53 protein-coding genes, 1 tRNA gene and 1 pseudogene (1 of these 55 cut by a window edge) are annotated in these 56,581 nt (G+C 59.9%); 34 read left to right on the top strand and 21 right to left on the bottom strand.

Going from position 1 to position 56,581, the window contains the following annotated elements; translation table 11 throughout:
• Together uvrC and AC1DMK_RS09785 are read right to left on the bottom strand one after the other, a co-directional pair.
• Positions 1-1,566, bottom strand: the 5' portion of a protein-coding gene (gene uvrC / locus AC1DMK_RS09790; protein WP_477858660.1) for an excinuclease ABC subunit UvrC. It extends 474 nt beyond the left edge of the window; only the first 1,566 of its 2,040 coding nucleotides appear in the window; it begins with the start codon at positions 1,564-1,566; the stop codon falls past the left edge of the window.
• A complete protein-coding gene (locus AC1DMK_RS09785) occupies positions 1,563-2,330 on the bottom strand; it encodes an SDR family oxidoreductase (protein ID WP_158447546.1) in 768 nt (255 codons plus the stop codon). The genes uvrC and AC1DMK_RS09785 overlap by 4 nt, the downstream gene beginning before the upstream one ends.
• Positions 2,331-2,692: 362 nt before the next feature.
• Between AC1DMK_RS09785 and AC1DMK_RS09780 the strand changes: the two genes are divergently transcribed.
• Positions 2,693-3,328 (top strand): outer membrane protein, encoded by a 636-nt coding sequence (locus tag AC1DMK_RS09780; protein ID WP_037063776.1) that lies wholly within the window; start codon positions 2,693-2,695, stop codon positions 3,326-3,328.
• 189 nt (positions 3,329-3,517) lie between these two features.
• Here AC1DMK_RS09780 and AC1DMK_RS09775 read toward each other — a convergent pair whose 3' ends face one another.
• Entirely contained in the window at positions 3,518-4,114 is a 597-nt protein-coding gene (locus AC1DMK_RS09775) for a glutathione S-transferase (protein WP_037063775.1), read from the bottom strand.
• Between the two features lie 60 nt (positions 4,115-4,174).
• On the bottom strand, positions 4,175-5,044 hold the full coding sequence (locus tag AC1DMK_RS09770; protein WP_477858656.1) for a 23S rRNA (adenine(2030)-N(6))-methyltransferase RlmJ: 870 nt from the start codon (positions 5,042-5,044) through the stop codon (positions 4,175-4,177).
• Between the two features lie 83 nt (positions 5,045-5,127).
• Here AC1DMK_RS09770 and AC1DMK_RS09765 point away from each other — a divergent pair, with 83 nt between their 5' ends.
• Complete coding sequence (locus AC1DMK_RS09765; protein ID WP_477858654.1) at positions 5,128-7,266, top strand: molybdopterin-containing oxidoreductase family protein; 2,139 nt, start codon at positions 5,128-5,130, stop codon at positions 7,264-7,266.
• Positions 7,263-7,856, top strand: a complete 594-nt coding sequence (locus tag AC1DMK_RS09760; RefSeq protein WP_037063769.1) for an NUDIX domain-containing protein — start codon at positions 7,263-7,265, stop codon at positions 7,854-7,856. Before AC1DMK_RS09765 ends, AC1DMK_RS09760 begins: the two co-directional genes overlap by 4 nt.
• Here AC1DMK_RS09760 and AC1DMK_RS09755 read toward each other — a convergent pair.
• Together AC1DMK_RS09755 and AC1DMK_RS09750 are read right to left on the bottom strand one after the other, a co-directional pair.
• Positions 7,853-8,278, bottom strand: a complete 426-nt coding sequence (locus AC1DMK_RS09755) for a type II toxin-antitoxin system VapC family toxin (protein ID WP_477858652.1) — start codon at positions 8,276-8,278, stop codon at positions 7,853-7,855. The two genes, AC1DMK_RS09760 and AC1DMK_RS09755, sit on opposite strands and share 4 nt — an antisense overlap.
• A complete protein-coding gene (locus tag AC1DMK_RS09750) occupies positions 8,254-8,535 on the bottom strand; it encodes a type II toxin-antitoxin system Phd/YefM family antitoxin (protein ID WP_477858916.1) in 282 nt (93 codons plus the stop codon). Before AC1DMK_RS09750 ends, AC1DMK_RS09755 begins: the two co-directional genes overlap by 25 nt.
• A gap of 95 nt (positions 8,536-8,630) precedes the next feature.
• On the opposite strand from AC1DMK_RS09750, the gene AC1DMK_RS09745 reads away from it, so the two are divergent.
• Entirely contained in the window at positions 8,631-9,794 is a 1,164-nt protein-coding gene (locus AC1DMK_RS09745) for an alpha-D-ribose 1-methylphosphonate 5-triphosphate diphosphatase (RefSeq protein ID WP_477858650.1), read from the top strand.
• A 5-nt stretch (positions 9,795-9,799) separates the two neighbouring features.
• Here AC1DMK_RS09745 and purN read toward each other — a convergent pair whose 3' ends face one another.
• The gene (gene purN / locus AC1DMK_RS09740) at positions 9,800-10,474 is read right to left on the bottom strand and encodes a phosphoribosylglycinamide formyltransferase (protein WP_477858648.1); all 675 of its coding nucleotides are present in this window, start codon (positions 10,472-10,474) and stop codon (positions 9,800-9,802) included.
• Entirely contained in the window at positions 10,471-11,544 is a 1,074-nt protein-coding gene (purM, locus tag AC1DMK_RS09735; RefSeq protein ID WP_037063758.1) for a phosphoribosylformylglycinamidine cyclo-ligase, read from the bottom strand. The genes purN and purM overlap by 4 nt, the downstream gene beginning before the upstream one ends.
• A gap of 247 nt (positions 11,545-11,791) precedes the next feature.
• Between purM and AC1DMK_RS09730 the strand changes: the two genes are divergently transcribed.
• The 4 genes from AC1DMK_RS09730 (at position 11,792) to ppx (ending at position 17,428) form a co-directional block, all read left to right on the top strand.
• Positions 11,792-12,913, top strand: coding sequence for an AI-2E family transporter (locus AC1DMK_RS09730; RefSeq protein WP_037063756.1), 1,122 nt, complete (start codon positions 11,792-11,794; stop codon positions 12,911-12,913).
• Complete coding sequence (gene hdaA / locus AC1DMK_RS09725; protein ID WP_477858646.1) at positions 12,910-13,623, top strand: DnaA regulatory inactivator HdaA; 714 nt, start codon at positions 12,910-12,912, stop codon at positions 13,621-13,623. The genes AC1DMK_RS09730 and hdaA overlap by 4 nt, the downstream gene beginning before the upstream one ends.
• Positions 13,624-13,688: 65 nt before the next feature.
• Entirely contained in the window at positions 13,689-15,893 is a 2,205-nt protein-coding gene (locus AC1DMK_RS09720; protein ID WP_477858914.1) for an RNA degradosome polyphosphate kinase, read from the top strand.
• Between the two features lie 11 nt (positions 15,894-15,904).
• Positions 15,905-17,428, top strand: coding sequence for an exopolyphosphatase (gene ppx, locus AC1DMK_RS09715; protein WP_477858644.1), 1,524 nt, complete (start codon positions 15,905-15,907; stop codon positions 17,426-17,428).
• Positions 17,429-17,519: 91 nt separating this feature from the next.
• On the opposite strand, the gene AC1DMK_RS09710 is transcribed toward ppx, so the two are convergent.
• From AC1DMK_RS09710 to AC1DMK_RS09695, 4 genes are all read right to left on the bottom strand, one after another.
• Complete coding sequence (locus tag AC1DMK_RS09710; protein WP_477858643.1) at positions 17,520-18,878, bottom strand: esterase-like activity of phytase family protein; 1,359 nt, start codon at positions 18,876-18,878, stop codon at positions 17,520-17,522.
• 45 nt (positions 18,879-18,923) lie between these two features.
• The gene (locus tag AC1DMK_RS09705) at positions 18,924-19,994 is read right to left on the bottom strand and encodes an adenylate/guanylate cyclase domain-containing protein (protein ID WP_477858642.1); all 1,071 of its coding nucleotides are present in this window, start codon (positions 19,992-19,994) and stop codon (positions 18,924-18,926) included.
• Positions 19,995-20,071: 77 nt separating this feature from the next.
• The gene (gene rnd, locus AC1DMK_RS09700) at positions 20,072-21,217 is read right to left on the bottom strand and encodes a ribonuclease D (RefSeq protein WP_477858641.1); all 1,146 of its coding nucleotides are present in this window, start codon (positions 21,215-21,217) and stop codon (positions 20,072-20,074) included.
• 83 nt (positions 21,218-21,300) lie between these two features.
• Positions 21,301-22,692, bottom strand: coding sequence for a multicopper oxidase family protein (locus AC1DMK_RS09695; protein WP_477858639.1), 1,392 nt, complete (start codon positions 22,690-22,692; stop codon positions 21,301-21,303).
• 268 nt (positions 22,693-22,960) lie between these two features.
• Between AC1DMK_RS09695 and aspS the strand changes: the two genes are divergently transcribed.
• Positions 22,961-24,751, top strand: a complete 1,791-nt coding sequence (gene aspS, locus AC1DMK_RS09690) for an aspartate--tRNA ligase (RefSeq protein WP_477858637.1) — start codon at positions 22,961-22,963, stop codon at positions 24,749-24,751.
• A 378-nt stretch (positions 24,752-25,129) separates the two neighbouring features.
• Here the strand turns inward: aspS and AC1DMK_RS09685 are convergent, their stop codons facing one another.
• Entirely contained in the window at positions 25,130-26,317 is a 1,188-nt protein-coding gene (locus tag AC1DMK_RS09685) for a hypothetical protein (protein WP_037063740.1), read from the bottom strand.
• A 225-nt stretch (positions 26,318-26,542) separates the two neighbouring features.
• On the opposite strand from AC1DMK_RS09685, the gene parC reads away from it, so the two are divergent.
• Positions 26,543-28,798, top strand: coding sequence for a DNA topoisomerase IV subunit A (parC, locus tag AC1DMK_RS09680; RefSeq protein ID WP_477858635.1), 2,256 nt, complete (start codon positions 26,543-26,545; stop codon positions 28,796-28,798).
• Positions 28,799-28,947: 149 nt separating this feature from the next.
• On the top strand, positions 28,948-29,457 hold the full coding sequence (locus AC1DMK_RS09675) for an SRPBCC family protein (RefSeq protein ID WP_477858913.1): 510 nt from the start codon (positions 28,948-28,950) through the stop codon (positions 29,455-29,457).
• Here AC1DMK_RS09675 and AC1DMK_RS09670 read toward each other — a convergent pair.
• The 4 genes from AC1DMK_RS09670 to hemB form a co-directional block, all read right to left on the bottom strand.
• On the bottom strand, positions 29,396-30,283 hold the full coding sequence (locus AC1DMK_RS09670) for a DMT family transporter (protein WP_477858633.1): 888 nt from the start codon (positions 30,281-30,283) through the stop codon (positions 29,396-29,398). The genes AC1DMK_RS09675 and AC1DMK_RS09670 overlap by 62 nt on opposite strands.
• Positions 30,284-31,060 (bottom strand): arginyltransferase, encoded by a 777-nt coding sequence (locus tag AC1DMK_RS09665; RefSeq protein ID WP_037063734.1) that lies wholly within the window; start codon positions 31,058-31,060, stop codon positions 30,284-30,286. It abuts the gene before it with no gap.
• Between the two features lie 180 nt (positions 31,061-31,240).
• Positions 31,241-31,699, bottom strand: a complete 459-nt coding sequence (locus tag AC1DMK_RS09660) for an RDD family protein (RefSeq protein WP_037063732.1) — start codon at positions 31,697-31,699, stop codon at positions 31,241-31,243.
• A gap of 77 nt (positions 31,700-31,776) precedes the next feature.
• On the bottom strand, positions 31,777-32,790 hold the full coding sequence (gene hemB, locus AC1DMK_RS09655; RefSeq protein ID WP_037063729.1) for a porphobilinogen synthase: 1,014 nt from the start codon (positions 32,788-32,790) through the stop codon (positions 31,777-31,779).
• A gap of 132 nt (positions 32,791-32,922) precedes the next feature.
• On the opposite strand from hemB, the gene AC1DMK_RS09650 reads away from it, so the two are divergent.
• The 7 genes from AC1DMK_RS09650 to AC1DMK_RS09620 all read left to right on the top strand — a co-directional run bounded on the left by AC1DMK_RS09650 (position 32,923) and on the right by AC1DMK_RS09620 (position 39,410).
• Positions 32,923-33,360 carry a DUF6163 family protein gene (locus AC1DMK_RS09650; protein WP_037063727.1) on the top strand — a complete coding sequence of 146 codons (438 nt, stop codon included), beginning with the start codon at positions 32,923-32,925 and terminating at the stop codon, positions 33,358-33,360.
• A 130-nt stretch (positions 33,361-33,490) separates the two neighbouring features.
• Entirely contained in the window at positions 33,491-34,006 is a 516-nt protein-coding gene (ldtR, locus tag AC1DMK_RS09645) for a transcriptional regulator LdtR (RefSeq protein ID WP_037063725.1), read from the top strand.
• 423 nt (positions 34,007-34,429) lie between these two features.
• Positions 34,430-35,734: a L,D-transpeptidase family protein gene (locus tag AC1DMK_RS09640; protein WP_037063974.1), complete on the top strand. Its 1,305-nt coding sequence runs from the start codon at positions 34,430-34,432 to the stop codon at positions 35,732-35,734.
• Positions 35,735-35,892: 158 nt separating this feature from the next.
• Positions 35,893-37,191, top strand: coding sequence for a serine hydroxymethyltransferase (gene glyA, locus AC1DMK_RS09635; RefSeq protein ID WP_477858629.1), 1,299 nt, complete (start codon positions 35,893-35,895; stop codon positions 37,189-37,191).
• A 9-nt stretch (positions 37,192-37,200) separates the two neighbouring features.
• Entirely contained in the window at positions 37,201-37,677 is a 477-nt protein-coding gene (gene nrdR, locus AC1DMK_RS09630; RefSeq protein WP_037063720.1) for a transcriptional regulator NrdR, read from the top strand.
• A 3-nt stretch (positions 37,678-37,680) separates the two neighbouring features.
• Positions 37,681-38,790: a bifunctional diaminohydroxyphosphoribosylaminopyrimidine deaminase/5-amino-6-(5-phosphoribosylamino)uracil reductase RibD gene (gene ribD, locus AC1DMK_RS09625; protein WP_477858627.1), complete on the top strand. Its 1,110-nt coding sequence runs from the start codon at positions 37,681-37,683 to the stop codon at positions 38,788-38,790.
• Positions 38,790-39,410, top strand: a complete 621-nt coding sequence (locus AC1DMK_RS09620) for a riboflavin synthase (protein WP_477858625.1) — start codon at positions 38,790-38,792, stop codon at positions 39,408-39,410. Before ribD ends, AC1DMK_RS09620 begins: the two co-directional genes overlap by 1 nt.
• On the opposite strand, the gene AC1DMK_RS09615 is transcribed toward AC1DMK_RS09620, so the two are convergent.
• Positions 39,373-39,909: a GNAT family N-acetyltransferase gene (locus tag AC1DMK_RS09615; RefSeq protein WP_477858624.1), complete on the bottom strand. Its 537-nt coding sequence runs from the start codon at positions 39,907-39,909 to the stop codon at positions 39,373-39,375. The genes AC1DMK_RS09620 and AC1DMK_RS09615 overlap by 38 nt on opposite strands.
• Positions 39,910-39,930: 21 nt before the next feature.
• Positions 39,931-40,428 carry a cupin domain-containing protein gene (locus tag AC1DMK_RS09610; RefSeq protein WP_477858622.1) on the bottom strand — a complete coding sequence of 166 codons (498 nt, stop codon included), beginning with the start codon at positions 40,426-40,428 and terminating at the stop codon, positions 39,931-39,933.
• A 287-nt stretch (positions 40,429-40,715) separates the two neighbouring features.
• Between AC1DMK_RS09610 and ribH the strand changes: the two genes are divergently transcribed.
• The 3 genes from ribH to AC1DMK_RS09595 all read left to right on the top strand — a co-directional run bounded on the left by ribH (position 40,716) and on the right by AC1DMK_RS09595 (position 44,007).
• Positions 40,716-41,171: a 6,7-dimethyl-8-ribityllumazine synthase gene (gene ribH, locus AC1DMK_RS09605; RefSeq protein ID WP_037063706.1), complete on the top strand. Its 456-nt coding sequence runs from the start codon at positions 40,716-40,718 to the stop codon at positions 41,169-41,171.
• A gap of 3 nt (positions 41,172-41,174) precedes the next feature.
• Positions 41,175-41,657, top strand: coding sequence for a transcription antitermination factor NusB (nusB, locus tag AC1DMK_RS09600; RefSeq protein ID WP_037063704.1), 483 nt, complete (start codon positions 41,175-41,177; stop codon positions 41,655-41,657).
• A 214-nt stretch (positions 41,658-41,871) separates the two neighbouring features.
• Positions 41,872-44,007, top strand: a complete 2,136-nt coding sequence (locus tag AC1DMK_RS09595; protein ID WP_477858620.1) for a sodium-translocating pyrophosphatase — start codon at positions 41,872-41,874, stop codon at positions 44,005-44,007.
• Positions 44,008-44,076: 69 nt separating this feature from the next.
• On the opposite strand, the gene AC1DMK_RS09590 is transcribed toward AC1DMK_RS09595, so the two are convergent.
• The gene (locus AC1DMK_RS09590; RefSeq protein ID WP_037063699.1) at positions 44,077-44,613 is read right to left on the bottom strand and encodes an outer membrane protein assembly factor BamE; all 537 of its coding nucleotides are present in this window, start codon (positions 44,611-44,613) and stop codon (positions 44,077-44,079) included.
• A gap of 186 nt (positions 44,614-44,799) precedes the next feature.
• On the opposite strand from AC1DMK_RS09590, the gene AC1DMK_RS09585 reads away from it, so the two are divergent.
• From AC1DMK_RS09585 to AC1DMK_RS09555, 7 genes are all read left to right on the top strand, one after another.
• Complete coding sequence (locus tag AC1DMK_RS09585) at positions 44,800-45,390, top strand: ubiquinol-cytochrome C chaperone family protein (RefSeq protein ID WP_051974053.1); 591 nt, start codon at positions 44,800-44,802, stop codon at positions 45,388-45,390.
• 10 nt (positions 45,391-45,400) lie between these two features.
• Positions 45,401-45,955: a DUF177 domain-containing protein gene (locus AC1DMK_RS09580; protein ID WP_037063696.1), complete on the top strand. Its 555-nt coding sequence runs from the start codon at positions 45,401-45,403 to the stop codon at positions 45,953-45,955.
• Between the two features lie 103 nt (positions 45,956-46,058).
• Positions 46,059-47,105, top strand: coding sequence for a phosphate acyltransferase PlsX (gene plsX / locus AC1DMK_RS09575; protein WP_037063970.1), 1,047 nt, complete (start codon positions 46,059-46,061; stop codon positions 47,103-47,105).
• 19 nt (positions 47,106-47,124) lie between these two features.
• Positions 47,125-48,096 carry a beta-ketoacyl-ACP synthase III gene (locus AC1DMK_RS09570; RefSeq protein WP_477858617.1) on the top strand — a complete coding sequence of 324 codons (972 nt, stop codon included), beginning with the start codon at positions 47,125-47,127 and terminating at the stop codon, positions 48,094-48,096.
• Positions 48,097-48,203: 107 nt separating this feature from the next.
• Positions 48,204-48,542: an integration host factor subunit alpha gene (locus tag AC1DMK_RS09565; protein WP_037063690.1), complete on the top strand. Its 339-nt coding sequence runs from the start codon at positions 48,204-48,206 to the stop codon at positions 48,540-48,542.
• A 214-nt stretch (positions 48,543-48,756) separates the two neighbouring features.
• A complete protein-coding gene (locus AC1DMK_RS09560) occupies positions 48,757-49,293 on the top strand; it encodes a MerR family transcriptional regulator (RefSeq protein ID WP_037063687.1) in 537 nt (178 codons plus the stop codon).
• 105 nt (positions 49,294-49,398) lie between these two features.
• Entirely contained in the window at positions 49,399-50,064 is a 666-nt protein-coding gene (locus tag AC1DMK_RS09555; protein WP_477858614.1) for an HAD family hydrolase, read from the top strand.
• 3 nt (positions 50,065-50,067) lie between these two features.
• Here the strand turns inward: AC1DMK_RS09555 and AC1DMK_RS09550 are convergent, their stop codons facing one another.
• Complete coding sequence (locus AC1DMK_RS09550) at positions 50,068-50,217, bottom strand: hypothetical protein (RefSeq protein ID WP_196246768.1); 150 nt, start codon at positions 50,215-50,217, stop codon at positions 50,068-50,070.
• Between the two features lie 324 nt (positions 50,218-50,541).
• Here AC1DMK_RS09550 and AC1DMK_RS09545 point away from each other — a divergent pair.
• The 6 genes and pseudogenes from AC1DMK_RS09545 to AC1DMK_RS09520 form a co-directional block, all read left to right on the top strand.
• Positions 50,542-50,615 (top strand) — tRNA-Pro (locus AC1DMK_RS09545).
• 536 nt (positions 50,616-51,151) lie between these two features.
• Entirely contained in the window at positions 51,152-52,225 is a 1,074-nt protein-coding gene (locus AC1DMK_RS09540; RefSeq protein WP_477858612.1) for a LacI family DNA-binding transcriptional regulator, read from the top strand.
• A gap of 148 nt (positions 52,226-52,373) precedes the next feature.
• A complete protein-coding gene (locus AC1DMK_RS09535; protein WP_477858610.1) occupies positions 52,374-53,987 on the top strand; it encodes an acyl CoA:acetate/3-ketoacid CoA transferase in 1,614 nt (537 codons plus the stop codon).
• Complete coding sequence (locus AC1DMK_RS09530; RefSeq protein ID WP_037063678.1) at positions 53,980-54,759, top strand: enoyl-CoA hydratase/isomerase family protein; 780 nt, start codon at positions 53,980-53,982, stop codon at positions 54,757-54,759. Before AC1DMK_RS09535 ends, AC1DMK_RS09530 begins: the two co-directional genes overlap by 8 nt.
• Positions 54,759-56,279 (top strand): aldehyde dehydrogenase family protein, encoded by a 1,521-nt coding sequence (locus tag AC1DMK_RS09525; protein WP_477858607.1) that lies wholly within the window; start codon positions 54,759-54,761, stop codon positions 56,277-56,279. The genes AC1DMK_RS09530 and AC1DMK_RS09525 overlap by 1 nt, the downstream gene beginning before the upstream one ends.
• A gap of 91 nt (positions 56,280-56,370) precedes the next feature.
• Positions 56,371-56,581 (top strand): annotated as a pseudogene (locus tag AC1DMK_RS09520) (sugar ABC transporter substrate-binding protein); the annotation flags it as partial.

Below are 56,581 nucleotides of genomic sequence, written 5' to 3'. Positions count from 1 at the left end.
GTCCGCAGCATCCGCCGCCGATACCGGCTGGCTTCGATCCGGGATGCCGTCCTCCTTGATCAGCCGCGAGAACCGCCGCGTCATCACCTCGCGCATCATCCCGAAGTCGTCGCCGGGTGTGATGTCCGTCGATTTGATGTTGAACTTGCGATACTGATTCTTCACGAAACCCTCGGGCCCCGCGACCACCATGCCGCCGACGGCATTGGTTCCCATGATGTGCGAGTTGTCGTAGATTTCGACGCGCTGCGGCACGTATGCGAGCTTGAAGGTCTCCTTGAAGCCTTCCAGCAGCCGCGACTGCGATGCGGTTTCGGCGAGCTTGCGCCCATGTGCTTCGCGCGCATTGCCGATGACATGCTCAACCAGATCGCGCTTTTCGCCGCGCTGCGGCACCAGGATGGAAATCTTGCGTCCGGCCTTTTCGCCGAGCGCCGCGGCAAGCAGCTCCATCTCGTCCACTGTTTCCGACAGCAGGATCTGCTTCGGCACCGGTTTGTCGTCGTAAAACTGCGCCAGGAAGGCGCTCAGCACCTCGGCGCCGGTAAGCTGGGGATCAGCTTTCGGGAAATAGGCGCGATTGCCCCAGTTCTGTCCGGTGCGGAAGAAGAAGACCTGTATGCAGGAAATGCCGCCCTCGTGATGGATCGCGAAAACGTCCGCCTCATCGACGCCAGCAGGGTTTATACCCTGATGGCTCGACACATGCGACAGCGAGGCGAGGCGGTCGCGATAGACGGCAGCCCGTTCGAAATCGAGGTCCTCGGCTGCTGCGTTCATCGCCTCCGCCATATGCGCCTTCACCTTCTGGCTCTTGCCGGAAAGAAAATCCTTGGCTTCCTGCACGAGTTGGCCATAGCCCGCATCGCTGATCTCGTGCGTGCAGGGCGCCGAACAGCGTTTGATCTGGTAGAGCAGACAGGGACGGGTGCGGGTCTCGAAGACGCTGTCCGTACAAGTGCGGATCAGAAAGGCCCGCTGCAGAGAATTGATCGTGCGGCCAACGGCACCGGCAGATGCGAAGGGGCCGAAATAATCGCCCTTTCTGGCGCGGGCACCGCGATGCTTCAGGATGGCCGGTGCGCGGTGGTCGCCGGTGATGAGGATATAGGGAAACGACTTGTCGTCGCGCAGCAGAACGTTAAAACGCGGCCGCAAGCGCTTGATCAGATTCGCTTCCAGCAACAGCGCTTCGATCTCGGTGCGCGTCGTCACGAATTCCATGTGCGCCGTCTGGCGCACCATCTGGGCAATGCGATTGGAGTGGACGCGGCCCATCGCATAGTTGCCGACTCGCTTCTTCAGGCTACGGGCCTTTCCGACGTAGAGCACGTCGCCGGCTTCGTTGAACATGCGATAGACGCCGGGGCTGTTCGGCAGCCGCTTGACGAATTCGGCAATCAGCTCAGCGCCGATCAGCCCGGTCTCGTTGAGCCCACCCTCGTTCCAGTCGACCACAGCCGAAATCGGCGCAGCGGAGGTATCGCTCTCCACTTCGATATCGTCTTCGTTCTCGTCGGTTTCGTCGTAAAGAACACCGCCGTCCGGCAGCTTCCTTGAAGTCATTCCGTTATCTCCGCCACATCGGGCGTCTGCCAGGCAAGATGCTGGCCGCCGTCGAGGGCAATCATTTGGCCGGTGATCGAGGGCGTATCGTAGAGGAAGCGGATCGTCCGTCCGAACTCGCCGAATCCCGGCCCCGCCTTCATGATAAGCCCGCCGACCTGCGCCTGGAAGTCCTCTTCCGTCTGCCGCGCACTGCGCACCGTCGGGCCGGGACCAAGTGCGTTCACGCGGATCCGCGGCGCAAAGCTCTGGGCCATGGTTTGCGTCGCCGTCCAGAGTGCGGCTTTCGAAAGCGTGTAGGAATAGAAAGTGGGATTGAGCGCCCAGACACGCTGGTCGATCACATTGACGATCAGTCCGGCACTGTCTTCCGGCAATTGTTCGGCGAATGCCGCAGCCAGTATCGAGGGTGCCCGAACATGCAGCGCGAAATGCTCCTCCCACGCAGCAGCATCGAAGCGATTTGCCGAATCATTGTGGAAGGCCGACGCGTTGTTGATGAGCAAATCGATCGGTCCGAGGACTTCCGAGGCCCTCTTTATCAGCCCGCTCGTCGCGGCAATATCCTTCAGGTCGGTCTGCAGCGAAATCGCACTCTGGCCCTTTTGCCGCAATTCTGCCGCGAAATTCTCGGCCGCGTCGATCGAGCGGTTCGCATGGATGGCGACGGAAAAGCCGTTCGCTGCTAGATCTTCGATTATCGCCCGGCCTATTCTTCTGGCCGCGCCGGTCACGAGTGCCGTGCGAAGTCTCTTGTCCCTCAAAATCATGCCTCTTCATCACGCGAGTCTATGCGCTGCATATATAGGCGCGTGCGCAGACCTTATAAATAGGTGGTGCGATCGAGGGGAGGGGAGTGATGTTGTCTGTATTATTTAAGGTAATATTCGCGTAAAATAAGTATTCATGATTTAACCATTCGTTATGGTTAACAAATAGTTTGTTGCGGTAAAGCAACATCGAATTTCAGCCACCCAGACGCCACAATCAAATCACAATTTGGCTCTTTCAAATCCTCATTTGGGCATCAGTTTCCGTCTCGATCCGAAAGGGACGTAAGTAATTGCTCGCGAATGCTTCGCTATAAGACAGTTGACGAAGGGCGCGGGTTTGAAAGGAGACGAGTATGCGTACATTTATTGCTAGCCTGTTGGTTTCGACCGTTGCCCTTGGTGGCGTATCCGCTGCTTACGCAGCAGACGCCGTTGACCAGATTCCCGAAGCCCCAATTGCGCAGAATGAGCCGGTGACGCCGGCCGGCAACTGGCAGGGCTTCTACCTCGGTGGCGCCGGCACTTATAACATGGGCAGCTTCACCGACACGTACAACGCTCGTGCCTTTGGCGGCCAGATCTATAGCGGTTACAACTGGCAGCAGGGTCAGATCGTATACGGCGTTGAAGGCGACATCGGCTATTCAGGCGCTGACGCCCCTGCCAACGGCGGCATCGGCAAGAACGAAGTCAACGGCTCGCTCCGCGGCCGCATCGGCTACGACCTGAACCCATTCCTGCTGTACGGTACGGCTGGTCTGGCTGCGACCAAGAACAAGTTCAGCAACGCTGTCGGCTCTGACACCGATACCGCGCTCGGCTACACGGTTGGCGCTGGTGCAGAAACGTTCATCACGAACAACATCACAGCTCGTGTGGAATATCGCTACACCGACTACCAGCACAATGACTTCAACATCGGCGGCACGAACGTCTCGCGCGGCTACGACGAACACAGCGTCAAGGTCGGTATCGGCATGAAGTTCTAAGCCGAACATCGAATGAGACAAAGCCGGGCGCGTTGCCCGGCTTTGTCGTTCTTGTACAGTTTCGGAGTGCGCCAAGCGTCACCGGGGTGCTGGTGGCTATGCCCGGCGGCGAAATCGCACATCGTGCTGCCAGCTGCCAACGGCGCTGCGCGTCTTCGTCGCTTTTGCCAAAGCCGAGAGGGAAGGGCCTCAGCTCTGAGGCTTCAGCTCGCTGTAGGCTGAAAACTTCTTCTCGAAGTCGCGAAGCCAGCCGATCAGTTCGGAGTGATCTGCCTCCCACTGCCCCTTGAAACGCAGGTCGAGGTAGCCGAGCGTCGCGGCGAGCGCAAAGTGGCCGCCGTGCAGCTTCTTGCCGATCTTCGGCATGTGGACGCTCAGGTGGTTGAGCCCGCTGACGGCTTTCTGCCATTGCCGATCGATCCAGGGCTGGTGCACTTTCTCCTCGTCGCGAAACCGGCGTTCGTAGACGATCGCCAGCAGGCAATCGCAAATGCCGTCGCACAGTGCTTCGAGGATCTCCGCTTCGGTGCGCTTGCCGTTCTTTGTGGGATAGAGCTGTTTGCCTTCCAGCCGGTCGAAATAGTGCATGATCGCGATGCTGTCGAAGATCGAGAGCCCGTCATCCGTCAGCAGAGTCGGAATTTTTCCAAGCGGATTGTTGTCGACGAGGACGGCCGGTCCGGCGTTGGTGTCGACCCGAATTTCGGTGACATCGAGATCAAGATAGCGCGCAGCCATCCGTACCTTGCTCGAGTAAGGCGAGGTCGGTGCGCAAAGAATCTTCATCGTTTCTCTCTCTGAAAGGCTGCCTGGTTACCGGGACTATTTCGCTCCCGCGAGAGTCGGTCAATCGTCTTTCGCAGCTTTGCTTTCCCCGCGCAGCCAGAATGCTCGATGCGAAGCGTAGCGGTCATGGGCCATATGGTCCTTCAGCGCCGGCAGCAGTGCGTGCAACTCGTCCTTTAGCGTATAGGGCGGATTGACGATAATCAGACCGGAGCCCGTGAGACCGGTGATGCCGCGATCGCTGCGTACGCTGAGTTCGGCGCAAAGGGTCTTCGGAATATCGAGTGCCTGCAGCGCCTCGTGGAATTCCTTGATCGGTGCGCCCCGCTTCAGCGGATACCAGAGGCAATAGGTCCCGCCAGGGAAGCGGCGATAAGCCTTCGCCAGCCCATCGACCAGGCGGTCGTACTCGCCTTCCTCTTCAAACGGCGGATCGACCAAGACGATGCCGCGCTTTTCCTTCGGCGGCAGGTGCGCGCCGAGTGACAGCCAGCCATCGAGTTCGGTGATGCGGGCGTGGTGATCGCCTTCGAACAGGCGGTGCAGACGCACATAGTCCTCAGGGTGCAGTTCCATCGCCGAAAGCCTGTCCTGCGGACGAAACAGCATGCGGGAGAGCTTGGGCGAGCCGGGGTAAAAGCGGATGCCGCCATCCGGGTTGAGTTCCCGGACAGCCGTGAGATAGGGCTCCAGCAACTCGGCAACCTGTGGCGCGAGCTCGGCATCCAGGATTTTGCCGATACCATCGCGCCATTCGCCTGTTTTCTGCGCCTCTTCGGAGGAAAGGTCGTAGAGACCGAGGCCGGCATGCGTGTCCAGTACGCGAAAGCCCGCGTCCTTATTCTGCATATAGCGAACGAGGCGAGCCAGGACGGCATGCTTCAGCACATCGGCAAAGTTGCCCGCATGGTAGATGTGGCGATAGTTCATTTTCGCTGATGCCCGTGATGAATTCGCCTGATCGGCGTCATTTGTGGCTTTTGGCCGGTTCCCGGTTGGAATATAGAATTCCCATGAACATTGCGACCCCCATCCAAGCCAAATCCCCGAAGTCGGACACCAAGGTCGGCCATACCGCCTGTCCGCACGACTGTCCCTCGACTTGCGCGTTGGAGGTCGAGCTGACCGAGGACGGTCGCATTGGCCGCGTGCGCGGCGCCAACGACCACTCCTACACGGCTGGAGTGATCTGCGCCAAGGTCGCCCGCTATGCCGAGCGGCTTTACCACCCGGACCGCCTCCTGCGCCCGCTGCGCCGAAAAGGCGCCAAGGGGGCAGGTGAGTGGCAGCAGATCTCCTGGGACGATGCGCTCGACGAGATCGCCGAGGCCTTCGTCAAGGCGGAGGCAAGGGACGGCAATGAGGCGATCTGGCCCTATTACTACGCCGGCACCATGGGTTGGGTGCAGCGCGATTCCATCGATCGCCTGCGCCACGCAAAGCGCTACTCCGGCTTCTTCTCATCGATCTGCACCAATCCCGCCTGGACCGGTTTCACCATGGCGACGGGCACGCTTCGTGGTCCCGATCCGCGTGAGATGGCGCGCACGGATTGCGTCGTCATCTGGGGCACCAACGCGGTCGCGACCCAGGTCAACGTCATGACCCACGCCATCAAGTCCCGCAAGGAGCGCCAGGCCAAGATCGTAGTCATCGACATCTACGACAATCCGACGATGAAGCAGGCCGACATGGCACTGATCGTCAAGCCCGGCACGGATGCGGCGCTCGCCTGCGCCGTCATGCACATCGCCTTCCGCGACGGCTACGCCGATCGCGCCTACATGGCGAAATACGCCGACGACCCGAGTGGCCTGGAGGCGCATCTGCAATCCAGGACACCAGAATGGGCTGCAGCAATCACCGGTCTTTCCGTCGAGGAGATCGAAGCCTTCAGCAAGCTCGTCGGCACGACGAAAAAAACCTATTTCCGTCTCGGTTACGGCTTCACCCGCCAGCGCAACGGCGCAGTCGCGATGCATGCAGCCGCCTCGATCGCAACCGTGCTCGGCTCATGGCAATACGAGGGTGGCGGCGCGTTCCATTCGAACAGCGACATCTTCCGCATGAACAATGCGGAGCTGACCGGCAAGCCGATGAAGGATGCGAACATCCGGATGATCGACCAGTCGCAGATCGGTCGCGCTCTGACCGGCGATGCCGTGGCGCTCCGCAACCGCGGCCCGGTCACGGCCATGCTGATACAGAACACCAATCCGGTGAACATCGCGCCCGAGCAGCGGCTGGTGAAGCGCGGCTTTGCCCGCGACGATCTTTTCGTTGCCGTGCACGAGCAGTTCATGACCGAAACGGCGGAAATGGCCGATATCGTAATCCCGGCCACCATGTTCGTGGAGCATGATGACATCTATCGCGCTGGCGGGCAGAATCACATCTTGCTTGGTCCCAAGCTTGTCGAGCCGCCCTCGACCGTGCGCACCAACCTCTTTGTCATCGAGGAGCTTGCCAAGCGCCTCGGCGTCGCCGATCGTCCGGGTTTCGGCTTTACTGCGCGCGAGATGATCGATCGGGTTCTCGCAGCCAGCGACCTGCCGGACTACGACCATTTCCTCGAACACAAGTGGTTCGACCGCCAGCCGGAATTCGAGGATGCACATTTCCTGAACGGCTTTGCGCACCCTGACGGCAAGTTTCGCTTCCGCCCGGACTGGGCCAACCAGCCCGCGCCGAACCGACCGCCTGACGCTGTGGGGCTGCTTGGCCCGCATGTGGAGCTGCCGGCGTTTCCCGACCAGGTCGATGTCATCGAGGTGGCTGACGCCGAGCATCCTTTCCGCCTGGCGACATCGCCCGCCCGCAACTTCCTGAACTCCAGCTTCTCCGAGACCAAGACCTCGCGCCAGAAGGAGGGGCGGCCCGAGTTGATGATCAATCCACGGGATGCCGAGGCCCAAGGGATATCGCATGGCGATATCGTTCAGGTCGGCAATATCAGGGGCGAGGTGCGCCTCCATGCCCGTATAACCGCCGAGGTAAAGCCGGGCGTGCTAATCGCCGAAGGCCTGTGGCCGAACAAGACGCATGTGGACGGCGAGGGGATCAACGTGCTGACCGGTGCCGATCCTGTCGCTCCTTACGGCGGGGCGGCCGTTCACGACAACAAGGTCTGGCTGCGCAGGGATGCCGCATGACGAAATTCGAGAAGGCAAAGGCCGAAATCGCCAGCGAAGAGACCCTCTCGAAAGGCTGGACGCGGCTCAGCAACTATCTGGTAGACTACACCGATTCAGAAGGTGAAACCCATCGCGTCAGCCGCGAGGTCTACCATCGCACGCCTGCGGCGACGATCCTGCTCTACGATCCCAAACGCGGCACCGTGGTCCTCGTCAAGCAGTTCCGCCTGCCGCTTCAGCTCCACGGCGAACCCGCCTGGATCCTCGAAGCGCCCGCCGGCCTGCTCGACGGCGACGAACCGGAAGCCGCCATCCGTCGCGAAGCGGTGGAGGAGACCGGCTTTCGCGTTCGCGATGTCCGCTTCCTCTTCAGGGCCTACAGCTCACCAGGCTCCAGCATGGAAGTCATTCACTTCTTCGCTGCCGCGATCGATACGACGGATCGTGTCTCGAATGGCGGCGGTCTTGCGGAAGAGCACGAAGATATCGAGGTGCTGGAGGTCCCGCTCGAAAGGGCGATGGCGATGATCGACAGCGGCGAGATCGTCGACCTGAAGACGATCGTCTTGTTGCAATGGGCTGTATTCAACAGAGCGACCCTTGGCTAAGCCCGCGGCTGCAACCTCTCGGCTTTGGCCGCTCGCTTGAGTTTAACGTCGACCGCGGCAAGCGGCACCGACTGTGCCAAGGCAAGCGCAAGGTAGGCGGCATCATAGGCTGAAAGCTGATGTTTGCGCGCAAGCCGGATGACGGTCGGATGATCGTCGTCAAAGATTGTCCGGAGAGGCAGGCTCTCCAGCCGTATCAGGCAGGCTAGGACATCTGCGCCGGCAATGCGATGCCGTCGCTCCGCGGTAATCAGGATGTTGCGCATCTCTTGCCAGAACAGGTCGGGCACGAGGGCATCTTCGCTTTCCAGCAGCGATAGCGCACTTTCCGCGTCCTGATTGTCCTCGTCCGGCAGAAGCCACGCAGCAGCAACCGACGCATCGACGACAAAGGGCATCAGCGCTGCCCCTCTCGCCGCCATTCCTGTATCTCCGCAGCCGTGGCTGTCGTCCGTTCAGCCCGCTCGATGCGCAGCAGTCTTATGGCTTCGGCCCGCTCGCGGCCGTTGTCGATCTTGCTCAGCCGGGCCACAGGAGTGCTGCCACGCGAGATTTCGATATCTTCGCCCTTCTCAACCTTGGCCAGAAGTTCAGATAGATGCGTTTTTGCTTCCGCGACTTTTCCTTCCGACCGGTTCAAGCTAGGCTCTGCAAGATAGTTGGTCAACTGGTTGACCAACTTCATGAATACGTCGATGGTATTCACACTGATGTCATGAATCGGCGCTACGGGCTCCGGCTTGTCATCATTMACCATCCGTTAGGAGAAAGCCGATGTGGCTCAGCAATTTCACGATCGTTCTTCCAGGTGAGGTCGTGAGCAACGGCTCGGTCCGCATCGAGGATGGCGCTATTGCCGAGATCCGTCCGGAAGCCGTCGCGGGTGCCGCCATCGATGGTGGTGGGCGTCTGCTGATGCCTGGCTTCGTCGATCTGCATGGCGATATGATCGAGCGCGAGATCGCGCCGCGTCCGAATGCGATGATGCCGATCAACTTCGGCATCCACGAACTGGACAAGAAGCTTGCCGCTCACGGCGTGACCACAGCCTTCGCAGCCGTCTCCTTTGCCACCGAGAGCGTCTACGGCCATGTTCGCTCGCTAGAGACCACTGCCGCCATCATTGAAGGGATCACCGGCCTCAGGAACGATCTGCTGATCGACCACCGCGTTCATGCGCGCTACGAGATCACCAATCTCGGCGCGGCGCCGGCGCTGGAGAAGCTGCTCGATGCCGGCCACATCGACATGGTGTCGTTGACCGACCACACGCCGGGGCAGGGCCAATACAACAACATCCAGAGCTATATCCTGAGCATTGCCGAGCGCCGTGCCGTCTCCGAGGACATGGCGGCCGAGATGGTTGCGAAGCGTATCGCAATGCGCAACAATGCGGACATCGACATCAAGCTAAAGCAGATCGTCGATCTGTCGCTGCGTCACAAGCTGTCGCTTGCGTCCCACGATGACGACAGCGCGGAGAAGGTCGCCGAGATGCACGATCTCGGTGTCACGATCAGCGAGTTTCCGGTCACGCTTCCGGCGGCCGAGGAAGCGCGACGTCGTGGCCTATGGACGCTGATGGGTGCTCCAAATGCGCTTCGCGGGCAGTCCATGTCGGGCAATCTGAGTGCGCTGGATGCGGCAAGCGCCGGTCTGCTGACCGTTATCGCCGCCGATTATCATCCGGCTGCCTTCGTGCCCGGCATCTTCAAGATAGCCGATCAGACCGATCTGCCGACAGCCGTTGCGATGGCGACCAGGAATGCCGCGCGCTCGGCGGGCCTCCTGGATCGCGGCGAGATCGCCGTCGGCCAGCGCGCCGATCTGGTTGTCGTCGAAGCAGGTGATGTGCACCGCATCCGCGCTACCTTCCGCGGCGGGCGGTTCGTCTATAGCGACGGCACGCTGCACCAGCCACGTGCGCTCGCCGCCTGAGCCAGTCAGGCCCGGTCTCCGATTAAGGAGAGGACTTGGCCGCCTGTCGCCGGCGCTGCTGCGGTGCCGGTGATGACGGCTTTGCCGCCTTCCATCCTCACCTTGCCCTCCGCCAAAAGCCGCAGCGCCTTGGGATAGAGCTGGTGCTCGACTGTAAGTACGCGCGCCGCCAACGTCTCGGCGGTGTCTCCGGACAGGATTGGGACCGCGGCCTGACCGATGACAGGCCCTTCGTCCATGCCCTCGGTTACGAAATGCACGGTGCAGCCGGTGATCCGCATGCCTGCGTCGATCGCGTGTTGATGCGTATGCAGACCGGGAAACATCGGAAGCAGCGAGGGGTGAACATTGATCATTCGTCCCTCGTAGCGCTGAATGAACGTTCCGCTCAGGAGGCGCATGTATCCGGCAAGGCAGAGGATGTCGGGCGACAGTTTATCGAGCGCGGCAAAGATCGCCGCCTCGTGGGCTTCCTTGCTGGCGTAGTCCTTGCGCACGAAGGCGAAGGTCGGAATGCCTTCCGCGGCCGCCTTGGCAAGTCCGCCGGCGTCGGCCCTGTCCGATATTACGCCGACAATCTCTGCCGGAAAATCGACCGCCTTTGCCGCAGCGACGAGCGCCATCATGTTGGAGCCGCCGCCGGAAATGAAGACGACGGCGCGTTTGCGCGGTGGCGTCATATAGCGAGCATACCCTTGTAGAGCGTACCGCCGGCGCCTTCCGCACGTGCGATCATGCGGCCGAGTTGCACGACCTGTTCGCCTTCCGCTTCGAGCGCCGAGATGACGGTTGCGACGTTTTCGGCGGCGACGACGGCGATCATGCCGATGCCGCAGTTGAAAGTGCGCAGCATTTCCGTCGCTTCGACGCCGCCCGTCTTGGAAAGCCAGGAGAAAACAGATGGAACGTCAACCGCAGCCAGATCGATCTCCGCCGCGAGGTGCTTCGGCAGGACACGCGGAATATTCTCCGGGAAGCCGCCACCGGTGATGTGTGCCAGCGCCTTGATAGCATTCGTTTCGCGGATCGCCTTGAGCAGAGGCTTCACGTAGATGCGCGTCGGCGTCAACAGCGCTTCGCCGAGGGTCTTGTCAGCAGCGAACGGAGCCGGTGCATCCCAGGCAAGGCCCGATATGCCGACGATCTTGCGAACAAGCGAGAAGCCGTTGGAATGAACGCCCGAGGAGGCAAGACCGAGGATCACGTCGCCTTCGGCAATGTCACCGGATGGCAGCAGCCGGCCGCGCTCGGCAGCGCCGACGGCAAAGCCGGCGAGGTCATAATCGCCTGACGAGTACATGCCAGGCATTTCCGCCGTCTCACCGCCGATCAGCGCACAGCCGGCCTCGCGGCAGCCCGCGGCGATACCGCCGACGATGGCCGCACCCTGGTCGGGATCAAGCTTGCCGGTGGCGAAGTAGTCTAGGAAGAACAGCGGTTCGGCGCCCTGGACCACCAGATCGTTGACGCACATTGCGACGAGGTCGATGCCGACGGTTTCATGATAATCCGCGTCGATCGCGATCTTCAGCTTGGTGCCCACGCCGTCGTTGGCGGCGACGAGGACCGGATCGGTGAAGCCTGCTGCCTTCAGGTCGAAAAGGCCGCCGAACCCGCCGATTTCGCCGTCCGCCCCCGGGCGGCGCGTCGAGCGCACGGCAGGCTTGATCTTCTCCACCATCAGGTTGCCCGCGTCGATATCGACGCCCGCGTCGCTATAGGTCAGGCCGTTTTTTCCAGACTGGCTCATACTGCTCTCCGATGGCTGTCTTCGGGCGGGTAAAATTTCCCCGCATCACATGCGGGTCGCAATTGCATGACAGGGGCGTTTATGCAAGGGATCGCACGGAGAAAGCCCCATTTTCCCGCTCTTTTGACTGACGTATTCGGGATTTTGAGCCTCGGGGTTGACCATTCTCGCACCTGCATCCTATGTGGCTCAAAGGCTGCATCGGTGTGATGCGGCTTGGAGCGTCGGTCGATCAGCGGGGAATGTGATGCCACAGCAGGTTAGCGGCGCGGGTCTAAAGCGTCAGGTCATCTTCTGGCTGGTCGTGCTCGCGGTCTTCATCGCATTCCTTTTGGTGTTCAGTTCAATCCTGCTGCCGTTTCTGGCAGGCATGGCGCTGGCCTATTTTCTGGATCCCGTTGCCGACAGGCTCGAACGGTTCGGCCTCAGCCGCCTTATGGCTACGATCGTCATTTTGATCTCCTTCGTGATCGTGATCGTCCTGGCCCTGATAATCCTCATTCCAATCCTCGCCAGCCAGTTTGCCGATTTTGCTGGCCGCCTCCCGACCTATATCGATCAGCTGCAGAAATTCATCGCCGAGCAGCAGAACTCGATGCTGCCGGATTGGATCAAAAGCCAGCTCGGAACGATCAAGAGCAACTTTTCCGAAATCCTGTCTCAAGGCTTCGGTTTGCTGACCGGCCTCTTTGGCCAGGTCTGGAACTCGGGCCTAGCCGTCGTCAACGTGATCTCTCTGATGATCGTTACGCCGGTCGTGGCATTCTACATGCTTCTCGATTGGGACCGCATGATCGCCAAGGTCGATCAGTACATCCCGCGCGACTACGTCGCAAACGTTCACCAGATCATGCGCGAGATCGACCAGGCAATCGCTGGATTTATTCGCGGACAGGGTTCCTTGTGCCTCATCCTGGGTATCTGGTACGCCGTCGGCCTGTCGGTCGTCGGCCTTAACTTCGGCCTGCTGATCGGCCTTTTCGCAGGCATGATCAGCTTCATCCCCTATGTCGGTTCCATGGTCGGCCTGATCCTTGCTGTCGGTGTCGCCATCGTCCAGTTCTGGCCGGACTACATCTGGGTCGGCGCTGTTCTTGCCGTCTTCTTCAGCGGACAGTTCATGGAAGGCAATATCCTGCAGCCGAAGCTCGTGGGCCATAGCGTCGGCCTGCACCCGGTATGGCTGATGTTCGCGCTCTTTGCCTTCGGCGCGCTGTTCGGTTTCGTCGGCCTTCTGGTCGCGGTTCCTGCGGCTGCCGCCGTCGGCGTGCTTGTTCGGTTTGCTCTTTCGCGCTACCTTGAAAGCGATCTTTATGCGGGTGGGTCGACGACCGACCGCCCCCGGAAGACAAAAGCTGATCTTAAATGACTGAAGTGAAAAATGCTGATTCAAGGCGCAGGGCCGTCGAGCAGCTACCCTTGGCCTTTTCCCACGATGCCGCAACAGGGCGCGCCGACCTGCTGGTCTCCGAGCGGCTGGCTGTCGCAGTCTCGGCCATCGACGCCTGGCCGCAGTGGCCTTCCCCCGTCGTGATCCTTGCAGGCCCGGTCGGATCGGGGAAATCGCATCTCGCCAAGATTTGGCAGGAGCATAGCGGTGCCGCGGATATCTGGCCGAAGGCAGGCGCCAATGCGAGCCTGGTCGCCGCCGCCGGTCCAGTGCTTTTTGAAGACGTCGATCGCGTCGGTTTCGATGACACCGAGCTCTTCCATGTGATCAACAGCGTGCGCGAAAACGGCAACAGCCTGTTGATGACCAGCCGACTGTGGCCGATGTCGTGGCCAGTTCAACTGGCGGACCTGCGTTCCCGCCTGAAGGCCGCGACCGTCGTCGAAATCGGCGAGCCGGACGAGGAATTGCTGTCTCAGGTGATCGTCAAGTTGTTTGCCGACCGCCAACTTAGTATAGATGACAAACTTGTCCTCTATATCGTCAACCGGATGGAGCGGTCGCTGAATGCGGCCCAGACGATCGTCGAAAGGCTCGACCGGCTCGCCCTTTCGCGGGGCGCCAAGATCACCCGGTCGCTCGCTGCCGAAGTATTGAATGAATTGGGTAATTCGGACCCGGTCGATTGACTGTCACAGTTCCGTCGTGAAACTGATATACTTGGCTCGGCCAAATGAAATGGGGCAATCAGATCATGGACAGCGCCGTCGCGGAACACCACGAACCTACTCCGCAAGCCAAGGAGAATGTTCCGCCGCTTGAAGAGTTGCTTGCCAGCCCGGAGCGGTTCATCAACCGCGAATTCTCGTGGCTGCAGTTCAACCGTCGCGTCCTTGAGGAAACCCTGAACACCGAGCATCCTCTGCTCGAGCGCGTTCGTTTCCTCTCGATCTCGGCTGCCAACCTTGATGAATTCTTCATGGTGCGCGTCGCCGGCCTTGAAGGCCAGGTGCGCCAGAACATCGTTGTCCGCACGCCGGACGGCAAGACGCCGGCAGAGCAGCTTGACGCCATCCTGCAGGAAATCGACAACCTGCAGATGGAGCAGCAGGCATCGCTGGCGGTCCTGCAGCAGTATCTGGCCAGGGAAGACATCCTGATTGTCCGTCCGGGAGCGCTCAGCGAAACCGACCGCAACTGGCTGGCGACCGAATTCGAGCAGGCGATCTTTCCGGTCCTGACGCCGCTGTCGATCGATCCGGCGCATCCCTTCCCCTTCATCCCCAACCTCGGCTTCTCGATCGGCCTGCAGCTGGTCAGCAAGAACGGCCGCGACCCGATGACCGCATTGCTGCGTTTGCCGCCGGCGCTGGACCGTTTTGTGCGGCTGCCTGACGACGGCAATACCATCCGCTACATAACGCTCGAGGATGTCGCAAACATCTTCATCTACCGGCTCTATCCAGGATACGAGGTGCAGGGTTCGGGTACCTTCCGCATTATCCGCGACAGCGATATCGAAGTAGAAGAAGAAGCCGAGGATCTGGTGCGTTTCTTCGAAACAGCGCTCAAGCGACGTCGCCGCGGCTCCGTGATCCGCATCGAGACCGATTCCGAGATGCCCGCATCATTGCGGCAGTTCGTCGTCCAGGCATTGAACGTCCCTGACAACCGCGTCGCGGTCCTGCCGGGCCTGCTCGCCTTGAACACGCTCTCCGAGATTACCAAGGCACCGCGCGACGATCTTCGGTTTCCGCCCTACAATGCGCGATTTCCCGAACGCGTCCGCGAGCACGCCGGCGACTGCTTCGCCGCGATCCGGGAAAAGGACATGGTCGTCCATCATCCCTATGAATCCTTCGACGTGGTGGTCCAGTTCCTTCTCCAGGCTGCGCGCGATCCTGACGTTCTGGCGATAAAGCAGACGCTCTACCGCACATCCAATGACAGTCCGATCGTCCGCGCACTGATCGATGCGGCCGAATCTGGAAAGTCGGTGACTGCACTGGTGGAGCTCAAGGCACGTTTCGACGAGGAGGCCAATATCCGTTGGGCGCGCGACCTTGAGCGTGCCGGCGTCCAGGTCGTCTTCGGCTTTATCGAACTGAAGACGCACTCCAAGATGTCGCTGGTCGTTCGTCGTGAGGAAGGCAAGCTGCGTAGCTACTGCCACCTCGGCACCGGCAACTATCACCCGATTACCGCGAAAATCTACACTGATCTGTCGTTTTTCACCTGCAACCCGGTGATCGCCCACGATATGGCGAACATCTTCAACTTCATCACCGGATATGGCGAACCGGAAGAGAGCATGAAGCTCGCGGTTTCCCCGTATACGCTGCGCTCGCGCATCGTTCGGCACATCGAGGAAGAGATCAAGCACGCCAAGAGCGGCGCGCCGGCAGCGATCTGGATGAAGATGAATTCGTTGGTCGACCCGGAGATCATCGATGCTCTCTACACGGCAAGCCGCGCCGGCGTCGAGATTGATCTGGTCATTCGCGGCATCTGCTGCCTGCGCCCGCAGGTGCCCGGCCTTTCCGAGAATATTCGCGTCAAGTCCATCGTTGGCCGCTTTCTGGAGCACAGCCGCATCTTCTGCTTCGGCAATGGTCAGGGACTGCCCTCCGACAAGGCGCTGGTCTACATTGGCTCCGCAGACATGATGCCTAGAAATCTCGATAGGCGCGTCGAGACGCTGGTTCCGCTGACCAATCCGACCGTTCACGAGCAGGTTTTGTCACAGATCATGCTGGGCAACCTCATTGACAATCAGCAAAGCTACGAGATATTGGCCGACGGAACGTCCCGGCGCATGGAAGTGCGCAAGGGCGAGGAGCCGTTTAACGCGCAACAGTATTTCATGACCAATCCCAGCCTTTCCGGCCGTGGTGAAGCCCTGAAATCCAGTGCGCCAAAGCTTATTGCCGGCCTGCTTTCCGGCCGAACGCAAAGATAAACTGGACCTGCATGGTTGAATCAGAAGCCCAGGGGCGCCTTCCAGGGATTGCTCCGGTCTCCGTCGTCGATATCGGGTCGAACTCGATCCGTGTGGTCATCTATGAAGGCATGTCCCGGTCGCCAACGATCCTTTTCAACGAAAAGGTACTCTGCGGCCTTGGCAAAGGCATCGCGCTGACCGGCAAGATGGACGAGGCGAGCGTCGAGCGCGCCTTGAATGCCCTGCATCGTTTCAAGGCGCTGTCGGAGCAAGCACGCGCGGCGACGATGTATGTGCTGGCCACGGCCGCCGCCCGCGAGGCGTCCAACGGGCCGGACTTCATTCATCGAGCCGAAACCATCCTCCGGCGCAAGATCCGCGTTCTCTCCGGCGAGGAGGAGGCCAAGTTCTCCGCTCTCGGTATCGTCAGCGGCTTCTTTGACCCGGACGGCATCGCCGGCGACCTTGGCGGCGGCTCGCTTGAGCTGATCGACATCAAGGGCAAGGAGATCGGCAAGGGCATTACGCTGCCGCTCGGTGGCCTGCGCCTGTCGGAATACGCCGGCGGTTCGCTCGCCAAAGCACACGCCTTTGCCCGCAAGCATGTAAAGACAAGCGCCAAACTGCTGGCAAAGGGCGAGGGACGAACCTTCTACGCAGTCGGCGGCACATGGCGAAACATCGCCAAGTTGCACATGGAGATGTCCGACTATCCCCTGCACATGATGCAGGGCTACGAAGTCTCGCTCGACGCGATGATGCAGTTCCTCAATCAGGTCGAAACGGCTAGGGATTCCAGGGATCCAGCCTGGATGGCGGTTTCGAAATATCGCCGCGCCCTGCTACCGTTCGGCGCCGTGGCCATGAAGGAAGTCCTGAGCGCGATGAAGCCCTCGGTCATCTCTTTCTCGGGGCAGGGTGTTCGTGAAGGCTACCTCTATTCGCTGCTGTCCGAAGGCGAGCGCCGCGCCGATCCGCTACTGGCGGCTGCCAGCGAGCTTGCAATTTTGCGCGCACGCTCGCCCGAACACGCCCGCGAGCTCGCCGACTGGACGGGCCGGATGATGCCCCTGTTCGGCGTAACAGAGACACAGGAAGAGGCGCGATACCGGCAAGCTGCCTGTCTTCTTGCCGATATCAGCTGGCGTGCCCATCCCGACTATCGCGGCTTGCAGGCGCTGAATATTATCGCGCACTCGTCTTTCGTCGGCATCAGCCATCCCGGACGGGCGTTCATTGCGCTCGCGAACTACTACCGCTTCGAAGGCCTGAATGACAACGGTGCGACCGGCGCGCTGGCGACGATCGCCACGCCGCAATATGTCGAGCGCGCCAAGCTGTTGGGAGGCATTTTACGCGTTGTCTACCTCTTCTCGGCGTCGATGCCGGGGATCGTGCGCAATCTGACGTTCGCAAAGTCGTCGAACCCGGATCTCGATCTTGAATTCGTCGTTCCGGCCGAATATCGCGATTTCGCCGGCGAGCGCCTCGATGGTCGCTTGCAGCAGCTCTCCAAGCTCACCAACAAACGCCTGGCATTCCGCTTCGAATAGTCATCGTCCCATTCCTGGTGCTATCAGCCAATATGCAAACAGCCCCCGTTCCTCATGCGAACGGAGGCTGTTTCAGTTGTTGTCCGACGCCTTACTTCGCGTTCAGCAGCTCGCCGACTTCGAGCAGGTTGAACTCGTTGTCGTCGGCCTTATCGACTGCACGACCAGCGGAGAATGGCAGGTTGTTGTCGTTGCCGACGACGATGTGCGTGGCATCGACGCGATCGACGTTTTCGATGGTCACGAACGGCATGTCGTAAAAGCCCTTGCCGCCGCCCTGCTTCTTCCTGTTGTCGGGGTCTTCGATACGCATCAGATCGATATAGCCGATCTTGCGCACCGCCTTGCCGGCATTGGCGTCGTTGAACTCGATTTTATAGATGCGCTTGAGGTCAGCAGGAGCGTCAAAGCAATCCGGCTTCGGCTGCTTGGGATCGGCGCAAGCCTTGTCCTTCGCGCCGGCTCCGTTGTCGCGCTCGATGACGAGAGCGGTCGCATCGTCCAGCATGTTGAAGTCGCCGATCGATGCAGCCTTATCCTCGAAAGGATAGAGCCAGCTGCGACCGGTCCAGCTCTTCGAGGCAGTGTCGAACTCGATGACGCGGATGGCGGTGTGCCCGTCCACCGTCTCCATCTTGCCGTCGTCCTGATAAAGTGCGCCCTCCAGAAGTCCGTAGAGCTTGCTGCCGTCCTTCGACATGGCGAGACCTTCGAAGCCGCCCGAGCGCTTCAGGTTGAAGGCCGGCATCTTCGCTGCCGGATTGGCCGGAACCGAGACAAGCGGATTGTCGGGCGACAGAACTGGCTTTCCGTCGACGACGGTCGCGACAACGTCGGTCAGACGGCCTTCGGTGTCGAACTTCAGAATGTAGGGGCCGAATTCGTCGCCGATCCAGAAGCCGTCGGCAACCGGCTGCACTGACTCGATGTCGAAATCCGCACCGGTAAGATAGCGCTTCTCAGCGCCCTCGAGCACGATCGGGAAAGGGGCCTTCTTGTCCGGGTCCGAAAGGAACAGGTTCTTCACCACTTCGACCTTGCCCGACTTCCAGTCAAACTTCACCTGATGCAGGAAGAGCATGGCATCGCTGGAATTGGCCTTGGAACCGAAGCCGTTGTCCGACAGCGTCCAGAACGTGCCGTCAGGCATGGTCTTGATACCGGAGAAGCCTTGGATCGGCTGTCCGTCGAAAGGAAGCTTCAGATCGGTGATGCGGGCGCCGTCCTTACCCGGAACGGTGCTAAGGGATTCCGTGCGCTTGCGGTCAGGCGTTGTAAACTTGCCGGAATGCTTGAGGAACTCGGGAGCATCGGCGGGTGCCGGAACGAGTGTGTTGGCTGGCAGAATGGCCTGGCCTGCGAGCTTTGCGGGAAACTGTTGTTGGCCTGCGGCTGCAGAGCCGGCGATCAAAAGAACAAACGAAACGGAAGCAAGAAGAGCATTTTTCATGGAAACCCCCAGGGACTGGAATGCGGGTTCCGATTAGCAGGGCTTTCATGTCGGCGCGTTGACGCCTGCGTGAAGCTTTGGTGACGCCATTCGACTATCGGCTTTTGAGAGCGCAATGACGGCAAGGCTCTGCCCGCGCCCCTTGACCGCGTGATGCCCGAGGTCCTCTGCCGAAACAGCCTCCGGCAGTTTGATCCGCTGGGCGAGATCGGCCGATATGAGGACGGAGCGGTTCAGCGTCTTGCAAAGGGATTCGAGGCGGGCCGTGGTGTTTATCGTGTCGCCGAAATAGGTGATCTTGTGGTGGTCGATCCCAATTTCCGCTGTGATGATGTTGCCGCCATGCAGGGCCGCGCGGAGGCGTGGGACTTGCCCATACTGCTTCAGCCAGCTTTCAGCGTCGGCTTCTATTGTGCCGATGATTTCAAAGATGCAGTTCACGCATCTGGCAAACTTCACTCCGCGCTCAAGCGGCCAAGTTATGATTGCCGCATCGCCGACATAGTCGTCGATCGTGCCCTTGTACTTTCTGACGGGCTCGGCGAATGCGGCAAACAGCGAGCTCAGCATCTGTTGCGCCCGCAAATCGCCGTGTTTCTCGGCAAACGCCGTCGAGTCTACGAGGTCGATGAAAAGGAAAACGCGCTCTTCGCTGATAGGCTTGCGATAGCGGCTGATCAGCATGCTGGTAAAGACATCGCGACCAAGCAGTTCTCGCACGCGAAGGACAAAGATGAGGAGGGTGCAGACGGCAAGCGCATAGAGGAAAACATGGAACGGCAGAATGACCACATCGACCCAGGAAGCCGGCTCGATCAGACCAAGCCCCCAGAGCGACAACCCGGCAGCGGCGAAGCCGACGCTCATCAGGATCTCATAAATGAACAGCTCGGCTAGGATGAAGGTCAGCGTCGGTAGCGATTGAATGCGGCGGTAGAGGCCGCGGAACACGACCTTACGCTCAAACGCGAGGATCGGCATCCCGATGAAGAGCGCAAACGTTGCGCCGATAAACGGGCGGTTGTCGCCGTAGAACAACACGTCGTAGAGGACGCCGCTTGCTGCCATCACGAGCGCGATCAAAAGCCAGTTCTGGACCGGAGATATTTCCCTCATGCCGCCCTTTTTGCTCTGACAGTTCGCCAGATGTCCACTCGGCATATAGGAAATGCAAAGCGTTTAAAAAAGGGCGATCAGAGAGTGACCGTCTCGACTTTCTTGCCGACGAAGCGAAGCGCGACCTGACCCTGGATCAGCTGCAGCGCCGGCTCGCCGAAAAGCTCCCGTCGCCATCCCTGCAAGGCTGCGACCTCGGCCTTCTCGCCTTCGGCTGCAATCTTGTCGAGATCCTCGCTGTTGGCGATCACCTTCGGCGCAACGCCGTGCTTTTCCGAGATCAGCTTCAAAAGAACCTTCAACAGCTCGGCCGCTGCTGCGGCGCCCTCAGGCGGCTGACTCTGCCGTGGAGCGTGGGGCATGTCGGCTTTCGGCAAGGCCAACGCCTCGTTGACCGCCTCGACCACTGCCGCGCCTGCTGCCGAGCGTTCCCAGCCCTTCGGAATCGTCCTCAGCCGGCCGAGCGCTTCGGCGTCCTTCGGCTGCTGCTGGGCGATCTCGTAGATCGCATCGTCCTTCAGGACGCGCGAGCGCGGCACGTTTCGCGAGCGTGCCTCGCGTTCGCGCCAGGCTGCCACATATTTCAGGATCGCAAGCTCCTGTGGCTTGCGCAGACGCATTTTCAGGCGCTGCCAGGCATCGTCCGGATGCATGTCGTAGGTTTCGCGCGCTTCGAGGATGTCCATCTCCTGCGAAAGCCACGAGGAGCGCCCCTCGCGCTCGAGCTCGGCCTTGAGATAGAGATAGACGTCGCGCAGATGCGTCACGTCGGCCAGCGCATAGTCGAGCTGCTTTTCGGAAAGCGGCCGGCGGCTCCAGTCGGTGAAGCGCGACGATTTGTCGATCTGCACGCCCTTGGTGCGGCTGACGAGCTGGTCGTAGGAGACAGAATCGCCAAAGCCGCAAACCATGGCTGCGACTTGCGTATCGAAGATCGGATGCGGAATCAGGCCGCCACGGTTGAAGATGATTTCGATGTCCTGACGCGCTGCGTGAAAGACTTTCAGCACGCCGGCATTGGCCATCAGTTCGAAGAACGGCTTGAGATCGAGGCCCTTTGCCAGCGGATCGACAAGGACTTCCGTCGTCGGGCTGGYCATTTGGATCAAGCAAAGTTCCGGCCAGAACGTCGTTTCCCGAAGAAACTCGGTGTCGATGGTAATGAAATCTGACTTGGCCAGCTCTTTGCAGGCCGCCTCCAATTCGGCGGTTGTTTCGATCATCTCAATTCATTCACAGGACAAAGGTTGATAAATCTTCCTTCTCCTTTCAGCCGGATATGTCAACCGGAACCCGCAATTGTCCGTCAAACAACCCTGATATAACTCGTCATGCCGGTCTTCTGGTGCTCAATGATGTGGCAATGCAACAGCCAGTCTCCCGGATTGTCGGCCACGAAGGCGAGCTGAACCTTCTCGTCCGGCTGGATCAGATAGGTGTCGGAGACGAGCGTCATGGCCTCGCGCGTCGATGATGAGATTGTGGTGAAGCTCATGCCGTGCAGGTGGATCGGGTGGGTGTGGGGCGTCACGTTCTCCAGCTGCATGATGTAGCTCTGCCCCAGCTTGAGCTCCGCAAGCGGGGCGGTCGGATCGGGCGTGTCGCCCGGCCACGGTACCTTGTTGATCGCCCAGAAACTGTAGCCCAACGTACCACAGATGCTGTCTGCGGGTGCGTTTTCGGCCGTTGCGCTGAGGATGAGCGGTATCTTGTGTGCTGACGAAAGGTCAGCCCTGGCGACGGGGTTTTCGCCAAGCGCAGCCAGATCGCCGACATTGCGTTTCAAAGACCGTCCGACCGCCCTGAGCTTGGCGATCGTCTTCGGCGTGGTGCCGCGAATGTCTTCCAGTGTTGCAATCGCGCCTTCGTCGTCGGGCATGCGGACTGCAAGGTCGAGACGCTGGCCGGGCCCGATCAGCAGCAGGTCGAGGGGGAATCGCGTCGGCACCGGGTTCCCGTCGATAGCGATCACGGTTGCCTCGGCACCCTCCATTTTCAGCGAAAAAATGCGGGTGACGTCGGTCACGGCAATGCGGAGACGGATCAAGCCGCCGGCTGGCGCGTCGTACTGTGGCTCCTGGTGCCAGTTGGCAGTCCTGACCGTTCCATAGGTCCCGCTCTTCGCCGCATCGCGCGGCCGGAAGGGAGCGATGAACTGGCCGTCGCTGCCGAGCCGCCAGTCGCGCAGATTGAGCACGACTTCGGAATCGAACGCCGGATCGGCCGCATCCTCGACCACGATCACGCCGGTCATGCCGTGGCCCATCTGCGTCAACGTATTGCAATGCGGGTGATACCAGAAGGTGCCGGCATCAGGTGGCGTAAAGGTGTAATCGAAGCTGTCGCCCGTATAAACGTAGGGCTGCGTCATGAAGGGGACGCCGTCCATCTTGTTGGCGATTCTCAAGCCGTGCCAATGGATCGTTGTAGGCTCGTCGAGCGTGTTGGTCAGCCGCGCGGCGTAGGGTTTCCCCTTGGCCATCCTCAGCACCGGCGGCATCCCGCCGTCGCCCCAGCTCATGATGTCCTTGGTCAGCCCCGTATTCGTCAAAGCCGCCTGCGTCTTCATCGCTTTCAGCAGCTGTGGTTCGGGCGCGGCTTCCGCGAGCCCGACCTTTCCCGCGACCCCGACGCCGATCCCGTAGGCACCCGCCACGGCCGAGGCCTTCAAGATATTGCGGCGGGTGAGGAGAGGCATGGCGAGGCTCCGGAAAAACGATCTCGTTCCTCTTTAAAGTTGACCGCTGTCTTCAGCAATATGCGTTGGGCTGCCAAACTGCCGCACGGCTTCGCGGGGATGGGAGGCTTGCCTGGTTGCGACAAACCCTGGCAAAGCAGATGCCGCTTGCGCCAAGTCTTGACAAATCAGGCAGTCCATGCGCTTTTCCGCCCGATTTTCTTGTCGGCGCGGGAGAGCCATTGGAGCCCCTTGCTGCCGTCTTAAGCCAATACCGGGAATTGAGATTATGCATCGCTACCGCAGCCACACATGTGCCGCCCTCCGCAAGTCGGATGTCGGCTCGACTGTCCGGATTTCCGGCTGGGTCCATCGCGTTCGCGACCACGGCGGCGTCCTCTTCATCGACCTTCGCGATCACTACGGTATCACCCAGGTCGTCGCGGATCCGGATTCGCCTGCCTTCAAGCAGGCCGAATCCGTCCGCGGCGAGTGGGTTATCCGCATCGACGGCCTCGTTAAGGCGCGCACCGATGACACCGTCAACAAGACGATGGCAACTGGCGAGATCGAACTCTACGCGCAGGAGATCGAAGTTCTCTCTGCTGCCAAGGAGCTGCCGCTGCCTGTTTTCGGCGAGCCCGACTATCCCGAAGACGTGCGCCTGAAGTACCGCTTCCTCGACCTTCGCCGCGAGACGCTGCACAAGAACATCGTCAAGCGCACGCAGGTGATTTCTTCCATGCGCCGCGAAATGGGCAATGTCGGCTTCACCGAATACACGACACCGATCCTGACGGCATCCTCGCCTGAGGGCGCGCGCGACTTCCTCGTGCCGAGTCGCATCCATCCCGGCACTTTCTACGCACTGCCGCAGGCACCGCAGCAGTACAAGCAGCTGCTGATGGTCGCGGGCTTCGACCGCTACTTCCAGATCGCCCCGTGCTTCCGCGACGAAGACCCGCGTGCAGACCGTCTGCCGGGCGAATTCTATCAGCTCGATCTCGAAATGAGCTTCGTCGAGCAGGAAGACGTCTGGAACACGATGGGCCCGATGATGACCTCGATCTTCGAGGAATTTGCCGAAGGCAAGCCTGTTACCAAGGAATGGCCGCGTATTCCCTACGACGAAGCGATCCGCAAGTACGGCTCCGACAAGCCTGATCTGCGCAACCCGATCGTCATGGAAGCCGTCACCGATCACTTCGCCGGCTCAGGCTTCAAGGTCTTCGCGGGCATGATCGCCTCGAACCCGAAGGTCGAAATCTGGGCGATCCCGGCAAAGACCGGCGGCTCCAGAGCGTTCTGCGACCGCATGAACGCCTGGGCGCAGAGCCAGGGCCAGCCGGGCCTCGGCTACATCTTCTGGAAGGAAGAAGACGGCAAGATCGCCGGCTCCGGCCCGCTTGCCAAAAATATCGGCGAGGAGCGCACCGACGCGATCCGCATGCAGCTCGGCCTCGAAGCGGGCGACGCTTGCTTCTTCGTCGCCGGCGAGCCGAGCAAGTTCTACAAGTTCGCAGGCGAAGCCCGCAACCGCGCTGCCGACGAGCTTAACCTCATCGAACGTGACCGCTTCGAGCTGTGCTGGATCGTCGACTTCCCGTTTTTCGAATGGAGCGAGGAAGAAAAGAAGATCGATTTCGCCCACAACCCGTTCTCGATGCCGCAGGGTGGCCTCGATGCGCTGTTGAATCAGGATCCGTTGACGATCAAGGCGTACCAGTACGACGCCGTCTGCAACGGCTTCGAAATCGCCTCGGGCTCGATCCGCAACCAGTCGCCGGAAACCATGGTCGCTGCCTTTGAAAAGGTCGGTCTCAGCCAGCAGGACGTCGAGGATCGCTTCGGCGGCCTCTACCGTGCCTTCCAGTACGGCGCGCCTCCGCATGGCGGCGCAGCCTTCGGTATCGATCGTATCGTTATGCTGCTCGTCGGCGCCAAAAACCTGCGCGAAATCTCGCTGTTCCCGATGAACCAGCAGGCGCAGGATCTCCTCATGGGCGCCCCGACCCCGGCAACGCCGGCACAGCTCCGAGAACTGGCTATCCGCCCGATCCCGCCCGTCAAGAAGGACTGAGCGGGTCTGCTTTAAACAAGAAAAGCCGGCGATCGATTTTGCCGGCTTTTGTATGCGGGAGGCCGATCATATTGCGGCCTAGATTGCTTCGCGAAGATCCACTTTGATGCGGCCCCACATCCCTTCCAGTGCGGTATTGGGAAGGGCCACGACAGTACTTCTTCGACGGATCCGCAACMAGCTGTGACCGTAGACGCGGCCCCACTGCGAGCCCCTTGACAAGAGGCGCTGCCAACGGATCGGTCACCACCGCCCAGCCGAAACCCTGCGGTTGCGGACGCTCGGCGCGTTCACGACGCGTATCGAGCGGGGCATCGCGGAGGCCAAAGAACCCGGCGAGCAAGGCGCACCGGGTTCTTCAATTCGAACATCGTCGTCTTAATCGTTCGCCGAAACCTTGACGCCCAGCACCTGCGGTAGCGTATTCGGTGCACCCATGGCGGCTCCCATGATCATCGGCAGCGGCACCGGCTTGGCAGGCGCTGCGCTGACCGTCAGGCTCTTGGGGTCGTCGAGGAAGGTGTTTACCGCAGCCGATACTGCATTCTGCAGCTCAGGGATGTTGAGCTGCGCCAGCATGATCGGCGTCATCGCCTTCAGAGAATCTGCCATCTGCTTGCCGGACATGCCCTGCTGGCTGCCGGCGTAGTCGAGCGCGCGCTTGGTGATCGACGCATCGTCGAAGCGGATCTGGGCGCTTTCGAACGACAGTTGCTGCATCAGGCCAAGCATTGACAGGCCGAATGCCTGCTGTGCCTCTTCCTTGTTCTGATTGGCTTCCGCCTGCTTGGCGGCTTCCTGCAGCGACTTCACGAAGGGCATGGTGTAGCCGGAAATTTTGAACGCAAGGTTCAGTTTGCCGACATTGGTGAAGTCGAACGCGAACTCGGAAACGTCGATCGTGCCCGGCGTCAGCTCCCAGGCGCCCTTCATGGTGATGTCGCCATTGATGTGCTGAAGCGCGAGCTTGTCGATGGCTTCCTTGCTCTGCGGGTCGCTGGCCTTGGTGAGGTCGGCCTTTAGGCTCTTGAACGCGCCGTCGAAATCGAACCCGGATTCGTCTTCGCGCAGCGTCAGGTTGACATCACTGCCGCCGAGCGAGAACACTTCGGCGCCGTCCTTGACGACCTTTACCGGGCCGCTATGCGCGCTCTCATAAAGCAGCATGGAATCCAGGCCCTCGCCCTTCGGATCGGCCGGGATCGAAATGCCGCCGAGGGTCAGCCCTGTTGCCGTGAGCGTCGCGCCGTCGTTTGTTGTGTTGATATCGGGGAAGGCGGCCTCCTCGATATAGTAGCCGCCGTCCTCGTCTTCCTCGACGCCGGTCAGCGTGATTTCGCCGATCGGCAGGGCTGCGCCGCTGTTCGGCTTGAAGCTGGCATTTTTCAGCGTGACGGTAGTGCCGTCGACATCGACGCCGTCGGCTGCGATCGTGCCGCCCTGAAGGGTGTAGGCGGCGTTGATCTTCTTCAGCAGGTCCTGGCCGTCAAGGGCGAAGGCGGAGCCGGCAAGAGAAAGAAAGGCCACGCCCGAGAGCATAAGCCGCGTCGTCCTGTAAAATGTCATTGGTAGTCCTCTGGTGGCGGTGTGAAATTGGCCGTCAATCTACTACGGATCGATGGCGGTTTATATTTCGGGATTTCTAAAATTGTGTTGAAGGGATAAGCAAACAAAGTCCAAATTCAGGCGGATCGGTCCAGCGCGTTGTTTTCTTCCCGTCCGAAGACTTCATCCACAGCCGGAATGCCCGGATTCCTTGCTCGGAACCGGCATCTCGGCTAGTCAAGACAGATGGGACAAGAGATTTTGCCGCCGTCGGGCGGAGACGATCACAGCATTTTGCCGGTAGACCTGAAGGCAGCGCTCGAGGAGCGATATCTTGCCTATGCGCTGTCGACCATCATGCACCGCGCGCTGCCGGATGTTCGCGACGGGCTGAAGCCCGTCCATCGCCGCATCATCCATGCGATGAGCGAGATGGGAATTCGCTCCAATTCGTCCTTCAAGAAGTGCGCCCGCATCGTCGGCGACGTCATCGGTAAGTTCCATCCGCATGGCGACCAATCGGTCTACGACGCGCTCGTCCGCCTGGCGCAGGATTTCTCGCAGCGCTACCCCGTTGTCGACGGGCAGGGCAACTTCGGCAACATCGACGGCGACAGTGCCGCCGCCTATCGATACACCGAAGCGCGCATGACCGAGGTCGCATCGCTGCTGCTCGAAGGCATCGAGCAGGATGCCGTCGATTTCCGGCTAACCTACAACGAGGAAGACGAGGAACCGACGGTCCTTCCGGGCGCGTTCCCGAATCTGTTGGCAAACGGCTCCTCGGGTATCGCCGTGGGCATGGCGACCTCGATCCCGTCGCACAATGCGCACGAACTCTGCGACGCCGCACTGCATCTGATCAAGCATCCTGACGCGACTGTGGAAAAGCTGGTCGAGTTCATTCCAGGGCCCGACTTTCCGACCGGCGGCATCATTATCGACAACCGCGAGAGCATCGTCGAGGCCTACAAGACCGGCCGCGGTGGGTTTCGTGTCCGTGCGAAGTGGCAGATCGAGGATCTCGGTCGTGGTGGCTATCAGATCATCGTMACCGAGATTCCGTTCCAGGTTCAGAAGTCACGGCTGATCGAAAAGATCGCCGAGCTCTTGATCGCMCGCAAGCTGCCGCTGCTGGAAGATATCCGCGATGAGTCGGCGGAAGACGTCCGCGTTGTGCTGGTTCCCAAAAACCGCACGGTCGATCCGACGATCCTGATGGAATCGATGTTCAAGTTGACGGAGCTGGAAAGTCGCTTCCCGCTGAACATGAACGTACTTTCCATGGGCCGCATTCCGCGCGTGATGGCGCTGAACGAAGTCCTCAAGGAGTGGCTGGATCACCGCCGCGAAGTTCTCCAGCGCCGCTCGCGCTTCCGCCTTGCCGCGATCGACAAGCGCCTGGAAATTCTCGGCGGCTTGCTGATTGCCTACCTCAACATCGATGAGGTGATCCGGATCATTCGCGAGGAGGATGAGCCGAAGCCCGTGATGGTCGCCCGCTGGGGGCTGACCGACAATCAGGTGGAAGCGATCCTGAACATGCGGCTGCGCTCGTTGCGCAAGCTGGAAGAGTTCGAGATTCGCACCGAGTTCGACGCGCTCACCAACGAGAAAGGAGAGATCGAAGCTCTCCTCGCATCCGAGGAAAAGCAGTGGCAGACGGTCGCCTGGGAAATCGGCGAAGTGAAGAAGAAGTTCGCCAAGGCAACCGAGCTTGGCCGCCGCCGCACCCAGTTCGCCGAGGCCCCGGACGCCGACGAAGAGGCGATCCAGCAGGCGATGATCGAGAAGGAACCGATCACCGTCATCGTCTCTGAAAAGGGATGGATCCGCGCTCTGAAGGGACACATCTCCGACACGGCGACCCTTACCTTCAAGGAGGGCGACGGACTAAGGATCGCCTTCCCGGCGCAGACGACAGACAAGATCCTGATCATCACGACGGGCGGCAAGGCGTTTACGCTCGGCGGCGATAAGCTGCCGGGTGGCCGTGGCCATGGCGAGCCGCTGCGCATCATGATCGACATGGACAACGATCAGGACGTCCTGACCGCCTTTGTTCACGATCCCCAGCGCAAGCAGATGATTGTCTCGACGGCCGGTAACGGCTTCGTCGTCGTGGAAGCCGACATGATCGCCAATACCCGCAAGGGCAAGCAGATCATGAACGTGTCGATGCCAGACGAGACCAAGCTGATCGTTCCAGTCAGCGGCGATCATGTCGCCGTCGTCGGCGACAATCGCAAACTGCTTGTGTTTGCGCTTGAGCAGGTGCCCGAGATGTCCCGGGGGAAAGGCGTTCGGCTGCAGCGATACAAGGATGGCGGCATATCGGATGTACGCTGCTTTGCGATCGCCGATGGGCTCGTCTGGGAAGACAGCGCCGGCCGCACTTTCATGAGGAGCAAGGACGAGCTTGCCGAATGGCTTGCCGATCGCGCCTCGGCCGGCCGTACCGTTCCGAAGGGCTTCCCGCGCAGCGGCAAATTCGCGGGCTGAAATATATCAGCGCTCCACTCTTGGCGAGCGGGGCGGCTCCTCTAATTTTGTCCTTTAATCACAACATGGACAACATCATTCCGAAGGCGGTCGGAATGACCGCATGTGCGGCTGGTGAAGGCGGCACGTCCGATCACGGAGGAATGTTGATGGGTGCCTGCAATACCATTAGGTTGAATGTGTCGCATACCTACACAGCGTCACCCTGTGCGGTCTATGACGCGTGGCTCAATCCTGAGATCGCAAAGCGTTTCCTCTTCGCGACCGATGAGGGTCGCGTTATCCGCGCCGATATCGAGCCGCGCGTCGGCGGCCATTTTCTCGTCATCGACCGGCGGCCCACCGGTGATGCAGTTCACTATGGCGTGTTTCTGGAGTTGCGTCGTCCGAGGCGGATGGTCTTCAGCTTCTCGGTGGCAGAGCATGATCACAACGCCGATCGTATCCAGATCGACATCGAACCACTGGCGGAAGGAACGCGGCTGACGCTCTCACATGAAATGTGCGCCGAATGGGCGCAATTCGAGGAGCAGACCCGCCAGGGTTGGGTTCACGTGATGCACGGTCTTGAACGGGAGCTCGAGGCAATGCAGATGGTCAATGTGCAAGAGCTAGTTGCGCAGGCTTCCTCCGCGCCATCCAAAGCGAGTGCGCCATAATCGCGCATACGAGGATAGCGCCGCCGATCAGCGTCATTTTCGGCGGCATCTCCGCGAAGATCATCCACATCCACACCGGCGCCAGGATTGTTTCGAGAAGGTAGAACATCCCTACCTCGGGCGCAGACAGATAGCGCGGCCCGGTGGCAAGACACCAGAATGCCACCGGCATCAGTATCGCGCCGTTGAAGATGATCCAGGCAGGGTTCTCGATCGAAAGGCCGGTGGGCAGTACGATTGCGAAACCGAGAGTCGCGGGAATGCCGGCGGCCAGCAGTGGAACGAAGCCCATCTCTTTGCGCGACGCCCGACCGATGGTGATTGCCGAAGCAAGGATAAAGGCGCTGAGCAGCGCCATCGCATCGCCGAACATATGACCACCGGCCAATCCGTTGTAAACAATCAGGCTGACACCGAAAACCATAGCCATCATGGTCGCTATAGTGGCCACGGCCGGTCGCTCCTTCAGGAATACCCACGACAAGAGGGCGCCGAACATCGGGTTGAACGCAACGATGAACACGACGTTTGCCGTCGCCGTATTGAAAACTGCCAGCAGGAACGTCAACGTCGAAAGCCCGTAGAGCAAGCCCGCCGCGACGCCATGGCGTCCGGGCAGCAGGACCGGCCAGGCTCCCCTTCCATATCGTATCGCGCAAACAACGAGCAGCGTCACGATAACTGTGGTGATGCTGCGCGTGCCGAGGATTGACCACATGTCGCCATGTGCGAGACGGACGAGGGGGATGTCCATGGAGAGAGCAAGACCGCCGATCGCCGTCAGCAGCAGGCCCTTCCGATGGTCGGACAGAGCGGGTAGGGGCATTTAGTCGTGGATGCTTTCAGGCAAAATGGAAGGATCGAAACGCTCCCAGCCCCGCGGCGTGAGATGCTCCTGCGGCTGGAAGCGTGTCTTGTAGTCCATTTTCCGCGAGCCTTGAACCCAATAGCCGAGATATACGTGTGGCAGGCCGAGCGCCTTTGCGCGCCGGATGTGGTCCAGGATCATGAAGGTGCCGAGCGAACGCCGTTCGAGCTCAGGACTGAAATAGGAATAGACCATCGACAGACCGTCGCTCATGGTGTCGGTAAGCGCTGCCGCAACCAATTCCCCGCTCGGCCGGGCCTCGAGGCCGGAGCCCTCCTCGCGACGACGGTATTCTATGATCTTGGTGTTGACGTGCGTGTCCTCGACCATGATCGCGTAGTCGAGCACCGTCATGTCGGACATGCCGCCTTGCTGATGTCGGTAGTCCAGGTAGCGGCGAAAAAGCGAATATTGTTCGCTGGAGGGTTGGGCCGGAAACTCCGTCGCGATGATATCGGCATTGGTCGCCAGCACCCGCTTCATCGATTTCGTCGGCTCGAACTCCTGCGCGAGGATGCGCACCGAAATGCATGCGCGACAGGCTTCGCAGGCCGGGCGGTAGGCAATATTCTGCGAGCGACGAAAGCCACCCTGCGTCAGGATGTCGTTCATTTCGGCCGCGCGCGGGCCGACGAGATGCGTGAAGACTTTGCGTTCCATCTCGTGGGCCAGATAGGGGCAGGCAGCCGGGGCCGTCAGATAAAACTGCGGTGATGGCGTTGTCTGCGTGTTCATCTGCTGCGGAGATTTCCTTTGGTTAGATGCTTATAACAACAGCATGACTTAAGAAAAGAAAACGTCAACAGCGCGGCGAATGTCCGCGCGTGTTGACCTGCTATACTTTCGGATATGGGCCGCAAGTTTCTCCGGCAAAGGCCGGAGAAACGACGCTATTTCAGGGTGCCGAGCGAATTTTCAGGCTGTGCGAACCGTCACGGTGCCGACGAGAAAATCGTGAATGAGGCGGCTGCGCTCGGTGAACAGTCCGACAAGCAGAATCAGTGGAGTGAGAACAGAGTTCAGGATCCAGAACAGGGCGAGATGAACGATCGCAAGCAGGAAATCCATGCGCTGCCCGTCCACACGCGCGATCGCGATGCCCATGGCCCGCATTCCGAGCGAAGCCTGACTGGCACCACCGACCGTGAACCCGAAATAGAGGCCAGCGACGATCACGAACAGTGCGGGGTAGAGAAAGAAGCCAAGCCCCAGGGTGACGATCGACAAAAAGAACAGCACCACCGCGGCCGGGATGCAGAGCAGCAGAATGATGACGTAGTCGAGAACGAATGCGAAGACGCGACGGCTCAGCGTGCCGCTATAGGCGCGCCAGTCGTCCGGTGCGGCATAGAGCGGGTTCGGGTTGAGCGTCATCTTTGCGGTCTCCTTTCGAGAAGCGATGCCGCAAATATGGTATCGCTGCTCTCAAATGCAATATTGGCGGGCAACGATCAGCGTTTTGCCAACAGTCTCGCAACCTCGACAGCAAAATAAGTCAGAACGCCGTCGCATCCGGCGCGCTTGAATGCCAGCAGCGTTTCCAGCATCGCCCGCTCGCCGTCGATCCAGCCGTTTATCGCAGCTGCCTTGATCTGCGAGTATTCGCCCGAAACCTGGTAGGCGAATGTCGGCAGGCCGAATGCTTCCTTCATGCGCCAGCAGATGTCGATATAGGGCAGGCCAGGCTTCACCATGAGCATGTCGGCGCCTTCTTCGACGTCGAGTGCGGCGTCCCTGATGGCTTCGGTGCCGTTGGCCGGATCGATGTAGTAGGTCTTCTTGTCGCCCTTCAGCAGGCCACCGGTGGAGATTGCCTCGCGATACGGTCCATAGAACGCCGAGGCGAACTTGGTCGCGTAGCTCATGATGCCTACATCCTGATGGCCGGCGGCATCCAGCGCCCTGCGGATTGCACCGATCCGACCGTCCATCATTTCCGAGGGCGCAATGATATCGGAGCCGGCGTCGGCCTGCATGACCGCTGCGCGACAGACCTGCTCCACGGTTTCGTCGTTGACGATCTTGCCGTTCCGCAAGATGCCGTCGTGACCATGGCTGGTGAAAGGATCAAGCGCCACATCGGTGATAACGCCGATATTGGGGACCGCTTTCTTGATTGCGGCCGTTGCCTGATTGATCAGATTGTTGACCTCTAGGCTATTGGATCCGGTGTCGTCTCGCAGTTCCATTTCGATATTTGGGAAGGTCGCGATCGCCGGAATGCCGAGATCGGCGGCCTCTTTTGTGGCCTCGACCAGCTTGTCTACGCTCATGCGGTTGACGCCGGGCATGGCCGGGATCGGTTCGACGATGCCCGAACCCGGAACGACGAAGACCGGCCAGATGAGATCGTCCACCGTCACACGGTTTTCCTGCACCAACCGACGGGTCCAGTCAGCTTTGCGGTTGCGGCGCATGCGGCGGTGGCCGGTGATTTCATCGACGAGGTGCGTCTTGTCCTGCATGATCACTAACTTTCAGTCATTCCACTTGTCGGTGTGCTCATTATCATGCTGCCTGCAGAATCGAAACCGGACGATTGGCCGCAATGGAGGAAGCGCTGGCGAAGACGCAACCGCAGCCCTATTGTTTGGAGCATGGATGCTGATTCTCCGACAATACCGAAAAGCACGCTGACAAGCGTTCTCTTTGTCCTTTTCCTGCGGCTGGTTGCAATCTCCTGCTTCTGGTTCGGCTTGCAGTATTGGGCGATGCTCGTCGGTTATTCGCTCGTCGGCGCGGGACGCTTCGATCTTCTTAGCCTGCCGTGGAAGGTGGCCAGTACGTGTCTGGCTGTCGTCTTTCCGGTAGCAGCGCTCGGTCTATGGCTTGTCGTGTCGTGGGGACCGGTGATCTGGGTGCTTGCTGCTGGCGGCCAGATCATCATGTATGGGTTCCTGCCGGAGATCTTCGGAGCCAACCGTCTTATCATCCTGCTGCACATTCTAGTCGCTGTTTTATATTGGGTATTTCGCTTCATCCTGTGGCAGGAGAAGCGCAGACGGCGGGAGCAGGTAAGCGTTGATTTACCCTGATACAACGATGGGTTTTCGGTAAGGCACTGTTAAGCCTGCAGTTTAAGTAGAATTTTATTTGTATTCGATAGTGTCTGTCTCAAGGCGGGAAGAAAACCAACACCGCCAAACAAACAGTGAGGCAGTCATCATGAACACGAAAATCAAGCCGCAGGCGGTATCGAACTTCCGTGACCAGCAGGAGCAGGGCATCCGTGATCTTTACATGGAATCGCTTCATCTTGTTGAACGTCTTCACCGCCGTCTCCTCGACGTCATCAAGGATGAGTTCGACCGTCAGGGTCGCAGCGACGTCAATGCCGTCCAGGCGCTTCTCCTTTTCAACATCGGCAACTCGGAGCTGACCGCTGGCGAACTTCGCTCGCGCGGCTACTACCTGGGCTCCAACGTGTCCTACAACGTCAAGAAGCTCGTCGACCTCGGCTTCATCAACCATCAGCGCTCGCGTATCGACCGCCGTTCGGTTCGCATCAGCCTGACGGAAACCGGCCAGGACATCGCTGAAACCGTTGGCAAGCTTTATGAGCGCCACATCGCCTCGATTGACAAGGTCGGCGGCATCGGCACGGACGAATTCACGCAGATGAACAAGCTGCTGACCCGTCTCGACCGTTTCTGGAACGATCAGATCCTGTACCGTCTCTAAGGAATACGACCCTCCAAGGTCAAAGAAAACCGGATGCGTTTCCCTGCGCGTCCGGTTTTGTCATTGAAGGTCCCGTGTCATCTTTGCAACGCATGGCAGACAAGCGCAATCGCCTGTTTTCAAGCCGTTTTTTAGCCGCTATTAACCCGCACAGTTTGTGCAACGTTGCTTGCCATCGACGGTTGAGTTCTGCGCCGGTGACACGAATTGGCCATATTAGCATGTCAGCGGAAACGCACGGCAACTGGGGCTTCCCAAATCAGAGGTCCGATAACCTCGCGCTGCCAGCTCGCAATCATGTGATCGCGGGTGGCGGATTTTTGTGATGCGCCGTGGCAACGGGTTGATAGGGATCTGCGTTCTCGCAGTGATAGGGCAAAGGCCGCCGGTCTCTCAAGCAGCGGCAATACAGTGGTTGGGATGATGTCGAAAAAAAACGGAACTGAAGTTCTCTCTCGCCGGGCGTTTCTAGCCTCTGCGGCAATCATCGGTGCGGGCGCGGTCGCAGCACCCGCTTTGGCGCAGACGGCGATCGATTCGTTGATCAATGCGCCCGAACGCGGCGACTGGGACGATCAGTTCGATGCGAAGGCTGCTTCCCGCACGGCGACGGCTATCGTTTCCAATACGCCGATCCTCGGACCGCAATCGGTCGGCAGCATGCAGCAGGCCATTTCGCAGTATCAGCAGATCGCATCAGCCGGCGGCTGGCCCCAGGTCAATCCGGGCGAGCAGCGCCTTCAGATCGGCGTCACCGACCAGTCGGTTCAAGCTCTTCGCCAGCGTCTCGCCATCACCGGCGACCTGCCGCGCGAAGCCGGCATGTCCTCGGCGTTCGACTCCTATGTCGATGGTGCCGTGAAGCGCTTCCAGGCCCGCCACGGTCTTCCGGCCGACGGCGTTATCGGCGAATTCACGCTGAAGGCGATGAACATTCCGGCCGACGTGCGCCTGCAGCAGTTGAACACCAACTTCATCCGCCTGCAGACCTTCCCGGCAGAGCTCGGCCGTCGCCACGTCATGGTCAACATTCCGGCCGCCTACGTCGAGGCCGTCGAAGACGGCAGCGTGGCGACGCGCCATGCGGCCGTCGTCGGCCGTCTCAGCCGCCCCACGCATCTCGTCAACTCGAAGATCTACGAGGTTATCCTCAATCCTTACTGGACCGCGCCGCGCTCGATCGTCGAGAAGGACATCGTGCCGCTGATGCGAAAGGATCCGACCTATCTGGAGAGAAACGCCATTCGCCTCCTCGATGGCAAGGGCAACGAGGTTGCCCCGGAAACGATCGACTGGAACGCCGAGAAGGCTCCGAACCTGATGTTCCGGCAGGACCCCGGCAAGATCAACGCCATGGCGTCGACGAAAATCAACTTCTACAACAAGAACGGCGAGTACATGCACGACACGCCGCAGCAGGGCCTGTTCAACAAGCTCATGCGCTTTGAGTCGTCGGGCTGCGTCCGCGTTCAGAACGTCCGCGATCTGACGAATTGGTTGCTTCGCGACACTCCGCCGTGGTCGCGCCAGCAGATGGAGCAGGTCATCACGACCCGCGTCAACACGCCGATCAAACTTGCCGAGGAAGTTCCGGTTTACTTCGTCTATATCTCAGCTTGGGGCATGCCTGACGGCGTCGTGCAGTTCCGCGACGACATCTACCAGATGGATGGCAACGCCGAACTGGCGCTCGATACAACCGCTGGCACGGAACAACCCGTTCAGTAAGGCCAGGGCCACCTGTCCTGCAATTTGCTTTCGAAGCCGCGCCTTTCCGGGCGCGGTTTTTTGTTGCGCGTAGATTGCCTAGCAAATGTCGTTCTTCGTATTGCTCTCGTGAAGGCGGAAGGCTAAAGCTTCGCGCATTCAAGTTGAGGAGCCCGCCCATGACAAATGCTTCCACTCAGACCTTCTTCAATCGTTCGCTTGCCGACACCGATCCGGACATCTTCGGCGCGATCGAAAAGGAACTCGGCCGCCAGCGGCATGAGATCGAACTCATTGCCTCGGAAAACATCGTTTCCCGTGCGGTACTGGAAGCCCAGGGCTCCATCATGACGAACAAGTACGCCGAAGGCTATCCGGGCAAGCGCTACTATGGCGGCTGCCAGTTCGTCGATATCGCCGAAGAACTGGCGATCGACCGCGCCAAGAAGCTCTTCGGGGTCAACTTCGCCAACGTTCAGCCGAACTCAGGTAGTCAGATGAACCAGGCCGTTTTCCTGGCGCTGCTGCAGCCGGGCGACACGTTCATGGGCCTCGACCTCAACTCGGGCGGCCACCTGACGCACGGTTCGCCGGTCAACATGTCCGGCAAGTGGTTCAACGTCGTCTCTTACGGCGTCCGCGAAGGCGACAACCTGCTCGACATGGACGAAGTCGCTCGCAAGGCTGAAGAAACCAAGCCGAAACTTATCATCGCCGGCGGCACAGCCTACTCCCGTATCTGGGACTGGAAGCGTTTCCGCGAGATCGCCGACTCCGTCGGCGCCTATCTCATGGTCGATATGGCCCACATCGCCGGTCTCGTTGCCGGCGGCCAGCATCCGTCGCCGTTCCCGCATTGCCACGTTGCCACGACAACGACCCACAAGTCGCTTCGTGGTCCGCGCGGTGGTGTTATCCTGACGAACGACGAGGATCTGGCGAAGAAGTTTAATTCGGCAGTATTTCCCGGTCTGCAGGGCGGTCCGCTGATGCACATCATCGCTGCCAAGGCCGTCGCCTTCGGTGAAGCGTTGCAGCCTGAGTTCAAGGACTATGCAGCCCAGATCGTCAAGAACGCCAGGGCGCTTGCCGAAACCCTGATCGCAGGCGGCCTGGACGTGGTTTCCGGCGGCACCGACAACCACCTCATGCTGGTGGACCTTCGCAAGAAGAACGCGACCGGCAAGCGCGCGGAATCGGCGCTCGGCCGGGCCTATATCACCTGCAACAAGAACGGCATCCCGTTCGATCCTGAAAAGCCTTTCGTCACCTCGGGCGTGCGCCTCGGCACACCGGCAGGCACGACGCGCGGCTTCAAGGAAGCGGAATTCAAGGAAATCGGCAACCTCATCGTCGAGGTTCTCGACGGCCTGAAGGTGGCCAACTCCGACGAAGGCAATGCAACTGTCGAAGCAGCCGTGCGTGGCAAGGTGATGAACCTCACCGGTCGCTTCCCAATGTACGACTACATCGGCTAAGGATAGCGCATGCGCTGCCCATTTTGCGGATCGGAAGACACACAGGTCAAGGATTCACGCCCGGCGGAGGACAATACGTCCATCCGCCGCAGGCGTATCTGTCCTGATTGCGGCGGCCGTTTCACGACTTTCGAGCGCGTCCAGTTGCGCGAGCTGATGGTGTCGAAGAAGACGGGCCGCAAGGTGCCTTTCGACCGCGACAAGCTGGTTCGCTCCTTCGAGATCGCGCTGCGCAAGCGTCCGGTCGACCGGGATCGCATTGAGCGTGCTGTCTCCGGTATCGTCCGGCGGCTGGAAAGTTCCGGCGAGGTGGAGATTAGCTCCGAACAGATCGGCCTTCAGGTGTTGGAAGCCCTGAAGAGCCTCGATGACGTTGGTTTCGTTCGTTATGCGTCGGTCTATCGCGACTTTTCTCATGCGGAGGATTTCGAGAAGGTCATCTCCGAGATCAACGCCAAGATCGCCCGCGATCCCTTGGATATATAGGCCATGAGCGCTTCGCCTGACGACGCGCGTTTCATGCAGGAGGCGATCCGGCTTGGTCTTCTCCATCTTGGCCAAACATCGACCAACCCGTCGGTCGGCTGCGTCATCGTCCGCAACGGCGAGATTGTCGGCCGCGGCGTGACCGCCATCGGCGGCCGCCCGCACGCCGAGCCGCAGGCCTTGGCAGAAGCCGGCGAATTGGCACGCGGCGCCACGGCCTTTGTGACGCTGGAACCCTGCTCGCATCACGGCAAGACGCCTCCCTGCGCTGAAGCTTTAATTGCCTATGACGTCGGCCGCGTCGTCATAAGCGTCGCGGATCCGGACCCGCGAGTTTCGGGCAGGGGTATCGCCATGCTGCGCGACGCAGGTATTGAGGTCGACGCCGGCATCCTGGAAAAAGAGGGCAGGCGGTCTCTCGCCGCCTATCTCACGCGTCAGACGAAGCATCGCCCCTATGTGATTCTCAAACTTGCAGTTTCTGCTGACGGAATGATCGGCAGAAAGGGGGAGGGTCAGATTGCCGTTACTGGCGCTACAGCGCGCGCTGAGGTGCAGAAACTCCGAGCGGAAACCGATGCGATCCTCGTGGGTATCGGGACGGCGATTGCGGACGATCCGCTGTTGACTGTCCGCGCGGTTGGCCTTGAGGGGCGGTCGCCGATCCGCATCGTGCTCGATGAAAAACTCTCATTGCCGCTGAGCAGCAAGCTTGTCGCGACCGCAAGGGACGTCCCGGTCATTGTCGTCGCAGCCGAGCCGCCCCACTTCGACAATAGCGACGACGCGGAATTTTTAGGCCGCCGTGCCGCGCTTGATGCGGCCGGCGTTGAAGTCGTTCAGTGCAATCCCTATCGTCTGGATGAGCTTCTTCCCGCTCTTGCCTCCCGGGGCATCTCGTCATTGCTTGTCGAGGGTGGGGCGAAAACAGCGCGGCTTTTCCTCGAGGGCGGTTATGTCGATCGCATCCTGCTCTACGAAGGGCCGGGCATCATTGGAGACGGCGGTATTGAAACGCCGCTGGACAAAACCGATATGCCATCCGGCTTTACCCACGTGGGCACCTTCATTGTCGGCGACGACCGCCGGGAAGAATACGAAAGAGACGTTTGATGTTTACCGGAATTGTCACTGATGTCGGCACGATCGAGGCCGTTTCGCCTTTGAAGGAAGGAATCAGGCTTCGTGTGGCCACGAGCTACGATCCTTCGACGATTGACATGGGCGCCTCGATCTCCCATTCCGGCATCTGCCTGACCGTGACCGGTCTGCCGGGCGAGGGAAGCAACGGCCGCTGGTTCGAAGTCGAAGCATGGGAAGAAGCACTGCGGCTGACGACCATCGCGACCTGGGAGGAAGGCAGTCGCGTCAACCTGGAGCGCTCGTTKAAGATCGGGGATGAGCTGGGCGGCCACATCGTCTCCGGGCACGTGGACGGCAAGGCCGAGATCCTGTCCGTTAGGGAAGAGGGGGATGCCACGCGATTTCGCCTGCGGGCGCCGGAGCACCTGGCAAAATTCGTGGCGCCTAAGGGATCGATTGCGCTCGATGGCACGTCGCTGACGGTCAATGTCGTCGAAGGCACCGATTTCGATGTCCTTTTGATCCGACATACCCTGGAAGTGACGACCTGGGGCGCACGCACGGCCGGCGATTTCGTGAATTTTGAAGTGGATACGATGGCGCGCTATGCCGCTAGGCTGGCGGAATTCCCGAGCGCGAAAGCAGAATAACCTCTCCATGGTAGTTTGCCCGCCCCGCCGCCCGGAAGCCGAGCTTTTCTGCGACGCGCAACGAGGCTGCGTTTTCGGGGGCGACGATGCAACTTATCGGTTTTGATGGGAAGTGGTTTTCTGCCCAAGCGATGAGCGCCCGCAACGCTTCAGTCGCATAGCCGCGGCCCTGGGCAGCCGGAAGTAGAGCCCAGCCGGCCTCCAGAGTTCCCTCGGTCGTGATCGGCTTCATGTCCCGTTTCATGTCGAGGAAACCCGCTTCACCGACAAAGCGGCCGCTCTGCTTTTCCTCGATCGCCAGAAAGCCGAAACCCAGATGATGCCACATTCCGGCCACGCGCAGCAGGCGCGCCCAGGCCTGCTCGCGTGTCGAAGGAGCGCCGCCGATGAAGCGGACGACGGCTTCATCGCTCCACATGGCCTGATAGTCTTCGAAGTCTTCAACGGTATGCGGCCTCAGCGATAGCCGTTCCGTCTCGATGGTCGGAATGATCGTCATGAAATGCCCCTTGAAGCTCTACTACGCGCCCGGTTCGCCATCCCAATAATCCAGATTGCCTGCTTGGCGTCCCATGAAACGGAAGCGGCTCGCATTGTCGCGATTGGTCTTGGCAAGGAATTTTCCGGAATCGGGGTACTCGACGATCTCGGTTTTGGCATTGGTCGAAATGCCGAGATAGATGAGGGGCGTAGATCCCGTATTGATGATCTGGTGTGCCGTCTCCGGTCCACCGGCCGGCGCCCCGAGCGTGTCGCCCTTTCTGATCGCATACCGTTCCCGGCCAAAGCGGTATTCGCCGTTTCCCTCGATGATGAAGAACAATTCGTCTTCGACATGGTGGTTGTGAAACGGACAGCTCGACTTGCCTGGCGGAACTTCGTTGTAGCTGATGCCGAGCCCTGCCAGGCCAATAAGCGACCCAAACGAGACGTCGTTGCTTTCATACAGCTCTCCCTGCACCGAACGATCGAGCTTGAGATCGGCAATATTGACAATAGGGGACTTTTGGACAGACATCGTTACCTCCTGCTGCGCCGGCAGGAGGCCCTATCCGGACGGAAAACACAACCCGTCACGCCCAAACAACGACATCGTTGCGTTGGGATGCGCGGTTGTGTTGCGGCGGCATTTCGAGTGCTGCGAAACAAACATATGGTCAGCCCTTCAGCCCGTACCGGGCGTTCCCTGACGAGATTTCCGATTTTGCACTTCAGCCATGAGCCGAATTTGCTTGCCATTCGTCCAAAGGCATGTTTTGACCGCGGCCTGCCGCGTGGCAGTCCTCTAAGAAATGAAGGTGAAGCATGGCGCGAGAAACCGCTCCCCATATTCTGATCGTCGAAGCTCGCTTCTACGACGACATGGCTGATGCCCTTCTTGAAGGTGCGACCTTTGCCTTGAAGGAAGCCGGAGCGACTTACGATGTCGTGACCGTTCCTGGTGCGCTTGAGATCCCCGCAGCGATTGCCATGGCGCTCGACGGAGCGGATAATGACGGCACGAACTACGATGGCTATGTGGCGCTTGGCATGGTGATCCGCGGGGAGACCTATCATTTCGACATCGTGTCGAATGAATCCTCGCGCGCATTGATGGATCTCGCGGTCAGCGAATCTCTTGCCATCGGAAACGGCATTCTCACTGTCGAAAATGACGAACAGGCCTGGGCGCGCGTACGCCGCTCGGACAAGGATAAGGGCGGATTTGCCGCTCGCGCAGCTCTCACGATGATCGAGCTGAAGACGAAACTGGGTGCATAACGAATGAGCAACGAAAACTCGGAGCGTCCGGTCAAGACAGCGAACCAGCGTGGCGCGGCGCGCCTTGCTGCGGTTCAGGCCCTCTATCAGATGGATATCGGCGGGACGGGCGTACTTGAGATCGTCGCAGAGTACGAAGCGCACCGCCTCGGGCAGGAAATCGACGGCGAGACCTACCTGAAGGCCGACGCCTCGTGGTTCCGGTCGATCGTGTCCGGTGTCGTGCGAGAACAGACGCGTCTCGATCCTCTGATTGCCTCCGCGCTGCAGGACGATTGGGCACTGTCGCGTCTCGACAGCACGGTTCGTGCCATCCTGCGTGCCGGCGTTTTCGAGCTTATTGAGCGCAAGGACGTCCCGGTCGCCGTCATCGTCACGGAGTATGTCGAGATCGCACAGGCCTTCTTTAGCGACGATGAGCCCAAGCTTGTCAACGCCGTCCTTGATCGCATTGCGAAACAGGTTCGCGGCGAAGCCAAGAAGTAGCATGTTGCGCACGGTCGGCTGACCGCTCCTCATTGAAGCCGTTCCTCCTTTCCCGTTGCTCCGTAAGGGTTTTCAGCCCTTGCGGGCTTGACGTCCTGTTTTCCTCCACGCAATCTCCGCCCGACGTTGCCGCATTTCTGAGGGAGGAAATCGAGTCGACGTGTTCGCAGCCGGAGAGGGAGTGAGCTCCGGCTCTTTTGGAGGAAAGAGCGAAATGACCATTCTTTTATGCGTAATTGCATGCGGTCTGCTCTCGGTGGTTTACGCCATCTGGGCAACCAGATCGGTGCTGGCCGCCGATCAGGGAAATAGCCGCATGCAGGAAATTGCGGGTTATATCCGCGAAGGCGCGCAGGCCTATCTGACGCGTCAGTACAAGACCATTGCCATCGTTGGTATCGTTGTTTTCGTTGCAGCCTGGCTGCTACTCTCCGGCACCGCTGCAATCGGCTTTCTAATCGGCGCGGTTCTGTCCGGCGCTGCCGGCTTTATCGGCATGCATGTCTCTGTTCGCGCCAACGTCCGTACAGCTCAGGCTGCATCGCAAAGCCTTTCGGCCGGGCTCGACATTGCGTTCAAATCAGGTGCGATCACGGGCATGCTGGTGGCCGGTTTGGCTCTTCTTGGCGTATCCATCTACTATTTCGTATTGACTGTCGTCCTTGGTCACGGAGCCGGCTCACGCGAGGTGATCGATTCGCTGGTCGCGCTTGGCTTCGGTGCGTCCCTGATATCGATTTTCGCCCGTCTCGGCGGCGGCATCTTCACCAAGGGTGCGGACGTCGGCGGCGATCTCGTCGGCAAGGTCGAAGCGGGCATTCCCGAAGACGACCCGCGCAACCCTGCGACGATCGCTGACAACGTTGGCGACAATGTCGGCGATTGCGCCGGTATGGCTGCTGACCTTTTCGAAACCTATGCGGTCTCCGTGGTCGCGACCATGGTTCTCGCATCGATCTTCTTTGCCGGAACGCCGATCCTGCAATCGGCGATGCTCTACCCGCTGGCGATCTGCGGCGCCTGCATCATCACCTCGATCATCGGTACTTTCTTCGTCAAGCTCGGCAGCAACGGTTCGATCATGGGCGCGCTCTACAAGGGCCTCATCGTGACCGGCCTTCTGTCGATTGTCGGTCTCGGCGCAGCGACGTCGCTGACGATCGGCTGGGGATCGATCGGCTCGGTTGGCGGTGCAGATATCACCGGGACAAACCTCTTTATGTGCGGATTGGTCGGTCTCATCGTCACGGCGCTTATCGTCGTCATCACCGAGTACTATACCGGCACGAACAAGAGACCGGTCAATTCGATCGCCCAGGCGTCGGTCACCGGCCACGGCACGAACGTGATTCAGGGTCTGGCGGTGTCGCTTGAATCGACCGCATTGCCCGCCATCGTCATCGTTGCGGGCATACTTGCCACCTACCAGCTTGGCGGTCTCTTCGGCACGGGTATTGCGGTGACCGCAATGCTCGGGATTGCCGGTATGATCGTCGCGCTCGATGCTTTCGGTCCCGTGACGGACAATGCCGGTGGTATTGCCGAAATGGCGCATCTTCCGCCGGAAGTTCGCAAATCGACGGACGCGCTCGATGCCGTCGGCAATACCACGAAGGCCGTTACCAAGGGGTATGCGATCGGTTCCGCTGGCCTCGGTGCCCTCGTGCTCTTTGCTGCCTATTCATACGATCTCAAGTATTTCGCGGCGAATGGCGACAAATATCCGTACTTCGCGGACGTTGGCCCGATCTCGTTCGATCTCTCCAATCCTTATGTCGTCGCCGGTCTGCTGTTCGGCGGCCTGATTCCCTATCTGTTCGGTGGCATCGCGATGACTGCAGTCGGCCGTGCAGCGGGTGCGATCGTCGAGGAGGTTCGTCGCCAGTTCAAGGAAAAGCCCGGCATCATGCAGGGTACGGAAAAGCCGGACTACGGCAGGGCCGTGGACCTGCTGACAAAGGCGGCGATCCGGGAGATGATCATCCCGTCGCTTCTGCCGGTGCTGGCGCCGATCGTCGTCTACTTCGGCGTTCTGCTCATATCAGGCTCGAAGGCTTCCGCTTTCGCGGCTCTCGGCGCATCGCTTCTCGGCGTCATCATCAATGGCCTCTTCGTGGCAATCTCCATGACATCGGGCGGCGGCGCGTGGGACAATGCCAAGAAGTCCTTCGAAGACGGTTTCGTCGACAAGAATGGCGTCCGCCACATGAAGGGTTCCGAAGCGCACAAGGCTTCGGTGACAGGCGATACCGTCGGCGATCCCTATAAGGATACTGCCGGCCCCGCCGTCAACCCTGCCATCAAGATCACCAACATCGTTGCGTTGTTGCTGCTCGCAGTTCTGGCCTGATCGTCTCAGGCAGACAATGAAAAACCCGCCGGAGCGATCCGGCGGGTTTTTCTGTGGACACCGAAGTCCTTAACGCAGGCTGGCCGGATTCTGCGGCGACGCTTGCGGGCCGCTGCCCCCGCCGAAGAGGCCCTTTGCCATGTTCGCCGCACTGCCGCCGGAGAGCAACTGCTGGAGGAAGGTGAGATCCTTGCCGCCTGTCGGCGTCACGCGGTTGATCGTGTCGAAGACCTTGCCGTCCTTGAGCGTGTAGTTGGCGCGGCGCGTCACGATGCCGTCCTTGTCGAAATAGATCGCAAGAACACTTTGATCGACCACCTTCAGTTTCTGGAACGCTACGGAGCGCTCGCGCCGCTGCGAGATGTAGTAGAAGACCTCACCGTCGAAGGTTGCCGTGGTGGACGGCGTGCCGAGCGAAAGCAGAACCTGCTCGCGGCTCGACCCCTCGGGAACCAGGTTCAGGGACTGTTCGTCGGCGACGTAGCCACCGTTCAGAACTGTACCTGTTTGGCAGCCGGTCAATCCGGCGGAGGCAATCATGATGGCAATGGCGGCATTGCTGAGGAATTTCTTGTCAGACTTGAAATACCGTTTCTTCAACGACATCTACTCCCTTAAGGTATCGATAGCAGCCATTGGCCCTGCAAATATCGCTGATGCAAAACCTTTGTGGCCTTTCCGGGGTCGGATCGTAGCCACCGCTTCAACACGCTCCGATCAGAGGGCTGTCCCGAAAGCGGCCACCTTGGCATTGCAATTCGCGCCTGCTTCGGTAAACCAGCTTTCGAAATCATGCAACAAGGCCTGACGCAGCTTGGCGCGAAGAATAAGGCCTTTCCGGAAAAAACAATGATCTTCGGGCTCTTTGGCAAGAAAAACAACAATCAAGCAATCGTCGACCGGCAGTATCACGCGTTGACGTCTGCCGCGCGCATGCCTGATTTCTATGAACGATTGAACGTGCCGGACACCGTCATGGGACGGTTCGAGATGCTGTCGGTCGTGATGATCCTGTTCTTCCGCCGTACTCGCGCTTCCGCGACGAGCGGGCAGGAGATCGCACAGGAGATCGTCGATGCGTTCTTTGAGGATATCGATTATTCGATCCGCGAACTGGGCATAGGCGACAACAGCGTCCCCAAGCGGATGAAGAAGCTCGCTGGCATGTTCTATGGCCGGCTGGAAGCCTATTCCAGTGCGATGGATACATCCGATCCCGTCGCCTTGGCGGTGGCTCTCAGTCGGAATGTTCACCCCAAAGCGGTCGATACAGTCGACATGTCCGGGTTGGCGGACTGGATGTTTGCGGCGGAGGCCTATCTTTCGGCCCAATCGGAAGACGTCGTTGCGACAGGGTCGACAACGCTTCCGAAAGTTGCGTGAGGAGATCACAATGAAGAATTCAACAGACGGCGTACCTTTCTCCTATCTCGTCAAGGTTGGCCACATCTCCGCCAATCCTGTCGAGGTGCATCTGGAAGCCGACAAGAGAGAGCTTCAGGCGCTCGCGAAAACCTGGGATGTCCTGTCCGTGGACGAATTCCGGGCCGATCTGCAGATCGCTCGATGGAAGCGCGACGGCATCCGTGTCAAGGGCAGGGTGCAGGCCAAGCTCGTTCAGGCTTGCGTGGTCACCCTGGAGCCCGTCCCGTCTGCGATCGACGAAACGTTCGAGCAGATTTTCGTGCCGGAGAATTCGAAGCTCGCCCGTCGGCCGGCCAACGATGCCGGCGAAATGGTGCTCGACCCCGATGGTCCGGATCTGCCGGAAAGCTTTTCCGGCGACACGATCGATGCCGGCGAAGTCGTCGCAGAATTCGCTGCCCTGGCGATCGATCCCTATCCCCGCAAGGACGGCATAGAGTTTGGAAGTCATATAGAAGACACCAGCGAAAACGATAAGAAGCCATCCGCCTTCGCAGTATTGAAGGACTGGAAAAAGGACTGAAAGCCGTTGGTTATTTGACACAATTCAGTTGTAAGCGACGGGAAAACCGGTATTTTGGCCGAAATTTCACCCCTCGAAGGTGAAAAACAAGGATCAGGGACGCGTGATCAAAATCTCTCTCGACCTCATGGGTGGCGACTTTGGTCCCCAGGTTGTCATCCCCGGTGCCGCCAAGGCACTGGAACGGCATCCGGACATGTCTTTCGTGATGTACGGTTTGAAGGAACAATGCGAGCCGATTCTCAACAGGTTTCCGAAGCTTAAAGAGAAGTCCGTTTTCCATGACTGCGAGCTGGCTGTCCGCATGGACGAGAGGCCGAGCCAGGCGCTCCGCCGTGGCCGTTACGTCTCCACCATGTGGCGCTCGATCGAGGCTGTTAAGACCAGGGAAGCCGATGTTGCCGTTTCGGCTGGCAATACCGGTGCGCTGATGGCGATGGCCAAGTTCTGTCTGCGCACGATGGCTAACATCGAGCGCCCAGCGATCGCTGCAATCTGGCCGACGCTGAAAGGCGAGAGCATCGTGCTCGACGTCGGCGCGACGATCGGCGCGGATTCCCAGCAGTTGATGGACTTCGCGCTCATGGGTGGTGCCATGGCGCGCGCGCTTTTCGATGTTGAGCGCCCGACAATCGGTCTCCTCAACGTCGGTGTCGAAGAGATCAAGGGTCAGGAAGAGGTCAAGGAAGCCGGTCGCCTGCTTCGCGAAGCCAACCTCGACTCGCTGGAGTATTTCGGCTTTGTGGAGGGGAACGATCTCGGCAAGGGAACTGTCGATGTGGTCGTGACCGAGGGCTTTTCCGGAAACATTGCGCTCAAGACGGCTGAAGGCACGGCACGCCAGATCGGCGAGTACCTCCGCGCGGCCATGTCCCGCACGCTGCTTGCCAAAATCGGCTATCTCCTTGCCAAAGGCGCCTTTGACATGCTGCGTGAGAAGATGGACCCGAGCAGGGTCAACGGCGGCGTGTTCCTCGGCCTGAATGGCGTTGTCATCAAGAGCCATGGCGGTGCCAATGCCGAAGGTATCGCGGCCGCCATCGAAGTCGGCTACGATATGGCCAAGAACGGCCTCAATCAGAAAATAGAAAACGATCTGCAAAAATATCATGCCAAGCGGCTGCCCCCGATCGGGCCGGAAGCTGCATGAGCGACGGGGTTTAGTAAATATGATCCGTTCAGTGGTTCGCGGGTTCGGAGCCGCGCTTCCGAAGCGCGTTATGACCAATCGCGACATGGAAGACGTTGTGGACACCTCCGATGAATGGATTGTCCAGCGCACAGGTATTCGTCAGCGCTACGTTGCAGGCGACGACGAGACTACGTCTTCGCTCGGCGAGGCAGCTGCGCGCGCAGCGCTTGAAAACGCGGGCCTGACTGCTGCCGACATCGACATGATCATCTGCGCCACGTCGACCCCGGACAATACCTTCCCGGCAACCGCCGTGGATATCCAGAACCGTCTCGGCATGAGCCATGGCTTTGCCTTTGACGTTCAGGCGGTTTGCAGCGGGTTTGTCTATGCCGTCACGACGGCTGACGCCTACATCCGCGGCGGCTTGGCCAAGCGCGTTCTGGTCATCGGTGCGGAGACCTTTTCGCGCATTCTCGATTGGAATGACCGTACAACCTGCGTGCTCTTCGGCGACGGCGCGGGTGCGATCGTGCTCGAGGCGTCGCAAGGCGAGGGCGCGACGACTGACCGTGGCGTGCTGACGGCGCACCTGCGTTCGGATGGCTCGCACAAAGAGAAGCTCTACGTCGACGGTGGCCCGTCGACCACGGGAACGGTCGGTAAGCTGCGCATGGAGGGCCGCGAAGTCTTCAAGTACGCAGTCGGCATGATTACCGACGTCATTCAGGCGGCTTTCGATGCCACTGGCACGACCGCTGACGATCTGGATTGGCTGGTGCCGCACCAGGCGAACCGGCGCATTATCGATGGCTCGGCGAAGAAGCTGCACATTGAGCCTGAAAAGGTCGTCATTACCGTCGATCTCCACGGCAACACGTCAGCCGCGTCTATCCCGCTTGCGCTTGCAACGGCTGCGGGTGACGGTCGCATCAAGAAGGGCGATCTCGTCATGCTGGAGGCGATGGGCGGCGGCTTCACATGGGGCGCCGTGCTTCTGCGCTGGTAACCGTCTAAAATCGAAAAAACTGACAACGAACAAGAGCTTGACCGTAGGGCGCAAGACAAATACTCTTCGTTTGTTTTCATAAAACTAAACGGATGGGCGGGGAAACCATGACCGGAAAAACAGTCACGCGAGCAGACCTGGCGGAATCGGTTTTTCGCAAGGTCGGTCTGTCCAGAACGGAATCGGCAGAGCTCGTGGAGACTGTAATCGACGAGATCTGTAACGCCATCGTTCGTGGCGAGACCGTCAAGCTCTCCTCTTTTGCGACATTCCAGGTGCGCGACAAGAACGAGCGCATCGGTCGCAACCCGAAGACCGGTGAGGAGGTGCCTATTTCGCCCCGCCGTGTGATGACGTTCAAGGCGTCCAACGTCCTTAAGACTCGGATTTTGAAAGCCCATATGTCCCGCAAGGCTAAGCTCAAGCCTGCAAATCCGGCCGCTTGATCCTGCGGGTCTTGCAAGCCGAGGCTCGCTCCTCCGCAATCCGCGGTCAATTTCTCCCAGCGATTTTTGTGCTTATTCAAGACGTGACTTGAATTCGCGGCCGCAAACCRTTGAAATATGGTGAGTCGCGGCTCAACCACCTCTCGGTGTTGGAGCCCACGCCTTGCCGCCGGACGGCAGGCGCAGTGCGCCTGAAGATCGTGTAGGGAGTAATATGTTGGACAAAAGCCCGGATGCTTTCCGCACCATTAGCGAGGTGGCGGACGACCTAGATCTTCCCCAGCATGTTTTGCGCTTCTGGGAAACGCGGTTCCCGCAGATAAAGCCGATGAAGCGCGGTGGTGGGCGCCGATACTACCGGCCGGAGGACGTTGATCTTCTGAAGGGGATCCGCCATCTGCTCTACGACCACGGCTATACGATCAAGGGCGTGCAGAAGCTCCTGAAGACCAATGGCAACAAATTCGTCATTGCGATCGGCCACGGCGACCTTGCAAGCGTGCAGTCGTTGATGGGCCAGCAGGACGGTGATGCCGCCGAGCCGCGGGTCGGCATGTCCGAGGAGGACCAGGTCGTCGGCCGCGCCAAGCCGCCGATCACCCGCCGCTTCTTCAATTTCGTCGGAGGCGACGAAGAGTCGCCCGAGGTGTCGATCGGCAAGTCGAGCATCGGCAAGGAGGATCGAGCGCTTCTGCAGGAGGCGCTCTATGATCTTCTGGAATGCAAACGCCTGCTGGATCAGGTTCGCTGATCGGGACGTACAGACCAGCGTTGTCATTGTTTAAACCGACCGGCGCCTTCACACCGTGATGTTGGGGGGCTCAGCCTTGAAAATGATGCATAAAAGGAAACGTTCGTGTCCGCTTCCCGTACTGTTGCCGGCAAATCCTATGAGGCCTTTCTGTTCGACATGGATGGGACGCTGCTGAATTCCGTCGCCGTTGTCGAGAGGGTCTGGAGCAGCTGGGCAATACGGCATAGCCTCGAACCTGAGGTTTTCCTGAAGACGATCCACGGCATTCGCGCCGTCGACGTGATCCACCAGTTGGCCTTGCCGGGTGTCGATCCCGTTCACGAGGCAAAGCAGTTGCTGGACGAGGAAATGGAGGACGTAAACGGTATCGTCGAGATCCCCGGTGCGATCTCGTTCCTGAAGAGCCTTCCTCCGGAACGCTGGGCGATCGTGACATCTGCGCCCATTGAACTCGCCAGACGCCGTATGGCCGCGGCGGGCATTCCGATGCCTGCGGTGATGGTCAGCGGAGAGGAGGTCGCTGCCGGCAAGCCAAGCCCGGAATGCTACCTTCTCGGCGCCAGACGTCTTGGCGTCGATCCGACGAAATGCCTKGTTTTCGAAGATGCCGTTGCCGGCATCCTTGCAGGCGAGGCCGCAGGTGCAGATGTCACTGTGATAACCGCAACGCATGCGACGCCATTCGAAACACCGCATTTCTCGTTGCCCGACTACGTGGGCTACCGTGCCGTGACCTTCGAAGACGGGACGGTCGGTCTGGAGCGGTAGCCGCTACTGCTTGCGCGGCAGCGCCTGCTTCTTCATGCGCTCGAAAGACGCCAGCATCTTGGCCTTTACGGAGCCAAGCGTCCCAAGTTCGTGCCCGCAGGTGAAGCAGGTGATGATGTCGCTGTCCAGCGGCTCCGGTCGCTCGAACTTCATTCTGGTGTTCCTGCACTTCGGGCAGGGGATTTCGATCTGCATGTTGGTCAACTCCCTAGTACGAACTCCCCCCTTAGCCAGAAGGCTTCGACTGGGCAAGGGATTTGGCAGGGGATGCGGCCGCCGGAGCGCGAAGGGGTCGAGGCAGTCATGCTCCTCGCCAATGCTCCGGAACATAGAGAGCGGCCGGTGAAATCTGGTGGAGCTTCTTGCGTTGGCGTGCCCTTTTCCACGCCTTTCGCAACTTTTTATTCCGACCACATGATTTTCCGCTTGCACCGAAAATCCCGAAAGACTAACAGGATCAAGCCGTTTTCGGCATGACGGAATGTAGCGCAGTCTGGTAGCGCACTTGACTGGGGGTCAAGGGGTCGTCGGTTCAAATCCGGCCATTCCGATATTTTTCAAGGGCTTACGTTTATAGTGAGTTCACCCTTTAGAGCCAGTTAGTTTTTGAACTAGCTGGCTTTTCGATTCTCATCATCCAAATTGATAGAACCTCGCGGCGAATGCCATCGTCGATGCAGCGAAGCCGACCGCTCGCCATATCGTGGCTGCTCGTAGACTGGCGGGCTTGCCGGCCCAATCGCTAGGGGCGTCGTCGCCGTGGTCGATGGGCTGTGTAGGGAACTCGTTCGCGTCGAGCCGACACGCTCGAAAACCCCTCTAAAAAACGCACGTCAGAAGCATAAAAATTGGATCGTTCCAAAAGATCCTTGCCATTTTATGAGTTTATCCTGGACTATAGAGATCTTACCTACCGCTCGAGATCAAAGGTGGCGCCTATTTTTGCTGAAATAACAACAAATAGGCAGACCCTGATTTTCAGCGGTCGCCACGGCCATCGAAGAAAAGTTGCGAACGGGGAGCTTGACAAATTTGGATCGTTCCAATTATCTAGTTATGGCATTGGCGCAAGCCATGGGAGGAATTCATGGCAAAGGGGCGGATAACCGTCATAGACATAGCGAAGGCCGCAGGCGTGTCGAAATCGACCGTCTCGCTGGTGCTTCAAGGGTCCTCCCTGGTCAATGAGGGAACCCGGTCGAAGGTGAATGCCGTGATGCGCGACCTCGGCTACGTCTATAACCGAGGCGCGGCTAACCTTCGCAAGGCCGGCGCGAATTCGCGCATCGTCGGCGTCGTTGTCAACGATCTGACGAACGGCTTCTTTGCGGAACTTGCGGTCGGTGTCGACATGGTCGTTCAGTCGGCTGGGTTCGTGCAGTTCCTGTCGAATACCAGCGAGAGCATCGACAGACAGCGCGAAGTCATCGCGTCGATGCGAGAGCACGGAATTTCCGGGCTTCTCGTGTCCCCGGCCCGTGCGACCGAAGCCGTCGACTTCAAGCCCCTCATAGCTGCTGGCATTCCGGTCGTCGTCGTGGTCCGTAGCCTGCCGGGCGCAAAGGTCTCGTCCGTTGTCTCTGACAATCGCGCTGGCATCGCCGCCGCGGTGGCGCATCTTGCGTCGCTCGGCCATAGGCGCATTACCTTCCTCGGGGGGTTCCCGGACACCGCTGTCTTCGACGAACGTCTCGACGGCTACCGAACTGGCATGGAAGCCGCAGGCCTGGAATTGGACGAAGAGCTGGTCGTTTCTTCCGCGCCGTCGCGAGCGGGCGGGGCCGAGGCGATCGCCAAGGCGATGCTGCTCGCCGACAGACCGACTGCCACCGTGTGCTTCAATGACGCCGTTGCGTTCGGGGTGTGCGACGGCTTGCGGGCGCGCCGCATGGAGCCAGGCACCGATTTCGCAGTGGTCGGCTTCGACGACGTCATCGAGGCGCAAACTGCCGTTCCGGCGCTTACGACGATCGCCGTCGACCCGCAGGGCATGGGGAGGCGCGCCGCCCAGCTACTCCTGAAGCAGATCAACGCAGGCAAGGCTGAGGCGGAAACGGTAACGACCGGGGTTCGACTGGTGGTTCGCGAAAGCTGCGGAGCTTCCCAGACGGCAACCGCCGACTGCCGACCATCGAGAAGGACCTCTACGAAGCCATGGTAGAGGCCTCTCACCATGCGGTGAGAGGTGAAGGAAAGCAGGCCGCGACCGGCGAGGACGGAATTGGTCGTTCGCAACCGCGCTCGCCGTCAGCAAGGCGGCGCAGACCGGCGAGATCGTAAAAACCGAAACAGGACTCTGAGCAACGCAAATGAGCAAGCATATCACCCCGGCGGAAGCTGCCGCATTGATCCCCGACGGAGCCATTGTGTCGGTATCATCGTCCAGCGGTCTCGGCTGCCCCGACCTCATGCTCAAGGCCATTGGCGCAAGATTCGACAGCACCGGGCACCCGCGTGATATCACGACACTGCATCCGATCGCGGCCGGAGACATGAGCGGCATCAAGGGTGTCGACCACATAGCCAAGAAGGGCCTGCTCAAGTGTATTATCGGGGGGTCGTATCCCTCGGGGCCGTCCAGCGCCGAGCCCCCGTTGATCTGGCAGATGATCACCAACAACGAGATTCCTGCCTACAATATTCCGTCGGGAATCATGTTCGACATCCATCGCGAGGCTGCTGCAAAGCGGCCAGGCGTCCTCACGAAGATCGGGATCGATACGTTCGTTGACCCCGAGAGACAGGGATGCGCGATGAACGAGCTCGGCGCCGAGGCGTCCGTGGTCAAGCGCGTCTACTTCGAGGGCGAAGAATGGCTCTTTTTCCCTGCGATCGTTCCCCAGGTTACGATCATCCGCGCAACGACTGCGGACGAGCGCGGCAATCTCACATACGAGCACGAAGGCGCGTATCTCGGTGGCCTGGATCAGGCGCTCGCAGCGCGCAACAACGGCGGGATCGTTATCGCCCAGGTCAAGCGCATCACGAAGGAAGGCTCGCTCAAGCCGCACGACGTTCGCGTGCCGGGAATGCTGGTCGACTACGTCATCGTCGATCCGGACCAGAAGCAGACCACCCAAACGCTCTACGACCCAGCGATCTCAGGCGAAGTCTTCCGCCCGCTTGGCACGTTTCGCGTTCCGGACTTCAACATCCAGAAAGTCATTGCGCGTCGTGTCGCCCAGGAACTCCAGGCAGGAAGCTGCGTCAACCTCGGCTTCGGGATCTCGGCGAACGTCCCGCGCATTCTGCTTGAGGAAGGCTTGCACGGTTCGGTCACCTGGGTGATCGAGCAGGGAGCCGTCGGCGGCGTACCGCTTCTCGATTTCGCCTTCGGCTGCGCCTCGAACGCAGATGCCTATATGCCGTCTCCTTACCAGTTCACATATTTCCAGGGCGCAGGGTTCGACGCATCGCTTCTGTCCTTCCTCGAAATCGGTAGGGATGGCTCGGTGAACGTCTCCAAGCTGTCATTCCGGCCCCATGTGACCGCCGGTGCCGGCGGTTTCGTCGATATCACTGCTCGGGCGAAGAAGATCGTCTTTTCTGGAATGTTCAACGCGGGAGCCAAGCTCGCGATCGCCGATGCAAAGCTTGTCATCGACAACGAAGGCAAGCTCAAGAAGCTGGTCAACGAGGTCGAGCACGTAACCTTCTCCGGAAAGCGAGCCATCGAGCAAGGTCAGGACATCACCTATGTCACCGAGCGGTGCGTGATGAAGCTGACGCCGTCCGGCGTCGTGCTGACCGAAATCGCTCCAGGCGTAGACCTGCAGGCCCACATCCTCGATCAGTCGGAATTCCCGCTTATCGTCGCAGAGGACCTGAAGGTCATGGACGCGAACCTCTTCTGCGAGGCCACTATCGGCCTCGACCTACCGAAGAAGAGCACGCGCGTTCTGGAGGGCACCTTCAATGGCTAGCGGTACCGTAAGCATACGGATCGAAGATCACGTGGCGATCATGACGGTTTCTCGTCCCGAGAAGCTCAATGCGCTCGACCTCGAAATGCTGAAGGCATTGTCGGACGCAGCAGACGAAGTAGAGTCGAATGCCGAGGTGCGTGCGGCGATCCTTACCGGCGAAGGCAAGGGTTTCTCCGCTGGCGGCGACATCAAGGCCTGGGGCGGTATGCCGCCTCAGGAGTTCGGTCATGCGTGGGTTCGCCACGGGCACCGCGTCTTCGAGCGCCTTGCGACACTGAGGGTTCCGTTGATCGCAGCCCTCAACGGCCATGCGCTTGGCGGCGGACTCGAGCTTGCAGGGGTTGCAGACATCCGCATTGCAGAAGAGCACATCAAGATTGGACTGCCGGAAACCGGCCTGGGCATGGTGCCCGGTTGGTCCGGAACTCAACGCCTCGTGAAGCGCTTCGGCGCGCAAGTCGTGCGTCGCATGGCCCTTGGCGGAGAGATTTTCACGGCAGAGGAAGCCCGGCTGCTCGGCGTCGTGGATGCGGTCACATCGACTGGAGGAGTTGTCGAGGCGGCGAAGCAATACGCCCAGCGTGTTGCGACGCGTGGGCCGGCCGCGCTCGAAATCGTGAAGCTGATGATTGCGTCGGCAAGCGGCGAGGACAACGGCACGGCCGTGGAGGCTCTCGGGTCGATCCTCGCGGCGAAGACCGGCGACCTCAAGGAAGGCGTCGCCTCGTTTAGCGAGAAGCGCCCAGCAAAGTTCAAGGGAGAATGGTAATGACGGTGCTGGTGAATCCGAAGGTCCTGAGCGACCACAAGGCCCGCGACTTCAAAATGCTCATCGACGGCAATTGGGAGTCCGGAGCTTCGCAACCGATCGAACGCATCGCTCCGAGCCATGGCGTTGTGGTGAGCCGATTTGCGACCGGCACAAAGGCAGACGCCGAGCGCGCGATCGCTGCCGCGCGCAAGGCCTTCGACCAAGGACCGTGGCCGAGGATGACGGCCTCCGAGCGCTCTGCGATCCTGCTCAAGGCCGCAGATTTGATCGCTGCCCGGTCGGAAGAGCTTGCGTTCCTGGACGCCATCGAAGCCGGAAAGCCCATCTCCCAGGTACGTGGCGAGATTGCCGGGTCGGTCGACATCTGGCGGTACGCGGCAGCACTTGCCCGTGACCTCCATGGCGAAAGCTACAACACGCTGGGCGACAGCACTCTTGGCGTTGTTCTGCGAGAAGCCATCGGCGTCGTCTCCATCATCACGCCCTGGAACTTCCCCTTCCTGATCGTCGGCCAGAAGCTTCCCTTCGCCCTGGCAGCAGGTTGCACGACGGTCGTGAAGCCATCGGAGCTGACGTCCGGATCGACCGTAGTACTGGGCGAGATTCTTCAGGAGGCAGGCGTTCCGGAAGGCGTCGTGAACATCGTCACGGGCACGGGTCCTGAAGTGGGAGCTGTCATGACTTCCCATCCCGAAGTCGACATGGTCTCGTTCACCGGATCGACGGGCGTCGGCAAGCTCACCATGTCGAATGCTGCGCAGACGCTGAAGAAGGTCTCGTTGGAACTCGGTGGCAAGAACCCTCAGATCGTCTTCCCGGACGCAGACCTTGATGCATTCATCGACGCTGCCGTGTTCGGCGCATACTTCAATGCGGGTGAATGCTGCAACGCCGGCTCCCGCCTCATCCTTCACAAGGACATAGCTTCGGATGTCGTCGGGCGGATCGCGGAGCTTGCCAAGCGCGTTAAGGTCGGCGACCCCCTCGACCCGTCGACGCAGGTCGGCGCAATTATCACGCCGCAGCACCTTGAGAAGATTGCCGGCTATGTCGAAGGTGCCAAGAGCAACGGCGCCCGGATCGCATATGGAGGCGAGAAGCTCGATCTCGGTATGGGTCAGTTCATGTCGCCGACGATCCTCGAAGGGGTCACTCCCGGCATGGCCGTGGCGCGTGAAGAGGTTTTCGGGCCGGTTCTTTCCGTTCTGACATTCGAGACGACGGCCGGAGCGATCGAGATCGCGAACTCCATCGACTACGGCCTTTCCGCTGGCGTCTGGAGCAGGGACTTTGACACCTGCTTGACGATCGGCCGCAGGGTGCGCGCAGGAACCGTGTGGATGAACACCTTTATGGATGGCGCCTCGGAACTTCCGTTCGGTGGCTACAAGCAGAGCGGCCTCGGCCGGGAGCTCGGCCGCCATGCGGTTGAAGACTACACAGAGACGAAGACGCTCAACATGCACATTGGCGGCCGCACGAACTGGTGGATGCCGCAGACGGAAAAGCTGGCTTAGCCGGCGCGACGAACTACGCCCGCGCGAGGGCGGGGTGATTGGAACGGAAATGGGTTCCGTTCTTTAAACTTGCAACTGGGAGAGGTTTGGCATGCGCAAGTTTCTGACGACGACTGCATTGGTGGCATTGGCGATGGGCGCCTTGGGAGGACTAGCGCGCGCGGATGATGTGAAGGAAGTCCAGATGCTCCATTGGTGGACGTCTGGGGGTGAGGCGGCGGCCCTCAACGTGCTGAAGGGCGATCTGGCCAAGGAAGGTTATGCCTGGAAGGACGTGCCGGTCGCCGGCGGCGGCGGCGATG

Source organism: Rhizobium sp. 05L419, from assembly GCF_056397845.1.
Note: the sequence above shows the minus strand (reverse complement) of the source record. Positions and strands in the feature narration are given on the sequence as shown.

Coding starts and splice junctions, on each gene's coding strand:
- glyA (WP_477858629.1), top strand. CDS start 35,893: ATGACAAATGCTTCCACTCAGACCTTCTTCAATCGTTCGCTTGCCGAC.
- AC1DMK_RS09595 (WP_477858620.1), top strand. CDS start 41,872: ATGACCATTCTTTTATGCGTAATTGCATGCGGTCTGCTCTCGGTGGTT.
- AC1DMK_RS09730 (WP_037063756.1), top strand. CDS start 11,792: ATGCCACAGCAGGTTAGCGGCGCGGGTCTAAAGCGTCAGGTCATCTTC.
- ldtR (WP_037063725.1), top strand. CDS start 33,491: ATGAACACGAAAATCAAGCCGCAGGCGGTATCGAACTTCCGTGACCAG.
- AC1DMK_RS09590 (WP_037063699.1), bottom strand. CDS start 44,613: ATGTCGTTGAAGAAACGGTATTTCAAGTCTGACAAGAAATTCCTCAGC.
- AC1DMK_RS09710 (WP_477858643.1), bottom strand. CDS start 18,878: ATGAAAAATGCTCTTCTTGCTTCCGTTTCGTTTGTTCTTTTGATCGCC.
- AC1DMK_RS09640 (WP_037063974.1), top strand. CDS start 34,430: ATGTCGAAAAAAAACGGAACTGAAGTTCTCTCTCGCCGGGCGTTTCTA.
- AC1DMK_RS09565 (WP_037063690.1), top strand. CDS start 48,204: ATGACCGGAAAAACAGTCACGCGAGCAGACCTGGCGGAATCGGTTTTT.
- AC1DMK_RS09775 (WP_037063775.1), bottom strand. CDS start 4,114: ATGAAGATTCTTTGCGCACCGACCTCGCCTTACTCGAGCAAGGTACGG.
- AC1DMK_RS09760 (WP_037063769.1), top strand. CDS start 7,263: ATGACGAAATTCGAGAAGGCAAAGGCCGAAATCGCCAGCGAAGAGACC.
- AC1DMK_RS09765 (WP_477858654.1), top strand. CDS start 5,128: ATGAACATTGCGACCCCCATCCAAGCCAAATCCCCGAAGTCGGACACC.
- AC1DMK_RS09580 (WP_037063696.1), top strand. CDS start 45,401: ATGAAGAATTCAACAGACGGCGTACCTTTCTCCTATCTCGTCAAGGTT.
- AC1DMK_RS09705 (WP_477858642.1), bottom strand. CDS start 19,994: ATGAGGGAAATATCTCCGGTCCAGAACTGGCTTTTGATCGCGCTCGTG.
- AC1DMK_RS09570 (WP_477858617.1), top strand. CDS start 47,125: ATGATCCGTTCAGTGGTTCGCGGGTTCGGAGCCGCGCTTCCGAAGCGC.
- AC1DMK_RS09560 (WP_037063687.1), top strand. CDS start 48,757: ATGTTGGACAAAAGCCCGGATGCTTTCCGCACCATTAGCGAGGTGGCG.
- nrdR (WP_037063720.1), top strand. CDS start 37,201: ATGCGCTGCCCATTTTGCGGATCGGAAGACACACAGGTCAAGGATTCA.
- ribH (WP_037063706.1), top strand. CDS start 40,716: ATGGCGCGAGAAACCGCTCCCCATATTCTGATCGTCGAAGCTCGCTTC.
- AC1DMK_RS09770 (WP_477858656.1), bottom strand. CDS start 5,044: ATGAACTATCGCCACATCTACCATGCGGGCAACTTTGCCGATGTGCTG.
- AC1DMK_RS09540 (WP_477858612.1), top strand. CDS start 51,152: ATGGCAAAGGGGCGGATAACCGTCATAGACATAGCGAAGGCCGCAGGC.
- nusB (WP_037063704.1), top strand. CDS start 41,175: ATGAGCAACGAAAACTCGGAGCGTCCGGTCAAGACAGCGAACCAGCGT.
- AC1DMK_RS09665 (WP_037063734.1), bottom strand. CDS start 31,060: ATGAACACGCAGACAACGCCATCACCGCAGTTTTATCTGACGGCCCCG.
- ppx (WP_477858644.1), top strand. CDS start 15,905: ATGGTTGAATCAGAAGCCCAGGGGCGCCTTCCAGGGATTGCTCCGGTC.
- hdaA (WP_477858646.1), top strand. CDS start 12,910: ATGACTGAAGTGAAAAATGCTGATTCAAGGCGCAGGGCCGTCGAGCAG.
- hemB (WP_037063729.1), bottom strand. CDS start 32,790: ATGCAGGACAAGACGCACCTCGTCGATGAAATCACCGGCCACCGCCGC.
- AC1DMK_RS09535 (WP_477858610.1), top strand. CDS start 52,374: ATGAGCAAGCATATCACCCCGGCGGAAGCTGCCGCATTGATCCCCGAC.
- AC1DMK_RS09610 (WP_477858622.1), bottom strand. CDS start 40,428: ATGTCTGTCCAAAAGTCCCCTATTGTCAATATTGCCGATCTCAAGCTC.
- aspS (WP_477858637.1), top strand. CDS start 22,961: ATGCATCGCTACCGCAGCCACACATGTGCCGCCCTCCGCAAGTCGGAT.
- AC1DMK_RS09650 (WP_037063727.1), top strand. CDS start 32,923: ATGGATGCTGATTCTCCGACAATACCGAAAAGCACGCTGACAAGCGTT.
- AC1DMK_RS09685 (WP_037063740.1), bottom strand. CDS start 26,317: ATGACATTTTACAGGACGACGCGGCTTATGCTCTCGGGCGTGGCCTTT.
- AC1DMK_RS09675 (WP_477858913.1), top strand. CDS start 28,948: ATGGGTGCCTGCAATACCATTAGGTTGAATGTGTCGCATACCTACACA.
- AC1DMK_RS09525 (WP_477858607.1), top strand. CDS start 54,759: ATGACGGTGCTGGTGAATCCGAAGGTCCTGAGCGACCACAAGGCCCGC.
- AC1DMK_RS09695 (WP_477858639.1), bottom strand. CDS start 22,692: ATGCCTCTCCTCACCCGCCGCAATATCTTGAAGGCCTCGGCCGTGGCG.
- AC1DMK_RS09720 (WP_477858914.1), top strand. CDS start 13,689: ATGGACAGCGCCGTCGCGGAACACCACGAACCTACTCCGCAAGCCAAG.
- AC1DMK_RS09745 (WP_477858650.1), top strand. CDS start 8,631: ATGTGGCTCAGCAATTTCACGATCGTTCTTCCAGGTGAGGTCGTGAGC.
- AC1DMK_RS09780 (WP_037063776.1), top strand. CDS start 2,693: ATGCGTACATTTATTGCTAGCCTGTTGGTTTCGACCGTTGCCCTTGGT.
- AC1DMK_RS09530 (WP_037063678.1), top strand. CDS start 53,980: ATGGCTAGCGGTACCGTAAGCATACGGATCGAAGATCACGTGGCGATC.
- purN (WP_477858648.1), bottom strand. CDS start 10,474: ATGACGCCACCGCGCAAACGCGCCGTCGTCTTCATTTCCGGCGGCGGC.
- AC1DMK_RS09550 (WP_196246768.1), bottom strand. CDS start 50,217: ATGAAGTTCGAGCGACCGGAGCCGCTGGACAGCGACATCATCACCTGC.
- AC1DMK_RS09755 (WP_477858652.1), bottom strand. CDS start 8,278: ATGGCGGCGAGAGGGGCAGCGCTGATGCCCTTTGTCGTCGATGCGTCG.
- AC1DMK_RS09670 (WP_477858633.1), bottom strand. CDS start 30,283: ATGCCCCTACCCGCTCTGTCCGACCATCGGAAGGGCCTGCTGCTGACG.
- purM (WP_037063758.1), bottom strand. CDS start 11,544: ATGAGCCAGTCTGGAAAAAACGGCCTGACCTATAGCGACGCGGGCGTC.
- AC1DMK_RS09585 (WP_051974053.1), top strand. CDS start 44,800: ATGCAACAAGGCCTGACGCAGCTTGGCGCGAAGAATAAGGCCTTTCCG.
- ribD (WP_477858627.1), top strand. CDS start 37,681: ATGAGCGCTTCGCCTGACGACGCGCGTTTCATGCAGGAGGCGATCCGG.
- AC1DMK_RS09660 (WP_037063732.1), bottom strand. CDS start 31,699: ATGACGCTCAACCCGAACCCGCTCTATGCCGCACCGGACGACTGGCGC.
- AC1DMK_RS09615 (WP_477858624.1), bottom strand. CDS start 39,909: ATGACGATCATTCCGACCATCGAGACGGAACGGCTATCGCTGAGGCCG.